Origin of the sequence: uncultured Shewanella sp. (genome assembly GCF_947497935.1) — a bacterium.
In the GTDB taxonomy this organism is placed as follows: Bacteria; Pseudomonadota; Gammaproteobacteria; order Enterobacterales; family Shewanellaceae; genus Shewanella.
This window is the reverse complement of sequence record NZ_CANMIO010000004.1, coordinates 288357-346027: the sequence shown is the minus strand read 5'-3', so window position 1 is coordinate 346027 and position 57671 is coordinate 288357. Positions and strand designations below refer to the sequence as shown.

General features: G+C 45.8%; 37 protein-coding genes (2 of these 37 cut by a window edge). 15 read left to right on the top strand and 22 right to left on the bottom strand.

The window, feature by feature from the left end:
* Both Q1A86_RS06935 and Q1A86_RS06930 read left to right on the top strand, forming a co-directional pair.
* Positions 1-198, top strand: the end of a protein-coding gene (locus Q1A86_RS06935; protein ID WP_299804597.1) for a sensor histidine kinase KdpD. Its footprint begins 1107 nt before the window's first position; the window shows 198 of its 1305 coding nt (coding positions 1108-1305); the start codon falls outside the window, past its left edge; its stop codon occupies positions 196-198.
* Complete coding sequence (locus tag Q1A86_RS06930; protein ID WP_299804594.1) at positions 191-730, top strand: response regulator transcription factor; 540 nt, start codon at positions 191-193, stop codon at positions 728-730. Before Q1A86_RS06935 ends, Q1A86_RS06930 begins: the two co-directional genes overlap by 8 nt.
* Before the next feature lie 107 nt (positions 731-837).
* Here the strand turns inward: Q1A86_RS06930 and Q1A86_RS06925 are convergent, their stop codons facing one another.
* The 9 genes from Q1A86_RS06925 to Q1A86_RS06885 form a co-directional block, all read right to left on the bottom strand.
* Positions 838-1986, bottom strand: coding sequence for a putative sulfate/molybdate transporter (locus Q1A86_RS06925; RefSeq protein WP_299804592.1), 1149 nt, complete (start codon positions 1984-1986; stop codon positions 838-840).
* A gap of 265 nt (positions 1987-2251) precedes the next feature.
* Positions 2252-11521, bottom strand: coding sequence for a VCBS domain-containing protein (locus Q1A86_RS06920; protein ID WP_299804589.1), 9270 nt, complete (start codon positions 11519-11521; stop codon positions 2252-2254).
* A 14-nt stretch (positions 11522-11535) separates the two neighbouring features.
* Entirely contained in the window at positions 11536-12861 is a 1326-nt protein-coding gene (locus Q1A86_RS06915; RefSeq protein WP_299804587.1) for an HlyD family type I secretion periplasmic adaptor subunit, read from the bottom strand.
* Complete coding sequence (locus tag Q1A86_RS06910; protein ID WP_299804584.1) at positions 12854-14977, bottom strand: peptidase domain-containing ABC transporter; 2124 nt, start codon at positions 14975-14977, stop codon at positions 12854-12856. Before Q1A86_RS06910 ends, Q1A86_RS06915 begins: the two co-directional genes overlap by 8 nt.
* A complete protein-coding gene (locus Q1A86_RS06905) occupies positions 14974-16632 on the bottom strand; it encodes an ABC transporter transmembrane domain-containing protein (RefSeq protein ID WP_299804581.1) in 1659 nt (552 codons plus the stop codon). The genes Q1A86_RS06910 and Q1A86_RS06905 overlap by 4 nt, the downstream gene beginning before the upstream one ends.
* Positions 16633-16942: 310 nt before the next feature.
* On the bottom strand, positions 16943-18340 hold the full coding sequence (locus tag Q1A86_RS06900; protein WP_299804578.1) for a tetrathionate reductase family octaheme c-type cytochrome: 1398 nt from the start codon (positions 18338-18340) through the stop codon (positions 16943-16945).
* Between the two features lie 49 nt (positions 18341-18389).
* The gene (locus tag Q1A86_RS06895) at positions 18390-20102 is read right to left on the bottom strand and encodes a DUF3373 domain-containing protein (RefSeq protein WP_299804576.1); all 1713 of its coding nucleotides are present in this window, start codon (positions 20100-20102) and stop codon (positions 18390-18392) included.
* 168 nt (positions 20103-20270) lie between these two features.
* Positions 20271-20600 (bottom strand): cytochrome c, encoded by a 330-nt coding sequence (locus Q1A86_RS06890; protein ID WP_299804574.1) that lies wholly within the window; start codon positions 20598-20600, stop codon positions 20271-20273.
* 408 nt (positions 20601-21008) lie between these two features.
* Positions 21009-21728, bottom strand: a complete 720-nt coding sequence (locus Q1A86_RS06885; RefSeq protein ID WP_299804572.1) for an SDR family oxidoreductase — start codon at positions 21726-21728, stop codon at positions 21009-21011.
* Between the two features lie 148 nt (positions 21729-21876).
* Between Q1A86_RS06885 and Q1A86_RS06880 the strand changes: the two genes are divergently transcribed.
* Positions 21877-22791 carry a LysR family transcriptional regulator gene (locus Q1A86_RS06880; protein WP_299804570.1) on the top strand — a complete coding sequence of 305 codons (915 nt, stop codon included), beginning with the start codon at positions 21877-21879 and terminating at the stop codon, positions 22789-22791.
* A 208-nt stretch (positions 22792-22999) separates the two neighbouring features.
* On the top strand, positions 23000-24193 hold the full coding sequence (locus Q1A86_RS06875; RefSeq protein ID WP_299804567.1) for a conjugal transfer protein TraF: 1194 nt from the start codon (positions 23000-23002) through the stop codon (positions 24191-24193).
* An 18-nt stretch (positions 24194-24211) separates the two neighbouring features.
* Here the strand turns inward: Q1A86_RS06875 and Q1A86_RS06870 are convergent, their stop codons facing one another.
* The gene (locus Q1A86_RS06870; protein WP_299804565.1) at positions 24212-24943 is read right to left on the bottom strand and encodes a sulfite exporter TauE/SafE family protein; all 732 of its coding nucleotides are present in this window, start codon (positions 24941-24943) and stop codon (positions 24212-24214) included.
* Positions 24944-25166: 223 nt separating this feature from the next.
* Positions 25167-25481, bottom strand: coding sequence for a met regulon transcriptional regulator MetJ (gene metJ, locus Q1A86_RS06865; protein WP_012153825.1), 315 nt, complete (start codon positions 25479-25481; stop codon positions 25167-25169).
* 212 nt (positions 25482-25693) lie between these two features.
* Here metJ and metB point away from each other — a divergent pair, with 212 nt between their 5' ends.
* From metB to Q1A86_RS06835, 6 genes are all read left to right on the top strand, one after another.
* The gene (metB, locus tag Q1A86_RS06860; protein WP_299804561.1) at positions 25694-26854 is read left to right on the top strand and encodes a cystathionine gamma-synthase; all 1161 of its coding nucleotides are present in this window, start codon (positions 25694-25696) and stop codon (positions 26852-26854) included.
* Between the two features lie 15 nt (positions 26855-26869).
* Positions 26870-29263 (top strand): bifunctional aspartate kinase/homoserine dehydrogenase II, encoded by a 2394-nt coding sequence (locus Q1A86_RS06855; protein ID WP_299804559.1) that lies wholly within the window; start codon positions 26870-26872, stop codon positions 29261-29263.
* Between the two features lie 205 nt (positions 29264-29468).
* The gene (gene metF, locus Q1A86_RS06850) at positions 29469-30359 is read left to right on the top strand and encodes a methylenetetrahydrofolate reductase (RefSeq protein WP_299804557.1); all 891 of its coding nucleotides are present in this window, start codon (positions 29469-29471) and stop codon (positions 30357-30359) included.
* Positions 30360-30493: 134 nt separating this feature from the next.
* On the top strand, positions 30494-30862 hold the full coding sequence (locus Q1A86_RS06845; protein ID WP_299804554.1) for a GFA family protein: 369 nt from the start codon (positions 30494-30496) through the stop codon (positions 30860-30862).
* On the top strand, positions 30834-31127 hold the full coding sequence (locus Q1A86_RS06840; protein WP_367277888.1) for a cysteine-rich CWC family protein: 294 nt from the start codon (positions 30834-30836) through the stop codon (positions 31125-31127). Before Q1A86_RS06845 ends, Q1A86_RS06840 begins: the two co-directional genes overlap by 29 nt.
* 70 nt (positions 31128-31197) lie before the next feature.
* Complete coding sequence (locus Q1A86_RS06835; RefSeq protein WP_299804551.1) at positions 31198-32163, top strand: DMT family transporter; 966 nt, start codon at positions 31198-31200, stop codon at positions 32161-32163.
* Positions 32164-32625: 462 nt separating this feature from the next.
* Here the strand turns inward: Q1A86_RS06835 and Q1A86_RS06830 are convergent, their stop codons facing one another.
* From Q1A86_RS06830 to uvrA, 4 genes are all read right to left on the bottom strand, one after another.
* Entirely contained in the window at positions 32626-34473 is a 1848-nt protein-coding gene (locus Q1A86_RS06830; RefSeq protein ID WP_299804548.1) for a DEAD/DEAH box helicase, read from the bottom strand.
* A gap of 228 nt (positions 34474-34701) precedes the next feature.
* Complete coding sequence (locus Q1A86_RS06825) at positions 34702-35661, bottom strand: M28 family peptidase (protein ID WP_299804545.1); 960 nt, start codon at positions 35659-35661, stop codon at positions 34702-34704.
* Between the two features lie 22 nt (positions 35662-35683).
* A complete protein-coding gene (locus Q1A86_RS06820) occupies positions 35684-36067 on the bottom strand; it encodes a hypothetical protein (RefSeq protein WP_299804542.1) in 384 nt (127 codons plus the stop codon).
* A gap of 17 nt (positions 36068-36084) precedes the next feature.
* Positions 36085-38928, bottom strand: a complete 2844-nt coding sequence (gene uvrA, locus Q1A86_RS06815; protein ID WP_299804539.1) for an excinuclease ABC subunit UvrA — start codon at positions 38926-38928, stop codon at positions 36085-36087.
* 266 nt (positions 38929-39194) lie between these two features.
* On the opposite strand from uvrA, the gene Q1A86_RS06810 reads away from it, so the two are divergent.
* From Q1A86_RS06810 to Q1A86_RS06795, 4 genes are all read left to right on the top strand, one after another.
* Positions 39195-40562, top strand: a complete 1368-nt coding sequence (locus tag Q1A86_RS06810; RefSeq protein WP_299804536.1) for an MFS transporter — start codon at positions 39195-39197, stop codon at positions 40560-40562.
* Between the two features lie 33 nt (positions 40563-40595).
* Positions 40596-41264: a single-stranded DNA-binding protein gene (gene ssb, locus Q1A86_RS06805; protein WP_299804533.1), complete on the top strand. Its 669-nt coding sequence runs from the start codon at positions 40596-40598 to the stop codon at positions 41262-41264.
* Between the two features lie 1127 nt (positions 41265-42391).
* Positions 42392-43057, top strand: coding sequence for a response regulator transcription factor (locus Q1A86_RS06800; RefSeq protein ID WP_299804531.1), 666 nt, complete (start codon positions 42392-42394; stop codon positions 43055-43057).
* A 1000-nt stretch (positions 43058-44057) separates the two neighbouring features.
* Positions 44058-46073 (top strand): S8 family serine peptidase, encoded by a 2016-nt coding sequence (locus Q1A86_RS06795; RefSeq protein ID WP_299804529.1) that lies wholly within the window; start codon positions 44058-44060, stop codon positions 46071-46073.
* A 338-nt stretch (positions 46074-46411) separates the two neighbouring features.
* Here the strand turns inward: Q1A86_RS06795 and Q1A86_RS06790 are convergent, their stop codons facing one another.
* Complete coding sequence (locus tag Q1A86_RS06790) at positions 46412-47143, bottom strand: ABC transporter substrate-binding protein (RefSeq protein WP_299804527.1); 732 nt, start codon at positions 47141-47143, stop codon at positions 46412-46414.
* 538 nt (positions 47144-47681) lie between these two features.
* Between Q1A86_RS06790 and Q1A86_RS06785 the strand changes: the two genes are divergently transcribed.
* Positions 47682-48095, top strand: a complete 414-nt coding sequence (locus Q1A86_RS06785) for a hypothetical protein (RefSeq protein ID WP_299804524.1) — start codon at positions 47682-47684, stop codon at positions 48093-48095.
* 52 nt (positions 48096-48147) lie between these two features.
* Here Q1A86_RS06785 and Q1A86_RS06780 read toward each other — a convergent pair whose 3' ends face one another.
* The 6 genes from Q1A86_RS06780 to Q1A86_RS06755 form a co-directional block, all read right to left on the bottom strand.
* Positions 48148-49179, bottom strand: a complete 1032-nt coding sequence (locus tag Q1A86_RS06780) for an aldose epimerase family protein (RefSeq protein WP_299804522.1) — start codon at positions 49177-49179, stop codon at positions 48148-48150.
* Positions 49180-49215: 36 nt separating this feature from the next.
* Entirely contained in the window at positions 49216-50370 is a 1155-nt protein-coding gene (gene galK / locus Q1A86_RS06775; protein ID WP_299804520.1) for a galactokinase, read from the bottom strand.
* 320 nt (positions 50371-50690) lie between these two features.
* Positions 50691-52112, bottom strand: coding sequence for a solute:sodium symporter family transporter (locus tag Q1A86_RS06770; protein WP_299804517.1), 1422 nt, complete (start codon positions 52110-52112; stop codon positions 50691-50693).
* Between the two features lie 140 nt (positions 52113-52252).
* Positions 52253-55468: a glycoside hydrolase family 2 TIM barrel-domain containing protein gene (locus Q1A86_RS06765; protein WP_299804514.1), complete on the bottom strand. Its 3216-nt coding sequence runs from the start codon at positions 55466-55468 to the stop codon at positions 52253-52255.
* A 42-nt stretch (positions 55469-55510) separates the two neighbouring features.
* Positions 55511-56437 carry a hypothetical protein gene (locus Q1A86_RS06760; RefSeq protein ID WP_299804510.1) on the bottom strand — a complete coding sequence of 309 codons (927 nt, stop codon included), beginning with the start codon at positions 56435-56437 and terminating at the stop codon, positions 55511-55513.
* Positions 56438-56505: 68 nt separating this feature from the next.
* Positions 56506-57671 carry the 3' portion of a cation:proton antiporter family protein gene (locus Q1A86_RS06755; protein ID WP_299804508.1) on the bottom strand. 493 nt of this gene lie beyond the right edge of the window, so 1166 of the gene's 1659 nt are visible here — the last part of the coding sequence; its start codon lies off the right edge, out of view; the stop codon is at positions 56506-56508.

The window sequence follows — 57671 nt, the reverse complement described above, 5'->3', positions numbered from 1 at the left end:
AAAGAGATGCAGCTACAGCTGGGACACAAGCTGATTGAGAGCGAACGTGGCATGGGGATGGCACTGCTGCTTAGTAATGCCAGTTTTGAGCGTTTAGGCGGACAATTGCTATTAGGTAGTGCCAAAGAGGGCGGCACGGTTGCAGAGGTTTGCTTCCCAATTAGCCACGATAGCGGCAATGGAGAGTATCATGGCTAAAAAGTTACTGATTATTGAAGATGATACGGCCTTAGCCAGCGTGTTGGCTCGACGTATGGCTAAGCAAGGGTTCGAATGTCAGCAGTGCCACGACGCCACTCAAGGCTTGCTGTTAGCCAGACAATTTCGCCCGACTCATGTGCTACTAGACATGAAGCTGGAGCAGGAGAACGGCCTTAAGTTGATCTCGCCGCTGAGGCAATTACTCCCCGATGTAACCATGGTGCTGCTAACGGGATATGCCAGCATAGCCACGGCGGTGGAGGCCATTAGGTTGGGAGCCGATAACTATTTGGCTAAACCGGTGGATACTCAAACCCTATTAAACGCGCTATCAGTGACATCATTTGATAATGATATGCAGCCGTTAGTCGAGGAACCGCTATCGACTAAACGTTTAGAATGGGAGCATATTCAGCAGGTGCTAAATGCCAATAGCGGCAACGTTTCAGCTACTGCTAGGCAGCTAGGCATGCATAGACGCACACTGCAGCGAAAGTTATTAAAGAAACCAACAGCGGATCATAGATAGACTATCGATAATTCGGGCTATTAGCTAATTAAAAGAGGACGCGGATGTGTCCTCTTTTCTATTCTCACCGTGCCCGCTCTTGTATGAGCTCGAGTGTGTTGTTCATTTTAGTGCTTAAGATCGTAATACAGATGCCATTGACGTCGGCCCATCTCTAGCACAATACCGGTTGCTAATCCGGCTGCGGTATTAACGAGTAAGCAGATAGCAGCCGTGGATAAAATCACAAAAATACAGAAAGGCTTACCATCGATAAATCGCTGTGACCACGCCAATTGCGTACCTGCGATAGCCAGTAGGCTACCTAAAATCGCAAGCGGAATAAGCGATAGCACACCTGCTATGCCTTGGCCCCAAAACGCTGCAATCAGTAAGCAAGTACTTCCGAAAATTGTCGGTGCTAACCAAGTGCGTGCGCCAAAGTGATGCTGTACGGCGAGCCCACCTGCACCATGGCACATGGCTGTGGCGCCAAAAGGTGCTAGCAATAGGTTGGCCCAACCTGAGCTGGTGGCGAAGCGTTTAGGTGCAAAAGCTGCATCGCCATCTTCTGGAAACTTCTGTTTTGCCATCGCTGAAGTGGCTATGACGGCGTTGGTTAAAGTAAGAGCAAGCTGGGGTAACACTAATAAACCAGCAGCCGAGGTCCATTCATCAAGACTTGGCCAGATAAACTGCCAAGGGGTTGAGACTGATAGATCGAAGCTCGGCGCTGTGCCGCTATTAAGTTGCCAAATAATGCCAAGCACGATGACAAGTGGCATTGCCAAGTAGCGCATCGGCAAGAACTTGCTCGAAAATAAAGCGATAAAGGCCACTAGACCAATAAGCCAAGTTTGACTCATCATCTGGCCGCCCATCCAAATAAGCTGCAGGCCTATGGCTAATTGAATGCCGATACTAATGGCGGGGGATAACTGCTTGGCCATCCAAGTAATAGCGCCGCTGTATGCCAGCACTAATAAAATGAGCCCCATCAACATGCCGCTAGCTTGCAGCATGCCGGGTGTTAATCCTTGCGCAATGACTAAGGCGGTGATCACTTTCATCGGCTGCACGGGAATAGGGCGACGATAATAGAACGCGGTGAATAACGCGAATAGACCAAAACCCATAAATATCCCTTGGGGGGAGAAATGGTTAAGGGCAATTAAACCTAGCGCGAGGGGAAGAAAGGTACCTAAATCGGCGAAGGCGCCGCTAAACTCTCCTGAATATTGGTTAACACTATCAAATTTATTGGTCTTACATCTCATATAGCTTGCCGTAGGAAAAGAACACTATAGCTATCGCAAGAATGATGCCACAAATTACAAGGTAAATTGGGAGCAAAATGCTGTTAAGACGGTAATTGTCCAACTGAGTTGAGACAAGTTGGCTAGAGGTTTTAATTAAAGTGGTCAATTGGTCCAGTATTCGAAAACGCTTATATTTAACTCTGTTTTGGAACTTGCGACTGAAAAGTATAAATGAGCAAACTTTATACTTTTCAGTACGATGGGGTGAATGATATGGACTAATTTAAACTTGATTGTGCATATCATTTAACGCTTGATGCAATAGATCGTCATCATCGGATTGAAGATCGCCTTGATGCTCAATCTGCTCATCAAAGGATGCTAAATCTAGCTGTTTATCATGTTTATCTTCATCAAGTAGTGGGTTATCAAATGTGTCCACTTGGACGATATCGAGCATATCGGTATGTGGATCACTACTCACTAATGTTTCAATTTGCGGCAAGTTATCAGTTGTAGCAGTTGATTCGCTAGAGTGAAGATCTTGCTGACTTATTCCGACCATTTTTAAGTAATGATCAACGGGGGCTGAAGTCGTTAACGCTGCTGGTGAGTCGTCGGCATCGCTAGCTTGCTCAATGCGGCTTACAGTCTGCTCCTCTGATGATGCAGGAATGGCATCGTCGACAAGATCTATATTCACTATGAAATCGTTACTCTCCTGCGGTGCATCATGTGCGAAAGGAGCTGGCGGAGGTGGAGTTTGCTGGCCAATAACAGGAGTCACTGTCATATCTAGCACTTCAGATCCTAAAGTCAGCTTGCCGCTATTGCCGGGACCATGGCTCAAGATACTTACCTGAACATGCATTACCACATCGTCGTGATGTGAGCCTTGAAGGGCGACTTCAAATCTATCTTCATGCACGCCAACATTTTGAGCGCTCCCATGGGGACCAGTATGGGTATTTCCATGCTCTTGATAATTCAGCTGACCGGTTTTAGGGTCAATCGTTAAGGTGCCCCATTGACTGGTATAGGATGTTTGGTAATGACCGTTGATTAAAATTTTCCAACCTTGTTCAGCGACAGGTACCGGAGTTTGCCCCGGAATGAGTGTTGGTACGCCTAGTGAGGCGCCAATGTGATGGCTGCCTGGTGGTGCAGTGACAACGATGGGATCAGGTTTAGCGCCTGCTGCCATGTTTAAGGCGGAGTTCACGTTGCCGTGCTCATCAGTCATGATGGCTTTGATTATGCTACTTGGTGCGACTTCGAGTGAGATCCCATTAGCCAGACTATTGGCATCAAGCTGATGGTCTACACCATTAATGTTGAGATGCTCGCCCACTTTGGCATCTGCAGCAGCATGCACTGTGGCAGTAATAGTACCTGCATTACCATGGGCGATTTCTGCTTTACTGTATAAGTTATCACTGCCGGGATTTTCAAAGGTGATGCTAGGTCGGCCAACTTGAAGATCGGTTTCATACTGCAGAGTCTGGCTCGCTTGAGCTGAGTTGCCGGCGTTGTCTGAGGTCGTCACACTGGCTGATATCGATGACTGCGACGCTAATTCGCTGCCTGTAACAACAATGCTAAACTGACCATGGCTATCAACCGTACCAGTGTATTGCTGTTGATTAAGGGTTAACGTGACTACGTCTCCTTGCTGGGCATCACCGCCAACGCTACCGGTTACATTCACCGAGGTATGGCTTTCTTGCGCGTTAATAATATTGTCAGCAGTGATGGGATCAAGCTGGATAGTTGCGCTGGCATGAGTATCAATCTCAACATCGAGCCCCGATGAAACGGTTGGTACTATGGATGATGGTGCAAGGGCTTTAGCTGACAGGCTATGCAGTCCTTCAGTTAAGCTTGATAAGGTTGCACTATAGTTACCATTGGCATCAGATAAGGCGTGACCAACGGGATTATTACCATCGTAAATGGTCACTCTAGAGAAAGGAATATCAGTGTGCCCTGTAATGTCAGGTGTGGCGTCTGAGGTTAAATCATCGCTATGACTTTGGCCTGTGTCACTTGTTGTACAGAGATCGATACTGACGTGATTTATTGCAGGCGTTGCAACAATATGGCCGCTTGGCAAAGTGTCGGTTACCACTGGTTGAGTGGGTACACTGCTTGTTATTACTACTGCGCCAGCCGTGTTGCTAAGCGTTGCTTGGGCATTAAAACTGATAAATTGACTTGCCACGCCACCGTGATTATCACTGACCTTAACTTCAAATACATCGACACCGCTATAGGTTGCTGTGGCGGGGTTATAGCTCATATGTGCCACAGAGTTATTCTGGGTATAGACATAAGCGCCGCTGTCAGGGTCAACAGATAAACTGCCAAAGCTGCCAGTCAGAATTGGCGCTGAAAATGTATGTGTATCGCCTGTATCAACATCGGTTGCGATTAAGCTTCCTTGTGTGTGACTGGTTTGGTTAATGGTTAACACTGGCAAATCATTAACGGCGCTAACGGTGAGTACTGCGGTATGCGCGGCTGAATCTTGATGGCCGTCATTGGCGACATAGCTGAAGTGAGCGTCACCATTAAAATTGGCAGCAGGCCTAAACAGCAGATGAGCAATATCATTGGCATTAATGGTTTGCCCTTGGCTTATAGCATGGCCATTAACAAGTAAATGACCGTTAGCAGGATCGGGAAGTTGAGTGATTGTTAGCCCAGCTAAAGCATCATTGTCGCAGTCTTGATAGCCAAAACTTGCAGCGCTAAAGTTATAATCAGTGTCTTCCGCTGTACTGGCGCTAATGGTTTGCACTGTGGGTTGATGATTGGGGTTTATATGGATATTTAGCGTATTTTGGCTTTCATCTCTATAGTCTCCATGGGTATCAACCACACGATAAATAAACCCAGGTACATCACCACTAAAGCTTGCTTCTGGAGTGAAGCGATAGTCACCGTTTGTCGCTATGTGTATTTGGCCAACACCGGTAATCGACACGTCCTGCCCAGAATGTACACTGACGTAATGCTGGGTGTTGGGATCTTTAAATTGCAGATCTTGTAAAATGAGTTGTGCACCATCGTCAAGATCGGTTGCACCTTGCAGTAAGTTCCCGGTTACTGGGCCACTATATTGATCTGAATTTGCTTTGAAACTATGAATAATAGGCTGATCACTTGTTCCGCTGATAATTACTTGTGCTTGTTGGCTTGATTGGTGAGTATTACTGCCGCTGCCCTCTTGTAGTTGGTAGTTGATCCAGATCTTGTGTTGAACGCCATTAGCTAAGTGATCATAACTGCTGTTGGACGGATCCACTTCTAACGTATGACCATCGCCGCCTAAACTAAACCCTGCCGGGACTTGGCTACTAAAGTTGATCCCGTCAGTAGAGTATTGTAGCTGGCTAACTTGATTACCTTGAATGCCAGCAAAAAGATCTAATCCTTGGGTTGTGCCGGATTCTTGTAGCTGTAAAGTTGGCGTATCTGTATGACCGTGGATGGTAATCACAATGGTCTTGCTAGCTGTGCCATCGGGTGAGGTTACGACTACTGTGTCGGTGAGTTGCTCCCCTGCATTTAAGGCATTGACCGCTGTGGCTGTATTGTTGAGCGCGTAATGCCAGCTGCCGTCTTCATCTACAGCGAGTTGACCATATTGGCCTAGTATTTGAGTATTGGCAGCGAACTTGTCTTCGCCAGTATCGGGATCGATTAAGGTTAATTGGCCCGATATTGTGCTGGTGGCTGAATCTTCAGTAATAGAAGCACTGCCAGTGGACTGTGTTTGCCCATCAATGGTGGCTGTATCTCCAGAAGCTTCGATATGCAAAGTGTTACTGGCGATAGCCGAGTCAGTATGGCCATCATTGACTGTGTATTGAAAATTGACGTCGCCGTTATAGTCTTTGACTGGCACAAATTGCAGCTTGCTGATGTCGTTTGCTGTAATGGTTTGTCCTGAACTGATGTCATTGCCATCAAGTAGAAATTTACCGAAAGTCGCAGGATCTGGCAGGGTGGTGAAGGTAACACTGTGTAATGAGTCGCTGCTATCAACATCAGTAAATCCAAACTGACTGGCTTGCATTTGATAGTTTACATCTTCAGTGCCGTGACTTAGGTTTACCTTAGTCACTGTGGGGGCGTCATTGGTTCCTTCGACCTTAATATGAAGTTCATAAGGAGTACCATCTCGGCTATGTACCCGATAAATCACCTCTTCAGTTTGTCCTGCCGCAAGGTGTTGTAACGAGTTATTATTAACGCTATACCCCCAGTTACCTGCGCTATCTATTCTTAAGTGTCCACCGAATGGGTCATAGATTTTGGTTTCACCAAATTGGCTGTATTGAAAGTGGTTTTCGCCTGAGTCTGGGTCGCTAACGTGCAGTTGTCCGTTAGCTAGCTCTTTGGTAATACCATTATTAGTAAATTTGTGGGAGCCGTCTTCAATCACAGTTCCTGTAGAGACTTCAGTGATGATTGCAGAATCTTTCGCGCCTTGTACATTTACTTGAATATGTTGTGTTGCCTTTGAACCATCACTTGAAATTGCAACGACATCAAAGCTTTCGGCAATATTATCGCTTGTTCTTAGGCTGTTTGATTTAGCGTGGTCTAAATCATAATGCCAAGTGCCATCTTTACTCACTGACAGCGTTCCGTAGTTGCCAGCAGTGGATTGTGCTTGAAAATGAACGCTATCATCGGTGTCTAAATCATGGGCAAGAAGCACACCTGATACCGAACTTTTACTGTCCTCTATCGCAGTGCTCAACGAGGCAACCGTTGACGAAGGTGTATCGATAATCACATGGTCATCTGTACCACGTATGGTGGCACTAATCGGTATCCTTGTACCATCAGCGGTTATTAAGGTCATTGAGTCCGTTAAACTTTGACCATCTTTTAATCCTTGGATCTCAGGGTTGGTATTGCTTGCCTCATAACGCCACTTATTGTGCCCGTCAGTGCTGTGGGTGGTAACAAAAGTACCATAGTCACCTCGCAGGTTTAGACCGAAATCTGATGGAACTGGATGCACCACGCCGTTAATTTCTATTTGAACAATCTGGGCTTCTTTTGAGCTATCAACATCTGTGGTATCAAGGTTGCTCCAAAACGAAATCAGATGATTTGATGATGAACTTGAAGTTTTGTCTTCAGTTACCTCGACAGTTGTTAGCTGGTTGGAGAGTATTGAGGCATCATTAACCGAAACCAGGTTTGTGGTTGCCCCTGTATGCGTGACCCCGCCATGGGCATCTTTTACATCATAGGTGAAATGAACCTGACCGTCGTAGTCTTTCTCTGGCGTAAAGGTGAAGCTACCATCAAGGTTATCAAGGATAGAACCATGGTCGGCATGTAGATTGGCGATACTGAGCAGGTTGATATCGTTGTGGTCTATGTCGGTCGCATTAGCTAATAGTTCGGTTGAAGTTATTCGAATATTAGTGTCTTCAGTACCTGATGGTAGTAACACTGCACCACTAACATTTGGTTTGTCATTACTGCCGTGAATGCTCACCTCTATGGTGTGTTGTGTACCATCACTAGAATGAATCGTAACCCAATCTTTAAGTGTTTCACCGGCACCTAACGCTTGAATATTAGGTTTTGTGGTATCAATGATATATTCCCACCCGCCAGTTTTGTCTAGGCTGAGTTTGCCGCCTAACTGGCTAGTATAAGGTGCTAACTCGGGGTGAGCTGCCCACTGAATAAAGCTCTTTAAATCAAAGTGAGACTGGCCTGTATCAGGATCACTAATGGTTAGCTGGCCTCTTGTGTGAATCATGTTGGGAAGCCAACTTACTGCTGAATAAGCGTTGACATCTTCGGTGACGTCACCCTTATCCATACCGGCTATGATGGCCGTGTCTGATGTGCCCTGAATGGTGATAACGACCAGTTGCTCACTGCCCTCGGCACTATGTACCAATAGCGTATCAGTCATCGACTCGCCAATTTTTAGCCCTTGAACAGCGGCTTGCTGATTATCAGCTGTATAGGTCCAATGACCTTGGTTATTGATACTTAACAGCCCATATTGCCCATGAACGTTTTCGGCCTGAAACTGATTTTCACCAGTATCCGCGTCGGTTACAGATAGTTGTCCGTCCGCTCTAAGTTGACTCTGATAAAGGTCTTTATCTTCGGTCAAGCTTGCCGTAGATAACCCTGAGATAACCGCCTTGTCATCAGTACCATTAATGGTGACGGTGACTTGCTGCTCGGTGCCATCGACAGAGTGCACCTGGAAGGTCTCGGTGAGCGACTCACCGGTTTTGAGCCCTTGAATCAAGGATTGAGAATTATCTGCGGTATAGGTCCAATGGCCAGTATTATCGATACTGATCTGACCGTATTGACCTTGCAGTGAGTCGGCAGTGAACTGATTTTCACCGCTATCTAAATCGCTAACGTTGAGCTGTCCATCGGCGCGCAGCATGCTGCCGCTGGCGAGGTTGCTATCTTCAGTGAGGCTCGCTGTAGCGGTTCCGGCAATCACGGCTTTGTCATCGGTGCCATTAATGGTCACCGTGATTTTTTGCTCGGCACCATCCGCTGAATGTACCAATACAGTGTCGGTGAGCGACTCACCGGTTTTGAGCCCCTGAATCAAGGATTGAGAATTATCTGCGGTATAGGTCCAATGGCCAGTATTATCGATACTGATCTGACCGTATTGACCTTGCAGTGAGTCGGCAGTGAACTGATTTTCACCGCTATCTAAATCGCTAACCCTGAGCTGTCCATCGGCGCGCAGCATGCCGCCGCTGGCGAGGTTGCTATCCTCAGTGAGGCTCGCTGTAGCGGTTCCGACAATCACGGCTTTGTCATCGGTGCCATTAATGGTCACCGTGATTTTTTGCTCGGTGCCATCCGCTGAATGTACCAACAAAGTGTCGGTGAGCGACTCACCGGTTTTGAGCCCCTGAATCAAGGATTGAGAATTATCGGCGGTATAGGTCCAGTGGCCGGTATTGTCGATGCTAAGCTGACCGTACTGACCTTGCAGTGAATCGGCTGTGAACTGGTTTTCACCGCTATCTAAATCGCTAACGTTGAGCTGTCCATCGGCGCGCAGCATGCCGCCGCTGGCGAGGTTGCTATCTTCAGTGAGGCTCGCTGTAGCGGTTCCGGCAATCACGGCTTTGTCATCGGTGCCATTAATGGTCACTGTGATTTTTTGCTCGGTAGCATCCGCTGAATGTACCAATACAGTGTCGGTGAGCGACTCACCGGTTTTTAGACCTTGAATAATGTTTTGTGAATTATCAGCGCTATAGGTCCAATGGCCGGTATTGTCGATGCTAAGCTGACCGTACTGACCTTGCAGTGAATCGGCAGTGAACTGATTTTCACCGCTATCTAAATCGCTAACCCTGAGCTGTCCATCGGCGCGCAGCGTACCACCACTGACGAGGTTGCTATCCTCAGTGAGGCTCGCTGTAGCGGTTCCGACAATCACGGCTTTGTCATCGGTGCCATTAATGGTGACCGTGATTTTTTGCTCGGTGCCATCTGCTGAATGTACCAATACAGTGTCGGTGAGCGACTCGCCGGTTTTTAGACCCTGAATAATGTTTTGTGAATTATCAGCGGTATAGGTCCAATGGCCGGTATTGTCGATGCTAAGCTGACCGTACTGACCTTGCAGTGAATCGGCAGTGAACTGATTTTCACCGCTATCTAAATCGCTAACCCTGAGCTGTCCATCGGCGCGCAGCGTACCACCACTGGCCAGATTTTTATCTTCAGTGAGGGTCGTGCTAGCCGTACCCGCAATCACCGCTTTATCGTCAGTACCATTAATAGTGACGGTGACTTGCTGCTCGGTGCCATCGATAGAGTGTACCTGTAAGGTCTCGGTGAGCGACTCGCCAGTTTTGAGCCCTTGAATCACGGTTTGAGAATTATCGACGGTATAGATCCAGTGACCCATATTGTCGATACTGAGCTGACCGTACTGACCTTGCAATAAATCGACGGTGAACTGATTTTGACCTGCATCAGGATCAGTAATCGTTAGCAGACCTTCGGTAGTCAACTCTTCACTACTAGGGGTTACTGATACTTTGAGATCTTCAGTCATTGTCCCTGTAGATGTGCCACCAATTTGCGCTGACTCATTGCTGCCAGTAACTTCAATTGTTACCTGCTGAGTAACAGGTTGGCCTGAGCTGTCTGTGGCAATAACGGTGAAGGTTTCGGTCGCGACTTGTCCTTGATTTAGTGCTTGTGTTGCTGGTTTTTGGTTATTGAGTTGATAATGCCAAGTGCCAGTATCTGGCTCTATAGTTAGTTCGCCCAGTTGACCCTGTCCATTAGCTATTGACCAGCTGATCTTGTCACCATTATCGGGATCGGTAGCGATCAAACTGCCTGATGTACTATCTATGGTGCCTTTTTCATTCAGTGCTGCGTGATGTACTCCGGAAATACTGGGTAGATCGTTGCTGCCTTCAACTTCAACAGCGATGGTTGTTTGTACATGATTACCTTCGTTGTCAGTCGCCGTCACTATAAACTGTTCAGTGTGGTGCTCGTTCTCGACTAATGCATTTGTTGCTTGTGCCGCGTTATTGAGTTGGTAATGCCATTGTCCGGTTGCTGGTTCTACATTTAGTATCCCAAATTGCCCTTGTGATTGGCTGATGCTCCAGTTTATTTGAGCTGAATTATGGCCTTGAGCATGCAATGTTCCAGTAACAGTATCAGTACTTGAATCTTCTTTTAATTGTTGAATTTGTTGTTGAATCTCTACAGAGAGAGGCTTTTCATTAGTGCCAGTGCCAGTGCCAGTGCCAGTGCCAGTGCCAGTGCCAGTGCCAGTGCCAGTGCCAGTACCAGTACCAGTACCTGTGCCAGTACCTGTGCCAGTACCTGTGCCAGTACCTGTGCCAGTACCTGTGCCAGTACCTGTGCCAGTGCCAGCTGGGTGTAATACTGTGGTATGGAGATTTTTTTCGTCTGTTATTGTTGTTTTTTCGAGTGCAGCGGCTTTCAAAGTAACGGTAAAGTGGGGATGATTCTGTTGATTTGCGGTAAACGTTAATGGTTTGGCAATGCTACTTAAGCCTATCGCACCACCTGCACTAGCGTGAAAGTGGGCGCCTGAATGCAGACCAGTGGTTTCACTGGAGCCTTGAGGGCGAGCATTTGGATTATGTGGAGCTGCAGGGCTAGCGGTTGTATCTGTTGTCGCTTGATTCGGTTGAGAAGGTTGTGCAGTTTTTACAGCTTGAGTCTCTGTATCAATTTGCTCGGTGTGTGGTTGTGCTAAATGCGCCGTTTCTGTTTGAGAGTCGCTTGAGTCCTCATTGACTATCGGACCAGTAGCACTCCAAGATTTATCTGCAACTAAGTCTTTATTACCGATGATGCTTGTTTTACCACCAGTATCACGCAGTTCTTTAGCCTTTAGACGAGCAACATCTTTGTCGACTTGTTTAGCTTTTTGTTTAGCGTGTTGAGCTTGCTGTTTTTTCTCAGCTTCAATCGCTTCTGGTGTATTAGCATTTGGTGTTGATTTTTTATCGTCTTGACTCATGTTCTACTTCCTTTTTAGCGCTCACCAAAAGCTTCTGTTACGTTGGTAAAAACAGGCTTCCATAGATACTGAAAAACAGTTTTATCTCCAGTGACTATGTCTGCTTCCCCCGTCATCCCAGGGATTAAGTCAAACTGACCGGGTTTATCAGCAAAGTATGGCTTATCTATGCTGATCTGGACTTTATAAAACACACCGCCTTTTTCATCTGAATCAGTACTTGGAGAAATGCGCTTTACAATGCCATCGAGTGCGCCATAACGGCTGTAGTCAAAAGCATCAATTTTAATTCGTACAGGCTGGCCGACTTTGACAAAACCAATATCGCGGGGGGATAGCTTGGCTTCCATTAGGCCGGTTTTCGTCATCGGTACGATAACCGCAACGGTGCCGCCAGGTTGAATAACACTGCCAGTGGAAGAGGAAGGGAGCGATTGAATAATACCGTCAACGGGAGCTGTAACTGTATTTTGTGATACCAAAGATCCCGATGATTTTAAGCGAGCGATAATGCCTAGCAGTTCGGCTTGAGCATCAGTTCGTTTCTCGCCGACCTCTTTTAGCAAGGTGGCTTGTTTCTGTTTTAGTTGCTGCTCTAAATTGAGCAAGTTCTTAGACAAGACCTGCTGCTTACTTTCCATTCCTTTAAGCTCGCGCATATAGGAATCAAGTTTTTGTTGCGACTCTAAAATTCTAAGCTTAGATACCGCTTGCTCAGCGGTTACCGATAGCATCATATTAAGCGTCTGCTCGGCAGACTTAATCTGGTCACTGAGCGGTGGGATCTCTGCTTTAAGGCCGTCGATCTCCGCTTGCGACTTAGCGATATCAGACTTTGACAGCTGTTGCATTGCTAACCGTTCTTGGTTCATGCGGTTAAGCGAGGCGGTATGCAGTTTAACTAACTGCGGATATTCTGACTCAAACTCAATGAAATTTGCTTTCCTTTGATCGATAAAAGCTTCGTAGCGCTCAATTCTTAGGATCAAATTAGCGCGTTTACTGGCGAGTTCCTCTTCGGCTGATTGGCTATCTATAGAAACAAAGCTAGCGAGTACATCACCCTTTTTAACCACATCTCCTTCCTCTACCACCACAGATGCAATCGTTCCGCCTGCACGGCTCTGTATTATCTGACGGTGGCCAAGTGGGACGACTTGTCCTTTAGATTTAGAGATCTCTTCGACCTGAGCAAAGAGTGACCAAAGCAACATAATAAGAACTGATCCTGTGATCAAAAATATGATGCGTTTAATAAATTTTCTTTCCGCAGGCGCTTCAATGGCATCGGTAAACTCGTGCTCAGGCCATACTCGATTCGCTAGTTGACGATTATCCATTAGGGAGGTTCTCCTGAGGTGCTGCAGATTGTGGTTGTTGAGCTGATTGTTCGGGGATAGGGCCTGCATAAACGACCGCGCCTTTATCCAAAATGACGACTTTGTCAGCTTGCTGGATCAACTCTTGATCATGACTGGTAAATAGCACGGTACTTTTACCTTTAAGCGAATTGAATGTTTCCAATAGCTGAGCTTTAGCTGCCGGATTACGGTTGGCGATGGGTTCGTCAAGAATGATTAAGCTTGATTGCTTAAGCAATGCTCGAGCTAGACTGATATAGCTGCCTTCAACGGCAGAGAGTAGTGTGTGACCGCGGTTAAACAGATCGATATTGAGGTCATTGTCTAGCGCATTAAACAATGACTCGCCCCCCGCCGCTTTGATGGCCGCAATCAGTTCTTCATCGGTGGCATCTTGTTTTGCTATTCGTAGGTTATAGGCTAAAGAGCCTGGGAATAGATCCGGTTCAGCTGGACAAAATGCCGCCCATTTTCGATAAGCTTCAGGATCATATTGCTTTAGGTTTTTACCATTAACACTTACGTACCCAGCTTGTGCCTCCGCAACTCCCATAGCGGCAAGTAACAGAGAGGTTTTGCCGCAGGCATTAGGACCGATGATAGCAACATTTTCTCCCGGCTCTATATCGACACTTACACCAGCAAGGGCTGGATCCACATCTGCACCATAACGCAAAGTAACGTGCTGAAAACTAATCGCTGGCGGAGTATGCGTTGCAGGAGTATCAAGCCTTAATTCACTGTTCTCAGTTCCAGCTTGCATAAAACGATCAAACTGTTTAATCGCTATATCCATCATGCTGATCTTCTGGCTAGATGAAAATGCCAGTTGTGCCGGCCCAGTAATACGCCAAATAAGCATCACACAGGCAATAAGTGAGCCGGGACTAATACTTTGGTTAAGCACTAAAAATATGCCCGTAAATACGGTGACTAATGCAGTGAGTAAGCTCATCGCATGGGCGACAGCAGCATTTAATCCATTGCGTTTGGCATAAAGAAAGTTCTGCCGACAGTTCTCCTTACATTGCCTAGCAAACTTAGTATTCCAGCCATCTGTTTCACCACTGGTTTTAAGTTGCAGTAGGTTCTTGGCTAGTTCATTAATGGAGTTTTGATAATCACCACTAATGGTGGGAGAGGCCGATTGAGCGTATTTATTTACCGCTTTCATCACCCAATAAAATAGTAGAAGCATCACCAAAGGAACGATAACCAGCCAGCCACTCAATAGTGCAATAGTGATAAGTGCAATAGCAGTAAAGGGCAGATCGACTAACCCCGCGCCACTAGGACCAGAAAGTAGTGTCCTTACTTTTTCGGCATTACGCATACGTGCCATATGGTTAGAGCTGCCAACACGAGATAACACCATCAGCGGCATACTTAACAACCGTTTAAAGGTGAGGTCAGAAAGATCTCGAGCAAAACGGTTACTAGTCGTTGCAAGAACATTAGCTCGTGTTAAGCGAGTGGTGACTAATATCGCTAAGGCTAATGCGGCACCAAGGGCGATAGTCGGCAGCACGTCTGGGGCTTGTCCACCGATGACGCGATCATAAACCGCCATAGTGAACAGTGGGACTGCAAGTCCGGTAATGCTCGATAGTAGGCTGAGCCAAAATACAGGTCGATACCACTTGGTGCGTTTACTCATATGTGCAGCAAATGCGCGAATATTTTGCTTACTGCTAGGTAGACTCTCGATAACAAAAACGTGGCCTATAAGCGGTAAATCTTGTGTCGTTACGGCTTGCCATTGCTCTGTTTGTTGCTCAAATATTTCATATTGTTCACCTCTACGTCTGGCCATAACCGCAGGTTTATCATCAGGGATGATAATAAAGGGGTGAATAGCTTGAGATATGGCTTGTTTATGAGTTTTAAATACCGAGTAACCGATATGATGCTTTTGCAGTAAATAAGCGAGCTTAACGGTATCAATCGTTTTTATTGCATCGTCATTGAGAATATTCGTCGCTTGCGAAAATAGTCCGATCTGTTGCAACAAAGCGATGAGTATATTTTTCAATTCTATCGAATCTGTGGGCGATCTTTTCCCCTCGATTGGCTGGGTTTGATTGATTGAGTTCATAAATTAACCTCCGTAGCAGAAGCCAAAATCTGACATTTTCCAGTGTTATCAATATTCACCCTGAGCTCGCTATTATTAGCGAGTTCACTAAAGTGGGAGGCACAGATAATGGTCATCTTGCCTTTATATTTTTTAATGACATTGATTAGCCGCGTCTGTGAATCTGCATCGAGTGAAATCATTGGTTCATCAAGCAGTAAGATAGAGGGGGATTGCACAAAAGCTCTGACTAAGGCAATAAGTTTAATTGCACCTTTATTGAGCATTTGACTGTCGCTGACACCCACTTCGGTTTGATAACCTGCAGGTAGTTGGGCGATGCTAGTCGTGAGCCCCAACGCTTCAGCTACCTCCATCGCCAGTGATTCTCGCTCAGGTCTATACATGGTCATGTTTTCAAGTAAGCTGCCGGCAAATAGTGTTGGCCAAGGCGAGACATAGGTGACTGATTGACGGTATTCATTGGCCTTATGTTCACTTTGCTCAACCCCTGCAATGGTTATTCTTCCTTGCTCTAAATGGTGAAAAGCACCGATGACACTAAGTAGTAAACTTGCATGGGTAAGAGGATCTGAGGTTACTGTGACTAAACTGCCACTTGGAATGGATAGATTAAAGTTGTTGAGTTTTGCACCAACTTGAACGCTGGCCACATTGTCAAATTGGATGGGACCTAATGGCAGTTTTTGTTGGTATTGAGTGCTGCCTTTAAACATCTCTGCAGGTAACTTGGTGAGATCATTGACATGATTCATCGCGGTATTGGCGCTTGCGAGTCGCGAACGCAGACTAATTATGGCACTGAGCGGCGCGATGGCTCTGCCTGCCAGAATCGAACAAGCTGCTAACCCACCAGTCGTGAGATCACCATTGAGCACTTCAAAACAACCGATCAGCACTATCAGCAAGGTAGTTCCTTGGGACGCACCTTGGATCAGCTCTTGTAGCTTGGACGATAACCAATCGACTTGTTGCTGCTGCGCCAAGCGACGGTAATTAATCTCGCTATAAATCGCCGATAGTCGGGTTTCTAATGCCAACGCCTTTGCTGTGGTTAAGCCTGATAGTACCAAGATCAGCATACGAGAGCGTTCACTATCGGTGAGTGCTAAATCTTGAGTTGCACGGTTAAGCTTTTGACCGATAAAAAAGACTAAACCACCAATAACCGCCCATACCGCAATGGGAATAAATACTAACGGGCCGCCGATATAGGCGACCAACGCGAGAAAAATAACTACAAAAGGAAAATCCATCAGTGCCACAAGTGCTTGTCCTGAGTAGATCTCTCGCATTGTGGCGATGCTGGCAAGACCATTTGATACCCTACCTGTACCTAGATTTTCCACATGATGGTAGTCTGATTGCATTAAGGCTGACACCACCTTAGTCGTGGTTTGTAGCTCAAAATTGGCGGCTGAGGATGCCAGCAACCAGCTACGGGAATAACGTAAGAGCAGTTCAAGTAAAATCGCTACGCCAACGGCAGAAGCCAACACGCTAGCGGTGCCATAGCCTTGGTTAGGCAAAATACGGTCGTAAATTTGTAGCATAGTGAAAGGTAAGGCGAGAGATAGCAGATTGATAAACGTTGATGACAGCAATAGCTCTGCCCAAGCCCGATTAGTTTTTATTAGACTGAAGTTCTCTCTCATCGTTTATATCATCCCTAATTACTTTTGAAAGCATGTTTAGAGAATAGGGTATGTTTAAAAGATAGACAATACATAACAGTGTGTTAACAGGTTGGCTAAGTGAGGCGCGTAGGTGTTTACTCCGGTGTGTGGCACAATGTTGGTTATTAAGAGGTCCTTGAGAAAGCGTCAGCCTGCTTAGAGCATGGCTGACGAATAGCCTTGCTAAGGAGAGGTAGCAAGGCTAGTTGATGGGAGTACTATTTTAGTAACTGTTTAAACTAACTATTTAACGTAATGGCTTTAGCATTTATTTAAGTGACGACTTAATTTATTGTGCGTGTCTTTGACCATCTTTCACCTTCATGGGATCGCCTTCATAGCCTAGGGCTTGCCAGTCGAGTCGCCCTTGCTGATTATGGCAGTCCTTACACTTAAGGGCGTCCTCTTTAGGTGAGACCATATGATTGATTGGCCACCACATTTCGGTTGCCGCAAAGCTATATTCACCGCTGTATTTGATCCCTTTTTCGAGCATATTTGGGTTTTTCTCCATGCCGAGTCGGGCAGCTTTGTCCCAGTCAAAGGTTTTCCAATAGCCATCCTTGCCGAAGACTTTCGGGGTGATAAAAATATTCAACTTCTTGTCATAGATTTGCTTGCCCGTGTGTACCTTGAAAGGGGTGATCTTGGCGTTGGGGTCATTGATATCACCTAAGGGATGGGTCAGCTTCGTGACCGCCTTGGGCTGCATCTTATCTCCCGCCATATAGGCATCAGCATTGCCGTTATACCAAGCGTATTGAGGTGTTACATTCTTAGCCCAGACGAAGTCGCCTTTCTTTTTCATATAGCTGTGCTTGCCATATTTATCGGTGGTCTGTTCGCGGTTTGAACCTGCTGTAGACCAGTCCCAACTCATCTTGGTTGGCTCATTTTTGGCAAACTCTGGAATGTGACATGTTTGGCAGGCAACAGCCTGACCGTGGTCATTGAGTTTCTGCTTCTGATGGGGGGCACTATCATGGCAGTTGATGCAGCCAATCGGATTGTCACCACCGGGAGAAACTCCCATGGCGTTACCGGTAATCTGGTGCTCTTTGGTGGTGTGACACTCCTGACATTGGAAGTCATTACCGTCGACATCCATATGTACATCGGTGCGTTTGTCTGGATAGGACATTGAAGAGTCGAGGTCGCCATGCTTGACGCCGTCACCGCCGCCACCGTAAAAGTGACAGGTACCGCAGTTATCTCGTACAGGAGTACCGACATTTTGCGCAACACGTTCAAGGTTTACTTTTGCTAAGACTTCGCCAGCGCCTGCGGGATCTTTAACATAGGTTCCCGTTGTGTCGTGGCAGATAAGGCAGTCGACTTTGGTCATATCGTTAAAATCGAAGTTATTATCTTTCCAGCCGTAACCAGCATGACAACTGGTGCAGCGAGGTTCATTGCTAGAGATGGCGACGCAGAAGTTATTGATGGTGTTCTTCTTGCCACGCTTTACCGTGCGGCCGGGGAGAGTCTGTTCAAGCTCCCAGGTCCAGTGTGATGATTTCATAAAATCAGCGGCGTGATCTTCATGACACTCTATACACAGGGTTGTGACGTCAGAGCCAGTAGCAAAGGGCCCTTCGATAAATTCACTGTGATCTTGAGCCGCCAAACTACTATTACAATATAGTATGGTGATTAGCAGGCTCAGTGTGATAGCTAAGGTTTTCATGGTTAATCTCCTGCCTCCTCGGCGCTAACCGAGAAGGCGCTTAATTAGATTAGAAGTTAACGGTCAAAGAGGCGTTGATATCGAAGGCTGTATCGACGATGGGTAACATGGAGTATGCGTTGCCAGCAATGACCTCATCGATATCCTGTGGAGCACCAACTGGAGTCCCGCTACCGGTATATTCGTAGTCGTAGTAAAGTCCCGCTAGCTTGATAAACATGCGCGGATTGATATCAAACATGTAATAGGCTTCGCCGACATGGCCGCGGGTCGCGAGCTTGCTGCCGATAGGATCATCTTGCGCTTGAGTGAATGGGGTCCAGTATTTAGAACCATAGTTATATTCGAGACCAAATTTACCGTAAGGGGCTGGGATCTGAATACCGACGTAGGCGCCGTAACCATCTTTAGGGCCACTGGTGTCGGCAACACTTGGCATCATAATGATCTCACTGCCATCGGCATTAAGTTGTGCTTCAAAGACCGCATCGCTGAGCATGCCACCGAACATGCCTGCGTTGCCGTTACCATCGGCGCGTGTCCAACCACCAGAAATAAACCATTTAACATCGTTATCTTCTTCACGGGCGAAGCCTATTCCGCCTAAGAACATGTCGCCGATGACGCCACTAGGTTGTACCCGAGTTTCAAAGTTAAAGTTGCTGAATTTTTGCATATCTTGGTACATGGTTGGGGCAAAAATGCCTGCAAGCTGAGTTGGGAAAGCCATGGTTCCCTTAAAGCCGTCGTTGACATCTTTGGCACCAAAGAGGGTGAATTGAAGAAAGTTTTTTCCATCATTTATCGCATCAATATTGAAGCCGCCAAGGTGGGTATCTTTAGTCACTATGTCGCCAAACATCTCACCGTTGCCCCATTGAGATTCGAAGCCCTGACCGTAGCAAAGTCGTACAACCTGGCCTTCAACACCAGTGAGCTCGCCTAAGTGGTAGCCTAAGGTGGCACCATCGAAGTTAAAGTTGACTAGGTGACCCGACGGAGTGCCACCACGTTTTTCGTTTTCACGATACTGAGTGGGCGGTCCATAGGTTGAAGGGCGGCGTCCAATAGAAAGGTAGAGTGGCGATCCATTGATATTTTTCCAGTCGAAGTAGGCGCGCTCTACTCTTAACCAGTCGCCACTGGTATTGCCGCTGTTGGTACCATCCATGGTGAACGAGCGCCAAGAGTCGAACACCTGCACACCAGTAGAGTCGCCCCAGTTTTTATACATAGATAATCGGCCTGCAAAGCTGACGTTATCCCACACCTTGGCTTTTAAATTGAGGCGTAACCTAGTGGTGTAGAGGAGATCGTTATCGATATCTTGAGTGGTTTTTTGGGCTAAGGCATAGGGCATGACTCCCTGAAGTTGCCCGCTTTGAAATGCCGCTGCTAGATTTGGATCTGCCGCCATCATCTTGCCTAATGGGGAGTTTGGGTCATTAGGCATACCAAAGGCGCCGGACATAGCCTTAGCACCGAAATCATTAAAGTTAACTTTAATGGCGGGATTCCAAGTAACGTTGCGGTAGTGAAGCGAGTGAACCTTAGTGCGAAAGTCGCCAGTGATGAGAATTCTATCGAGGGCCGAGTGGCGCTCATTGCTATCGACGCGATCATTGAGATCGTCAAGTTCGTTGGTGATCTCTTCTAGTTGTTGCTTGAGAACTGCGATTTTTTGAGCGTCATTTTCGTTTGCATAAACGCTGCCAGAGAAAGCGAGAGCATTGGCAACGAGCAATGATATAAGGGTACGCATAACATCTCTCCTATACGGGTTTTTGGTTGTTTTCAATTAGTTAAGCTTGGTCGTATCTAGGGGCTAGGGAAGCTGATTTTTGGCAGCATGAAGCCCTGAGGTTATTCCCCATTTTTTATTTATCTGTTGGTTAAAGTGTTTCTAAGCAGTTCGGTCGCTTAGCAGATGTTAGCCACAAGTTTGAGGCTGATCGGAATCTGCGGCATGGTCATAGAGGAACTGCTGAATATCTTTTAGATCTTTTTCGGATAAAGCGTTAAAGGCTTCTTGATCGCCTTTATGCTTCATACGCTTAAAGAAGCGATCCCACTGGCTCATAGTCTTGCTCATTGGTGTGATCTCGCCTCCCACGGAACCTTGGCTATGGCAAGCCTTACATTCCTTCTTATAGAGGTGTTTGCCTTTTTTAGGGTTACCGCCATCAGCAGCTTGAGCTTGAAGCCCTAAAGACAATGCTAGCGCAAGGCCTATACCGATTTTAGTGATAGTTTTCATCATCAATTCCTTACTCTCTTTTTGTTTGGTATTACGCCGTCCTTTGCAAGTTGGCAGAGTGTTCCAAAAATGCTTCCGCCTTGTTATAAAAGTTAGCAGTTAGCGTGTGGCTAATTGTTGAGCTAGATCAGTTTTATGATAAAAATCTAATTGATAAAATTATCATTGAGAAAAATCTAATGGAGCAGGTATTGCTGTGATGTTTGTTATTGTTTTTGTTGTATTTTAACTGTACTTCTGTGACGGTGAAATTTATTTTGGAAGTGTTTTGAATGATTTTTGCAATGGATCTAGATCACGATTTTGACTTTTGGTTACCACTAAAGAGATATGTGTTGGTTAAATTTTGGTAAAAATAAAGCCCGTTTGACAGTGCCAAACGGGCTTTATTACGCAAGGGGGTTAATCTAATTATGGCTGTTGACGCGTAGGTGCTAATACGATTTCACGTACGCATACATTTTGTGGTTGCTCGAAGGCAAATACTGCAGCATCGGCAACGGCAGTTGGCTCTATTACGCCGCCCATGAACTCTTTCCATTCATTGTAGCCAGCTTTGATCTCTTCATTTGTGGTGTGGCTTAACAGCGCTGTTTCAACCGCGCCTGGAGCAATAGTCACCATGCGTACATCGTCCATGGCCACTTCTTCACGAATGTTTTCAGTTAGTGCATGTACTGCAAACTTAGTTGCACAGTAAGCGGCGTGGTTCGGGAAAGTCTTGCGACCGGCAACTGAGCTTACGTTGATGATAGTACCTGTTTTACGAGCTTTCATATCTGCTAGTACTGCGTGAATACCGTTTAATACGCCCATCACGTTGATGTTAAGCATACGGCTCCATTCTGCAGGATCTTGCACATCAGCAGCGCCAAGTAGCATTACACCAGCATTATTGATTAGGCAGCCAACAGGGCCAAACTTTGCTTCAGCTTCTGCAATAGCCGCTTTCATCGCGTCAGCATCAGTAACATCAACACTAATAGATAGGCTGTTTTCTAAACCTAGCGCTTGCATTGGCTCAACACGGCGAGCCAATAAAAGAAGCGGGTGACCTTTAGCACTGAATGCTTGAGCCATGGCTGCGCCAATACCAGAAGATGCGCCTGTAATAACGATTAATTGTTTCATATCAGCCTCAATAAAAAAGGGGGTCTTGGTGAATTGCGAGTATTTTATCTAACTGTTTATTGTTGATATATAATCTACAGAGAATATGATTGTTTACATATGGCTCCTAATTACTTGCTATCCTCTGAGATAACACGAGTTCCTATTTATGTACCAAGACCTAAATTTAGCAGATGTGCGTGCTTTTACCGTGATTGCGGAAAAAGGTAGCTTTACCTTGGCAGCCGACAAACTCGGATGTTCACGCTCGCACCTTTCTAAGCAGTTAACCCAACTTGAGCGCTATCTAGGGGTAACCTTGATTACCCGTACCACTCGGGCGCAGCGATTGACTGAACAGGGGCAGTTTTTTTATGAGCGCTGTCAGCATGCGCTAGATGTGATGGAGCAAGCGGTGGCCAAGACTGTCGATGATGCTCATAACCTTCAGGGCAAGATCAATATCAATTGTGTGGGTGGCTATATCGGTGAGGATATCGTTAACCAGCTAGTTAACGACTTTATGAGCCTGCACCCCAATATTCAAATCCACCTCGACTTTAGTAGTCAGCGGGTGGACTTAGTGCTGGATGAGTTTGATTTAGTATTTCGTATGGGTGGGCTTGAAGATTCAAGCTTAGTGGCTAGAAAGCTGATGGATATCGCTAATTGCACCTTAGTATCGCCTAGCTATATTGCTAAATATGGCCGCCCCGAAACCCCGAAGGATTTAAAGAACCATGCCTGTGTCACCGGCTCAGTGTATCACTGGAATTATCATCGTCGATCCGACAAAAGCCAGAAGACAGAGGTGACCATTGCGGGCGCCTTGTTGTGTAAAAATGGTCGAGTGATGAAAAGTAGCGCGTTAGCGGGTAACGGAATCGTGAGACTCCCTGAGATCTATTGCAGTGCTGAGCTGAACAGCGGGGAATTAGTGCATGTGTTCGATGACTGGACTATCTCTGATACACCCTTGTATCTACTTTATAGCAAAGATCAATTTCAGCCCGCTAGGCTTAGGCAGTTTATTGAATTTACTACGGAGAATTTTATGAAGTACGTCGAGTTACCCAATACCTAAATAAGTTTCGCTAGCTGACTTATTTAGGATTGAGTGGCTCTGTTCGCCCATCTTTCGACTTAATTGTTGTGAAAGTGTAGCTTTGAGGTTGGTTTTTTCTCCGCTTTATTAAATTTTGTCTTAAAATATCTTAAGAACAAAATCACCTTTTATCGATTTGAGCCGTATAGCAGCTTAAAGCGTTTAAGGACATTAAAAGGGCGAATGGATGAACCTGAACAAAATAGCACTGGCTTGTGCCTTATTACCCTGCTTTGTCGCCCATGGAGGGCAAGAGTATTACGAGGCACGCAGTGATGCGATGGGCGGTGCGGGAGTTGCTGCTTCAAATAAAGAGGGCGCGGCATTTGTTAATCCCGCCTTACTTGCGATTAACGCGCATAGAGACAACTCGTCGGTGTTGTTGATCCCTGTGATAGGTGTCGATGTGGCCGACAGTGATGACATGATCGATAAGTTCGATTCGCTGAACGATTCCTATGATGCCCTCGAAGCGGCAATCGATGTAGGCAATACGGGGGCTATAGATGAGTTTCGTGATGAGCTGGTGGCCGACTTAGAGTCATTAAATGGTACTTCAGCCTATGCTAGTGCGGGGCTTGGTTTTAGTGTCACGATTCCATACCAGAGGATGCCGATGGCTATCTTCTATAAGAGTTATGTTAACGCCGTCGGGGTTGCCGATATTGCGCAATCAGATATCGATACCCTCAATAATCTCGATCCTAATAACCCTCCCGAGATCAGCGATTTGGACTCTCAAGGTCAAGTGGTCGGCGGAGCCGTATCCGACTTAGGCGTTGCATTAAGCTTTCCATTGTCGATTGTTAATATGCCTATCTCAGTGGGGATTTCACCTAAGTTTCAACGCATCGACACCTACAACTATATCGCCAATGCTAACAACTTCGATGCTAGTGATTTTGATGATGCAAAGTATCGCAATGATGAGACCAATTTTAACTTAGATATTGGCGTCGCCATGCAACCGTTCGATGGCTTAACCTTAGGTTTGTCGGGGCGAAACCTGATCAGCCAAGAGGTGGATACCATAGAAATTGAAGGGCAGACGTTTACTTATCGAGTCGAGCCTTTAGTGACGGCGGGTGTCGCTTACGATTGGGATATTTTATCGGTAACGACGGATATCGACCTGAATGAGAATAAGAAGTTTAAAGAGCTCGACGGCACCCAATACTGGCGTCTAGGTGGTGAAGTAAGGGCTTTTGACTGGATGGCGCTACGACTGGGTTATCGTCACGATATGAAGGACTCTACCGCGAACCTTTACTCTTTGGGCACCGGCTTTGCGTTCGGTGAATCATTTTTCTTAGACTTAACTGGTATGTTTGGTGACGACAATGCAGTAGGAGGCGTATTGCAGACCTCCTATCATTTCTAGCGAACCGCTTCTAGTTGATTAGCTCATCAATTCGATAGTCGACTTAACCGTTAAAATGAGTGCACTAACTGCACATAAAGCCAGAGTTAACGCTCTGGTTTTTTGTTTGTCGACTCGACCCACTAAGCGTCCTGCAACGATATAACCCAGCACAACAGACGGCAACAACATCAATGAGATGTAAAAATGCTGCACAGTTAATAAGCCCGCAAAAGCTAATATGATAAGGGCGATCATAGAGCTAAAGATGAAGAAGGCTGAGAGGGCGGCGCGAAATTGTCCGGCATCTTTACCTGATAGCAAGATAGCCAACGGCGGGCCGCCAATTGCGGCTATGTTTCCAAAAACACCGGATAAAATACCTGCAATAAATAAGCTAAATCTATTCACTGGAATGCTGAACTTCATCAGGCTTAATCCGACGGCTAAAGCAACAATTCCGGCAATGGCGAGACCTAAGATAGGCTGCGGCGCGATTAAAATCAGGGTGGCACCTAATATGCCACCGGGAATACGCCCTAATAACGCGTACTGCAGACCATTGAATTCAAGCTGGCCGCGTTCTCTAAACAGTGTAAGCAGTGCAATCGAAAAGCCCATCATAATCACGGGTGCTGGAACCAAACTCGGGTCGACGATATAGAGTAAGGGGCTTGCCACCACGGCTAGGCCAAAGCCGATAAGACTTTGGGTCAGTGCGCCACAAAATATAATCAGCGAGGCGAGTAAAAGCGTAACGGGTTCGATCATCAGTTTATCCAGCCAGTTGGCTATAGTAGAGCGAAGAGGGGCTCGGCACTCTGTTTGAACGGTTCAGTAATTTAGGTTAGTAATTTGGGTTACAGATTACAGGTTATTAGTTAAAGATTATTGGTTACAGATTAATAGAGCGAGGCCATATAAGGCCAAAAATAGATAAGGACTGCTAGGCAGTCCTTATCTGGAGATCACGTTTGAAGATAATCGATGAAGATTATTCAAGTTCTTCCCACTCAATGCCCATTTCATCCATTAGACGTTTAACCTCAGCAGGCATGCTGTCAGGTTTATCTTTAGTAAGATCGGCGTCGTTTGGTAGTGGCTGACCTGTGTACGCATGCAAGAATGCTTCGCATAACAGTTCACTATTGGTGGCGTGACGCAAGTTGTTCACTTGGCGGCGTGTGCGTTCATCGGTAAGTACTTTGAGTACTTTCAAAGGAATGGACACAGTAATTTTTTTCACTTGCTCATTCTTTTTGCCGTGTTCAGCATATGGGCTGATATAATCGCCATTCCACTCAGTCATTGACTCACCTGTTATTTCAAAATTCGGGGCAGATTTTAACCCTTTAAATTGTGCAGTCAAATTATTGCCTCTTATTTATGACAATTGCAAATAGATTTCTATATGCATGGACGTCTAAACGGCTAAAGTGGTTGACGCGGGCTGAGTGCTTAGGTACATTTAGCCGTCCAGACATCTCTTGAGTAAAAAGTTAACAGCAAAAGGAGTAGTACATGACTGAGCGTAAATTAGCCACTGCGGCTGTACGTCAAGGAATTGAGTCCGATAGCCAGCATGGTGCAGTCGTGCCGCCGCTCTACCTTTCTACTAATTACTCTTTTGATGGTCATAAGAACCCAAGAGATTTCGACTATAGCCGTTCAGGTAACCCAACACGTTCTATTTTAGGTGATGCCATTGCTGAACTTGAAAAAGGATCAACGGGCGTAGTGACTTGTACCGGCATGGCGGCAATAACGCTTGCCACTAGCTTACTTGGACCCGATGATCTTCTTGTTGTTCCCCATGATTGTTACGGTGGCAGTTACCGCCTATTTACCAATTTGGCCAAAAAAGGTCAGTTCAAGTTATTGGTGGTCGATCAAACCGACTCACAGGCACTTAATCAAGCGATAGCGCAAAAGCCTAAGATGGTATGGCTAGAGACGCCGTCGAACCCACTGCTGCGTGTGGTCGATATTGAGGCTATCTGCTCAGCGAGTCATGAGGTGGGCGCATTAGTGGTTGTCGACAACACTTTCCTGTCGCCAGTCTTGCAGCAGCCGTTATTACTCGGCGCCGATATAGTCATTCATTCCACCACTAAATATATCAATGGTCATAGCGATGTGGTTGGCGGCGCAGTCGTGGCTAAGGATCCAGAGTTAGGTGAATTGCTGCATTGGTGGTCAAACACGCTAGGGCTAACGGGCTCAGCATTTGACAGCTACCTCACTTTGCGCGGAATTCGTACACTTGCAGTACGAATTCGCGAACATCAGGCGAATGCGCAGCGAATTCTTGATACCCTTGTTAACCACCAAGCCGTGTCCAAGATATACTATCCTGGGCTTAAAGATCATCCGGGTCATGAAATCGCGGCTAAACAGCAAAAAGGTTTTGGCGCTATGCTGAGTTTTGAGCTCAAGGGTGGGGAAGAACAGTTAGTCACATTCTTAAAAAATCTTAGCTATTTTTCAGTTGCAGAGAGCCTAGGTGGTGTAGAGAGTTTAGTCGCCGTTCCTGCAACCATGACGCATAGAGCGATGGATCCAGAGGCTCGCGCCGAAGCTGGAGTCAAAGACACGCTTATCCGTCTTTCTGTGGGTATCGAAGATGCCGATGATCTTGTTGCCGATATTGAAGCTGCGCTTAATGCCGCAGCCGCTTGTTAATTAAAGGGGTATACGATGGCACGCTGTCACTTACATAAATTTGGTGGCTCAAGTCTTGCGGATGCAGACTGTTACCGTCGCGTTGCTCATATTCTGCTGACTCACGGTCATAGCGATGATTTAGTTGTGGTGTCTGCGGCAGGTAAAAGCACTAATTTCTTATATAAGTTACTCGAGTTGAGTACAACTAAACAGCTGTGGCAAGAAGAACTACAAACACTGATTAGTTTCCAGCAAAATTTGATTGAGCAGTTGCTCTCAAATGAGCAGGCACGTTCTCTTAGAGAACGACTCTCTAACGATAAGGCACAGCTAATCAGCTTGTTATCGATAGAGTCGATTAATGACTACCAAAGCAATCAGGTCGTTAGCTTTGGTGAGCGTTGGTCTGCACGCCTATTGGCGGCGCTATTGCGTGAATCGGGTGTCGCGGCATCCGATGTGGACGCTCGCACACTCTTGATTGCCGACGAAGGCGCTGTGCCACAGATTCGTTTACAGGAATCTCGTCAGCGCGTGCATTCGATGGCAGAAACTCATCCTAATGAACGCCTGATCATTACCGGATTTATCTGCGCCAATGAACGGGGTGACACCTTACTCCTTGGGCGTAATGGCTCCGACTTTAGTGCCACCTTGATTGCCAGCTTAGCAAATATCGAGCGCGTGACGATCTGGACCGATGTTGAGGGTGTATTTAACGCCGATCCTAATAAGATCAATGATGCAAAGCTACTGAGTAGCTTGTCATTAGCCGAAGCTAACCGCTTGGCACACCTAGGCTCACCTGTTCTGCATAACAGAACGCTGCAGCCATTGTTTGATACTCAAGTGAGTTTGGCTGTTCGCTCAAGTTACGCGTCCCATACCGACTTTACCTTGATTGCACCAAAGAGTTCGTCGGCGAGTGCGCCAGTGGTGACTAATCTAAACAGCGTAGCGCTGTTTAATCTTGAGCTTAAAACTGAGCTTAAGCAGCTTATCGAACTGCTTGAGGAGACTGGTCTGAGTCCACTGGCTTACTGGGAGCTGGGGCTGGGGCGTGCTGAGCTAACGGTGACCTTGGAAAATCAGAAGCAAGTTTTGGCGTTACTGGATGTTAACCGTGATGCCTTAGGCGTGAGCGATATTAAGATCACCGAAGATCTGGGTTTAGTCGCGCTAGTGAGCGCCGATGCCAGCCTGTATCGTCGTGGATTTGCAAGATTGCTAAGTCGTAACGCTAGACCTCTGTTTAATGACGGCATGAGCCTAGTGACTTTGGTACCTCAAGGGCAGGTGAACTTGTTAACTCAAAAAGTGCACCGTCGCTGCGCAGGCCCTCGTAAGCGTATTGGCGTGCTGCTACTCGGTGTCGGTAACATAGGCGAAGCTTGGGTCGAGTTATTTAGTGGTGCTAAGGCGGCACTCAATAAAGAGCTCGAGGCTAGTGTAGAGTTGGTGGGGTTAGTCAGTTCACGTAAGGCTTTGATCAGTGATGAGGGCATTGAGCTCGATTCATGGAAGCAGGCCTTCGAAGAGCATGCAACGCCTTGGCAGTACAGCCATCTTTTTGAAGAGTTACATGATTTAGAGTGTGATGAAGTCATAGCACTGGATATCAGTGCCAGCGCCGACTTGACCTTACAGTATCCAGAGTTTTTCGCTCGTGGTATTCATGTTGTCAGCGCTAACAAACTGGCCGGGTCCGGGCCGCTGACCTTCTATCGAGAGCTGAAGCAGCAACTAGACAACCGTCGTCTATTTTGGCGTTATAATGCCAGTTGTGGCGCAGGTTTACCTGTGCAACATGCATTGAACGATCTGCATAACAGCGGCGATAGTATCGAGGCGGTTGGCGGGATCTTTTCTGGCACCCTTTGCTGGTTATTCGAAAATTTCGATGCCAAGAAACCTTTCTCTGAGTTAGTCATAGAAGCGAGAGGCTTGGGGATCACCGAACCGGATCCACGTGATGATCTCTCTGGTCGAGACATGCAGCGTAAGCTACTTATTCTTGCCCGTGAGATTGGCTTCGAGATTGAGCTTGAAGATATTGAGCTTAAATCTCTGGTGCCTGCAAACTTAGCCGAATTACCTCTAGAGCAGTTTTTGGCGCGTATCACTGAACTCGATGAAGAGATGCTACAGCAGTTCGTTGCGGCGGCAGAGCAAGATAAGGTGCTAAGATACGTAGCCTCATTAGATAAGGTCAATGGTGAGTTGAAAGCAGAGGTAGGGATACAGTGGGTTGATATCAGCCACCCTTATGCGAATCTAACGCCAGGTGACAACGTGTTTGTGATCCGTAGCGAATTCTATCAGGATAACCCGTTGATTATTCGTGGTCCTGGAGCGGGGCGTTTAGTGACAGCAGCGGCGGTGCAGTCAGATCTCGCACATATTTGTCGCGACCTGCTACAAGAATAAATTTCATGTTAATCAATAAAAAAGGACTCATTTGAGTCCTTTTTTATTGGTTTATCTATTGAGGAGGATTGTTTTAGGAAAAAAACTCACTTGCCTGCTTTTTAGGCTTGACTTCAATCTCAGTTTCTCTAGTATATGGACATATAGACGTCCAAACGTCTATTTGTTGGGGTGCTAAATTAATGCTGAAGTTGAGGAAGTAGAAATGGGTTTTCATCACGCACAACATGCAACATCATTAAACCAGAGCCTATCTGAGCTAAATGGTGACATTAACGTTTCTTTCGAATTTTTCCCGCCTTCAACTCCAGAGATGGAAAAGTTACTGTGGAATTCTATCCGTCGTTTAGAGCCATTAAATCCAAAGTTTGTCTCGGTGACTTATGGTGCCAACTCAGGTGTTCGCGATAGAACCCATAGTGTGATTGAGCGTATCCAGACAGAGACAGACTTGGTTGCTGCACCGCACCTCACACTAGTCGATGCCAGTGATGAAGAACTAAAAGAGCTGGCTAAACATTACTGGAATAGCGGTATTCGTGACATTGTTGCCCTGCGTGGAGACTTGCCTGACGGTAGCCCTAAGCCAACTCGGTTCGCTAATGATCTTGTGCGTTTGCTTCGGTCGGTAGCCGACTTTGATATCTCGGTGGCAGCCTATCCAGAAGTGCATCCCGATGCGAGTAATGCCCAGTCTGACCTGATTAATCTTAAAAAGAAGATAGATGCCGGCGCTAATCGTGCCATCACTCAGTTCTTCTTCGATGTGGAATCATACCTGCGTTTTCGTGACCGCTGTGCTGCGGCAGGGATTGACGCTGAAATCATCCCAGGGATCCTACCTGTGACTAACTTTAACCAGACTAAGCGCTTTGCCGCTATGACCAACGTGTCGATACCAAGCTGGTTACACCGTCAGTTTGAGGGTCTTGAAGACGATGCCATTACCCGTCAGATGGTTGGGGCTAACGTGGCTATCGACATGGTTAAAGTCTTGTCCCGCGAAGGGGTGAAGGATTTTCACTTCTATACATTGAATCGTGCCGAGCTGACCTATGCAATTTGCCATACATTAGGGGTTAGACCTGGTAAATAGTCGACACCATATTCTGATTAAAAACCAATAGTGGACTCATGCTGTTGGTTTTTTTGTTTCTATATTCTAGTCTGGCATAGCTGACTTGGTAAGCTTAGCCGTTGAGATTACAGGAAGAGAGGTGGAGACTAGAAATGCAATTTACTCACAAAGCGAGTTGTCATTGTGGTGCAGTCGAATTTGGACTGTATTTACCCAATGGACTTGTAGATCTACGCCGTTGCGATTGCTCTATGTGTCGTAAAAGGGGAGCTGTGGTAACTTCGGTGTCACTCGATGGCATAACAGTCATTAAAGGAGCGGATAAGCTATCTCTCTACCAGTTTAATACCTTCACTGCGAAACATTACTTTTGCCGAGTATGTGGGATTTACACCCATCATCAACGCCGTTCGAATCCGAAGCAATACGGCTTTAATGTAGCTTGTATTGAAGGTATTAACCCCTATAATCTTGGAGATATCCCAGTAATGGATGGCATCAATCATCCGGCAGACCGTTAACCCAAGTAGAGTGAAAATGACTGAAAAAGCTAAGCAGTGCCCATTATGCCAACGAGCTAACGGCTGCAGTGTGCAAACGGGTCACACGATAGAGCAATGCTGGTGCAGTAAACAAACCTTTCCGGATAAAAGCTTGTTAGATCAAGTTTTAGAGAAGGATAAACAGGCCCTGTTAAATGGAACTGCTTGTATTTGTGAATCTTGTTTAGAGTCTCTAAAGGCTGATATTACTAGTCAACAGACTTTGTACAAGAGAATCAACTAGTCCTCTAGACCAAGTCAGCTGATTCAGGCACTATCTGCGGTCTTGTTATACCTTCAATGAGTTACCTATCATGGATACGCTTTCTCAGCGTGCAGAGTTTAAACTCGGATTTATTTTTATTTCAGTTGCAGTGCTGTTTTGGGGATTACTCCCCATAGCACTTAAGCTATCAGGGCTTTTTATCGATCCTGTCACGTTAACCTGGTTTCGTTTCTTGGTCGCACTGGTAGTGAGCTTTGCTATTCAATGTCTTAGCGGCAGTATTAAGCAGTTTAAAGGCTTAGATAAACGTTCATGGGGGAAGCTGGCATTAGCGGGCATCTTTCTAATCTTTAACTACGTTTCGTTTGTTTATTCGCTTAAGTACCTTGCGCCGGGCTCGGCGCAATTAAACTTTCAGACAGCACCATTCTTTCTCGCTTTTGGCGGCATGTTACTTTTTAAAGAAAGACTAAATGCCCTGCAAATGAGCTGTTTTGCTACTTTGGGATTAGGTATGTTGATGTTCTTTCATCCTTACCTCGATTTTTCTGCTGGGCCGTCAGAGGTATGGAAAGGCGTATTGATTGTTCAATTCTCAGTATTGTCTTGGGCAAGTTACGCGTTAATTCAGAAGTCGATGATCAAGCGTTTATCGCCGAATAATATTTTATTATTTATTTACCTCTTCGGCATTTTTGCGATGGCGCCTTTTAGTGATTTAGGTCAGTTTGCTTTAATGGACAGTAATGAATGGGCTATTGCTATCTTTTGTGCCATCAATACCTTGATAGCCTACGGTTGCTTTGGCCAATCAATGAAGTACTGGCCAACAGGGCAGGTAAGTGCGATGTTGGCGTTAACGCCGGTGATCAGCTTTAGTTTAACCGCAATTGTGGTGAGTCTTGGTTGGTGGAGCGACTTAATCAAAGGGGCTATTATCGACCCGCTATCCTTTACTGGTATTGTATTGATTATCGTGTCTATCATCGTGGTTCAGCTGTCGCCTATTTGGCAAAAACGCAGAGCGTTACGAGGGCTTAAGGCCGCCGCTTAGACTTTGAGCTAGCGCGATAAACTTAAGCTTTAGAGCTTATGTTTCAAATAAGTCGCCACCGTTATCGGTGGCTTTTTTATGCCCCTTGTTAACAGAGCTCTATCGATTCATTAGGTTCTACATTTGGTATTCACTATCTAGCATTGGCATAAGTATAGCTTAAACAGCCGAGTAAACGGCTTGTGAGAAGATCTTCAAAGGTACAATGACAAACACTGCATTAGCAACAGTTTAAGGTGACATTGCTATCGTGAATAAGTTATCGAAGTAAAGGTTGAGCATAGCGGCAATCTTCTATCGCTCTCGGTCGTGACGAGTTGGCAGCAATGAGGAAGTTAATAAGCTGGACGAGTGATGACTATCTGATATAGCAGGGGCGATATGACAGACAACAAAAAAAGGAGCCATTAGGCTCCTTTTCTTTAGCTAGCTATTGGAACTCGACGTTCCAAACACTAAGACTTATTCTGCGTCTCTTGGACCTTTACGGTGCGGCTTTCTGTCACCTGAAGGACGACGGTCACTACGCTCGCCGCGATCACCCGCAGGCTTACGTGGGCGACGTGGTGGACGGCTATCGCCACCTGAAGTATTTGCAAACGTTTCACCAGCGGCTTCACGGATATTTAGTGGACGGCCACATACACGCACTTTCTTAAGGTGCTGTAATACTTCTTTTGGCATGCCGTCTGGTAAGTCGATTGCAGTCACTTGGTCGAATAACTGGATTTGACCAATGTAACGGCTGTCGATGTTAGCTTCGTTCGCAACTGCGCCAACGATGTTACCTACACCAACACCATTGTCACGACCTACATCGATGATGTAACGGCACATCTTAACGTCTGGATTGTCCTTTAATGAATCAGCTGCACCTAAGTTTGCAGGTGTTGGGCGAGATTCACGACGTGGACGGTCGCTACGATCACGTGGGCCACGGTCATTACGGTCACGAGAGTTACGGTCGTCACGGCTATCACGTTGACGTTCGTTCATTGCAGGTAACTGCAGTGGACGATCTTTCTGTACTTGATGCAGAAGTGCTGCTGCAAGTACGTCAGTATCAACCTCTAGCTCTTGACAAAGTTTAGCGACAGCGCCTTTCATGAAGTCTAGATCTTGCGAAATGATTTCAGCTACTTGCTCACCTAGACGAGAAAGACGACGTTCAGTCACTGTCTCTGGGCTTGGCACGTCCATTGGTGAAATGCGGCTCTTAGTTGCACGTTCGATAGTGCGTAGCATACGCATTTCACGGTGTGTAACGAAAAGAATCGCCATACCTGAACGACCAGCACGGCCTGTACGGCCAATACGGTGAACATAAGCTTCAGTATCGTAAGGAATATCGTAGTTAACTACGTGTCCAATACGCTCAACGTCAAGACCACGAGCCGCAACGTCAGTTGCGATGATGATGTCTAGTTGACCACGTTTAAGTTGATCAACAGCACGCTCACGCGCTTGCTGGTTCATGTCACCGTGTAGTGGTGATGATGCATAGCCACGAGCTTCTAGCTTTTCAGCTAATTCAACACAGCTGTTACGAGTACGAACGAAGATAATGATACCTTCAGTCTTCTCAACTTCTAGAACACGAACAAGTGCTTCTAGTTTGTTGTGCTGTGATACTTGAACGAAACGCTGTTCAATAGTTTCAACCGTTGTGTGAGTCGCCGCGATACTTACATGCTGTGGCTCATTTAGGTATTTGTTCGCAACACGCTTAATCTGCTCTGGCATTGTTGCAGAGAATAGCGCTAACTGGCGTGACTTAGGCGTGTGCTCCAGGATCCACTCGATATCATCGATGAAGCCCATTTTTAGCATTTCATCGGCTTCGTCCAGAACCATAGCTTTCAATGTATCAAGCTTTAGTGTGCCACGACGCATATGGTCCATAACACGGCCAGGAGTACCAACGATGATTTGAGGACCACGACGCAATGCATTTAACTGTTGGTGCATGCTTTGTCCGCCGTAAATTGGCAGAACGTGTAGGCCCTTCATGAATTTTGCGTAGCTACCGAACGCTTCAGCAACCTGAACTGCAAGTTCACGTGTTGGCGCTAGTACTAGAATTTGTGGTGCATTAGTTGTTGGATCAATGCTGTTTAGTAGAGGCAGTGCGAAAGCACCTGTTTTACCTGTACCTGTTTGAGCTTGACCTAGAATATCTTTACCAGCCATTAGAGGCTCGATACTTGCTGCCTGAATAGGAGTTGGTTTTTCGTAACCTAACTCGTCAAGAGCACGCAACAAAGGCTCGGCAAGACCGAGTTCGCGGAAAGTTTTTTCACTGGATGACATGGGTTGTAGCCTTGTGGAATAGCAGAGCACAAAAGTATGTGCTTAAGTGTAATAGACAGAAAATCAACCCCGTGTCGACTTCCCGCACCGAAAACGTATCAGTAAGCCGACTAGTATAGCAGCTTATAATTGGTAATACCAATTAATACTGGCGTTTTATCATATTTCAAAGCAAATAGTAGGCCAAATAATAGGTTAGCTAGCTCAAAAAATGATTAATCAGTACATTTATTGAGGACTATTGAGGAGTAAACTGTCTATTTCAAGCAGTTGGTATGCCGATTCGCTAACAGCCGCGAGAAAATTAATATCTATTTTATCTGGGGTGTCAGTCGGTTGGTGGTAGTCCCTATGGATAGGCACGCCAAAGTAGAGCCAAGGTATACCCACTTGATGGAAGGGGTAGTGGTCGGAGGCGCGAAGAAAGTCGATAGCGATAACTGAGCCATCGAAGGCCTTTGGTTGCTGGGTTCGAATGCAGATCTGATTAGTTTTTTTTAGAGACTTTCGCATCTCAGAGAAGGAGTCAAAGCGTCTTGCTCCCTCAATGTAGATGGCGCCATTTCGACTGGGCCGGCCTATCATATCAAGGTTGATGGCTAGCTCTATCTGCTCAAGATCGGGGCTGGTGCTAGCCAACTTAAGCTCATTTACTAGGGCATAACTGCCATAAAGTCCAGGTTCTTCAGCATCTGTGGCGACAAACAGTAGGTTAATTTTGCTGCCTTGGATTTTGGCTTGTTGTGCTAGTTGTAATAAGCCTGCTATTCCCGAAGCGTTATCATCGGCACCAGGATAATAGCCACTGCCATTGCTACCTAAATGGTCATAGTGGGCCATGACGATTCGCCACTTTGAGGTTTCTAATTGTGCGGGAATGACACCGATCATATTGACCCCGACTCTATCATTGAGTGAGCGGCGGTAGTTAAAAGGGTGTTGGTATTGGCCTTGCCAGGGAAGGAGCCCTATCTGCTCAAAACGCTGGCTCAGATATGCTCTCGTAAGCGAGGCGCCTTGGGTGCCCGTTTTTCGTCCCGATAAACGGTCTGAGCTTAGGGTATGCAAATCGGCGGTAATAGTACTTATATCGGCCCAAGAAATCCTAGGTTGTGTATCGCAATAGGGACGAGCAGTACAGGAGGTGAGTATTACTAAACTTACAATCAAGCAGGTTAATAGCCGCATCCATTTTGCCTTTAGGAGTTATCTATCCTCTTGTATTGAGATTAGTCTCTCGCTCTATGAATAGCGATTGTTTTTTACTCATGCTTGTTTGTGTTTGTGTTTGTGTTTGTGTTTGCGCTTTATGCTGTGGCTGGGACAAGGTTTGCTTGAGTTTATAGACAGGTAGCCGAGAGAACAGTCGCTGCTTAGGGGCAACCTTAATCAGTGATTGTTCTTTCAGATTACCGGCAGCCACGCGAGCGATACTGCCATCGGGTAGGGCGATGGTACTCGAGTCCTCATCACTGTCAATGACACGAGCTTTGAGGGACTTCCCGTTACTAATCAGGGGATCTATCACGGCAATAAGCAGTAGGCCTAGGGTCATCACTAGGCCAGTGCTTAAGAAGAGGTTTCTAAAGTGCATTAAGTCTCTAACTGGCTCTATGCTTTACTTAAAAGTGGCTTTAAGAAGCGCGCGGTATGGGACTCGGTATGTTCGGCAACCTCTTCAGGTGTGCCTGCGACTAAAATAGTACCACCACCAGAGCCCCCTTCAGGACCTAGATCGATGATCCAATCAGCCGTTTTTATCACATCCAGGTTGTGCTCGATCACCACGATAGTGTTGCCATGGGACTTGAGACGATGCAAAACATCTAAAAGCAATTGGATATCGGCAAAGTGCAGACCCGTTGTTGGTTCATCGAGAATGTATAGCGTCTTACCTGTGTCGCGTTTAGATAGCTCTTTGGCAAGTTTAACGCGCTGGGCTTCACCACCCGACAGGGTCGTGGCGCTTTGACCTAGGCGAATATATGACAAACCCACATCCATTAAGGTCTGAAGTTTACGAGCAATCGCTGGAATGGCATCGAAGAACGGACGCGCTTCTTCCACTGTCATCTGCAGCACTTCGTGAATATTCTTACCCTTAAAGCGAACATCTAAGGTTTCACGGTTATAGCGCTGACCCTTACAGCTATCACAGGGGACATACACATCGGGTAGGAAGTGCATCTCAACCTTGATTAAACCATCGCCCTGGCAAGCCTCGCAGCGACCACCTTTGACGTTGAATGAGAAGCGACCAGGCTGGTAGCCACGGGTACGTGACTCTTGGGTGGCAGCAAATAGCTCTCGGATAGGAGTAAAAATACCGGTATAAGTCGCAGGGTTCGAGCGCGGTGTGCGGCCGATAGGGCTCTGATCGATATCGACTACCTTATCGCAATGGTCCATGCCGACAACTTTCTTATAAGGAGAAGGCTCGTCAACCGTTGCACCATTTAACTGCATATGAGCAATCTTGTAGAAGGTGTCGTTGATCAGTGTCGACTTACCTGAGCCTGACACACCGGTAATACAGGTGAATAAGCCCACAGGAATTTGTAAGTCGACATTTTTAAGATTGTTGCCCGATGCGCCAAATAACTCAATCAGCTTGCTTGCATCGTACTGAGTGCGCTCAGTCTTAATGTGAATTTGTTTCTCGCCTGACAGGTATTGGCCTGTGATTGATTCTTTGCAGTTAAGTAAGTCCTGCAATGTACCCTCGCCAATCACTTGGCCGCCGTGTACACCTGCACCTGGACCGATATCGATGACGTGATCCGCCATGCGAATCGCATCTTCATCGTGCTCAACCACAATCACAGTGTTACCTAAGTCACGCAGGTGGATAAGGGTTTGTAGCAAGCGCTCGTTATCACGCTGATGCAGACCAATAGACGGCTCATCGAGAACATACATTACCCCCACGAGACCGGCACCAATTTGGCTGGCAAGACGAATACGCTGGGCTTCACCGCCTGAAAGGGTGTCGGCAGAGCGAGAAAGGCTTAAATAATTTAAGCCAACGTTTACTAGGAAGCCTAAACGATCGCGTACCTCTTTTAAGATCTTATCGGCTATCTGGGCACGTTGCCCCGTTAGCTCTAAGTGCTCAAAGTATTGCGCGGCTTCACCGATTGACCATTGGGTCAACACTGGTAGATTTAGGTCTTCAATAAATACATTACGGGCTTCTTCACGTAGACGAGAGCCACCACAGCTTTGACAAGACTGAGTGTTGATAAACTTTGTCAGCTCTTCACGAACCGCATTTGACTCTGTTTCACGGTAGCGTCTGTCCATGTTGTTTAAGATCCCTTCGAAGGGATGATTTCTTACGACCACATCGCCGCGGTCGTTGATGTACTTAAACGCGATGCTCTGATTGCCTGAACCGTAGAGTACGATTTTGCGTACGTCATCGGTTAGCTGTTCGAACGGCTTCTCGATATCAAACTTGTAGTGCTCGGCGAGGGAGGTCAACATCTGGAAGTAATAGAAGTTACGTCTATCCCAGCCTCGAATGGCTCCGCCAGCTAATGACAGCTCGGTATTGGTGATCACGCGCTCTGGATCGAAAAACTGTTGTACGCCTAGGCCGTCACAAGTCTGGCAGGCGCCAGCTGGATTGTTAAATGAGAAAATCCTTGGCTCAAGCTCAGCCATCGAGTAGCCACATACAGGGCAGGCGAAGTTAGCCGAAAAGACATGCTCTTCAGGCTTAGCTCTACCTTCGACGGGCTCCATGCAGGTTACTTTTGCGATACCGCCAGATAACTCTAGCGCCGTTTCAAATGACTCGGCTAAGCGCTGTTTCATGTCATCGCGTACCTTAAAACGGTCAACGACCACTTCAATGGTGTGCTTAACGTGAAGGTCTAGTTCTGGTGGATCGGTTAAGTCACACACTTCACCGTCGATGCGAGCGCGAATATAACCTTGAGCGGATAAACTTTCTAACAGTTTAACGTGCTCGCCTTTACGGTTGTTCACGACAGGAGCGAGTAGCATTTGGCGGCTGCCTTCAGGCAGTTCAAGAACCTTATCGACCATTTGGCTAATGGTTTGCGCCGCTAAAGGCTCACCATGAGTCGGGCAGCGAGGTTCGCCGACACGGGCAAACAGCAGACGTAAATAATCGTAGATTTCGGTAATGGTACCCACGGTTGAGCGAGGGTTATGAGATGTAGACTTTTGCTCGATAGAAATTGCAGGGCTTAATCCCTCAATATGATCAACATCAGGCTTTTCCATCAAACTCAAGAATTGACGCGCATAGGCAGATAATGACTCGACATAGCGTCGTTGTCCTTCTGCGTACAAGGTGTCAAATGCAAGAGATGATTTGCCAGAACCCGACAGTCCGGTGATCACGATAAGTTTGTCGCGAGGAATAGTCAGGTTGATGTTTTTAAGATTGTGGGTACGAGCACCACGTACTTCAATATTTTCCATCTAGCGTTCAGATCTCAAAGCCGAAAAAAGTGGTTAAGTATCTCACAAAATTGCCTGCGGAAATAGACAGAACTGGCTATCAATTGTAGGAGAAAATTGAGATTTTGCATCGAGCTAGTGCTTGAAGCCCTTGATATTGCAGGTTTGAGAGTAAGATAGTTAAAACGTGACTCAAATATACACCTTTAACTTTTACTTTTGGGTTATTGAAAAACTTCGTGATAAACTCCGCGACCTATTTCAAGTTCACAGATCAGGGCGGGGGCATGGCCAACCAGGGACTATCCAAGACTGAGAAAAAAGTCGCATTTTCTTTAGCCAGTGTATTTGGCTTGCGCATGATGGGCTTGTTTATGATCATGCCAGTGTTTGCACTTTACGGGCAACACCTCGAAGGTTTCTCACCTTTGTGGGTCGGTATCGCCATTGGTGCATACGGCTTAACCCAAGCGGTTCTTCAAATCCCAATGGGGATCTTATCTGATAAGTTTGGCCGCAAACCTATCATTCTCGCCGGACTACTTATTTTTGCCTTAGGTAGCTTAGTCGCCGCTAATGCCGAGACTATTTACGGCGTAGTCGCCGGTCGAGCATTGCAAGGCATGGGCGCAATTGCCGCCGCCGTGTTAGCGCTTGCTGCCGACCTTACCCGTGACGAACAACGCACTAAGGTAATGGCGATTATCGGTATGTGTATCGGTTTCTCGTTTGCGCTCTCTCTACTCGTTGGCCCAATTGTGGCGCAGCATCTTGGTTTGTCAGGGCTGTTCTTTATGACAGCGGGCTTGGCTTTGCTGGGCATGATTATTGTGCAAGCCTTAGTACCTAATCCCATCTCACAAGCGCCTAAAGGCGACACGGTTGCAGCGCCTGAAAAGCTCAAGCGCATGTTAATGGACCCACAATTATTTAGACTCGATGCGGGTATTTTTATTCTGCATCTAGTATTAACAGCGGTGTTCGTAGCCTTACCACTGGATCTAGTCGATGCCGGGTTAGCCAAAGAAAAGCACTGGATGCTGTACTTTCCGGCCTTTATGGGGGCATTCTTCTTGATGGTGCCGCTGATTATTATTGGAGTTAAACGTAATAATACTAAAGGCATGTTCCAAGTTGCGCTTATCATCATGATGGCTGCACTGGGGTCGATGGCGATGTTTGCCGATAACTTAGTGGTATTGAGCATTGCAGTCGTCTTGTTCTTTACCGGCTTTAATTACTTGGAAGCGTCATTACCGAGCTTGATTGCCAAGTTTTGCCCTGTAGGCGATAAGGGCTCGGCAATGGGCGTTTATTCGACCAGTCAATTTTTAGGTGCATTTTGTGGTGGTTTATTAGGTGGTGGCGCCTATCAACTCGTGGGTGCATCAGGTGTCTTTGCAGTGGCGTTAGGCCTAATGTGCATCTGGTTTTTATTGACCTTCGGTATGAAAAATCCAGTGCTGCTGAAGAGTTACACATTAGAAGCAAATGTGACAGACAAACAGAGCGCAGTCACCATGGCTACTGAACTGTCGGCATTAGCTGGTGTGTCAGAAGCGATAGTCGTACTCGAAGAGAAAGTGGCTTATTTAAAAGTAGATGACCATTTCGATTTGAGAGAAGCCAGAGCTGTGTTACGCTCTGTCGATTAGGTAAAAATTTAATATACGTTCCAGGAGATTTCAATGGCTAGTCGTGGTGTCAATAAAGTAATTTTGGTCGGTAATTTAGGACAAGATCCTGAAGTACGTTATATGCCTAACGGCAATGCCGTAGCCAATATTACCGTGGCGACAAGTGAGTCTTGGAAAGACCAACAAGGTCAACAGCAAGAGCGTACTGAATGGCACCGTGTTGTGATGTTCGGCAAGTTGGCTGAAATCACTGGTGAGTATTTACGTAAAGGCTCTCAAGTTTACCTAGAAGGCAAACTACAGACTCGTAAGTGGAAAGACCAAAGTGGTCAAGATCGTTACAGCACTGAAGTGGTTGTCGATCAAGGCGGCAGCATGCAGATGCTAGGTAGTCGTAACCAGAGCGGTGGCGCACCAGCACAAGGTGGCAACCAGAACTACGGCGGACAGCAACAGCAACAAGGTGGTGGCTACGGTTCACAGCAACAGCAGCCTCAACAGCAAAATAGCTACCAGCCGAAGCCACAAGCTCCTGCTCAGCAAGGTGGTTACCAGCAACAACAGCCACAGCAGCAAGCTCCTCAGCAAGGTGGTTATGCGCCTAAGCCACAATCTGCACCAGCTCCGCAGCAAGCGCCACAACAGCGTCCAGCTCCGCAGCCACAGCAGAACTTCACTCCAGATTTGGATGATGGCTGGGATGACGATATCCCGTTCTAGCTCCTGTCTTTTATAAAAGTGTAAAAATAGACGCTTTTAAATAAAGAAACCGCCCTAAACCCAGCATAAATGCTGGGTTTTTTTATGGATTTTTATCCGCTATTTAATCTATTCCTTTGTAAAGTTAGTCTAAAAATGCCTTTTGAAAAATATAGATGAAGATACTAGGTCTTTATTCTATTTTTAATGCTTCGGTGGCAATCACTCTAGTTTTGAGCATAAAACTGATTGAATAGCTGCTAGTGTAGAAAATAAATAACGAGTTAGAATAGGATTGCTAGCGGTTGTTATCCGAATTTTCAAATGACGACATATTCAGGCCAAAGGTGAACTGTATATCAGTTAAAAAATATATGAACATAGAGCGAGCTTCAAAATAGGGCGAGCAAGTTAGGCTATTGTTGCTAATAACGGAGCATTAGGCACATATAAGCACTGCTTGTTTGTGAGGGCCGTAAGTAGGCCATTTTGATAAATATTAGGTAACTATAACGAGAAAAAGTTGTGCCCATCAATAGATTATCTACGACCACCGCTACGCTTGCTATTGGGCTGAATATTGGTGGAGCCAATTCAATTCCATCTGCGATAGCATGTAGACGCTAATGGTTTAGTTTTAGGTCAGACTAAAGTCGTTTTTTTTATTTATTTCTTTTATTCATCATGTGATTAGTTATTCGTTGCTGCAAAATATGAACTTGTTTTGACGCTTGATACTCAGGGCATCACTTCAATACTAGTGCAGCATCGACTATTGCGGAGTGGGTACAAAAAATCCATGGAGGAACTTTAATCACTATTTTTGCGTACACTTTCTATGTCGCGAATTTAAAGAAAGAGGCGCGTCAGAGCAAGCGGTAAATATCAAAATACACCAGAAGATAGTCAAATAACAACCGTACAAACCTCTATAAATATTTCAATAAATGGGTGAAGGAAACTTCTTACCTGTTAATTCTGTTTATTTTCATTTTATGGTTTTATATGTTGTCATTTTGTGCTTTTATAGTCGTAAATTTTGTACGTTCTGCTTTGCATCACTATAGGTGTCCGCTACCCAACTAACGCTTAATTTGGTTAGGAATGAATTTAGTGCGAAGAGTCATTTATTTCAAGGAGTGATTTTCATGAGTAAAATCGATGAACTAGTGTTTATTCATCAGGCTGTATCACCGTGTCATTTGGCTATTTTGACCGAGTCTGTTGGTTTAAAGACTCGTGTAATAAAAAGTCCATCAGATCTTGTGATGGAAAATGGGTGTAATCGCTTCTTGCTCGTTGCTCAAAAGGGGGCAGCCCTTGATAGTAAAGGGATCCCTTTAGTTGTAGCTAGGCTTATACCTCAGTTTCCAATCGCTTTATATCAAGTTGAACGTGATACGTTAGATCCTAAAGCTGCAATATTGCAGGGAATTAAGGGGATATTATATACCGATCAGGGAATGGATTTGCTGTTAATTGGCTTACGTAAAATGATTGCTAACGAGCTTTGGTATGAGCGAAAGTTACTGAGTGACATACTTAATTATTTAATTAAGCATTTAAATCGTGGCTCTGAGCCTTTGCAAGAAGGTGTGATGATGATTCAAATGCTAACCGAGCGTGAAAGAACCATTATTCTGCTAGTTTCAAGTGGAGCGCGTAATAAAGAGATTGGCCACCAACTCTGTATAAGTGAGCATACGGTAAAAGCACATATCTCATCGATTTTTAGAAAGACCCAGTCTCGTAATAGAGTTGAATTGTTACGTTGGGTGCAAACTTACCAGAGCTTATTCGAGCTATGCTCTTAATTACTACCATTTGGATAGTGGAATTTTACTTTGAGCTTAAATGAATACCGAAATCATATAGAGAATAAAGGGAGTTTTAGCTCAGTTTTTGGTATTACGTTTTTGCTTTATTCTAACTTTACACTAGGTTAGTTGTACTTAAATTGCTTGCTTTAAAAACTGTGGCATTATTGGCTAAATCAGCTAATAGATTACAGTCTAGGCTAAGCTTGCTGTAATCGCTGGCGCAAACATAGTCTTCATTATTTGAAATATTATTAGACGTACCTGCTTAATGTTAAATAAGCGCGATCACCTTTGTAAATCATGGCTGTGATATTTCCTTAACTAGATTTCCTCCGTTATAAATTAGCTCGTATTAGGTCAATAATGTTTTTTCTAAGGTTATTTAAATCGCTATCGATATAAGGAATCCCTTTGTAAGTGATTCTGGTTTATAACCACGACTCGTATTGAGCAGAGGGGAATTGTTCAAATTGTTTTGAAACTGAAATGAATGCTCCTCTATTAAAGATTACAAGATGAAGTTCATTTCACTCTGTACTGGCAGGCGAGATGCCCTACAACGAGCCGAATATTTTATCATTTTCATCGCTTGTTAGCCTAGTAGGCGAAAGATCTTCTGCAAGGAGCGGTTCACTAGAGAAGTCTCTCAACTCACCTTGCTGCTTATTTGTCGTGATAAGCAAAAGGCGACTTAATTTATTGTGGTAAATACCTGATGTTTTCATCAGTATTTGCTTATGATTTTTTTAGATTATTAGCGCCGATATTTAAATATTTTAGACTTTATTCTAGTGCGATGGGATTAGTAGCTAAGTGCCAAATGCTTAGTGTGGTATTTCAATAGGTGAGGAACTATGGCAAAAAATTAAGCGTTTTAAACATATCGGATACTCATTCTGTTTACCAGCCATACAAACAACAATTGGCTATAGAGTGTTAAGCAGAGTGTTTGACGTGCCGGTTCGAAGAGTTTAATTAATTGCTAGGAGGGGTTATGTTTAAGAAACTTATATGGTTGATCTCAGTTATTGCTGGAATTATCGTATTTTTGTCTATACCTGTGCAGGCGAAATTTGCGATTCAACCCGAATATATTAAAGATTCATTGGTAGTTGTCTATAAAGAGAATGTTACTTACAGGGAACGTTTATCGGCTCTGCAGCTGATTAACGCTTCCATGAAATATGCTGATACTTTGGGGGTTGATAAGCGTTATGTTCATTTGCTTGATGGTAGGTTGACCGAGCTATCGCTTCATCCTAGTTTAGATGTTGAGCAGGCGATCGAAATAATCAGGCGTCATCCTGCCGTCAAGTATGCAGAACCTAACTATGTAGTTAAAGTCATTGGTACGCCTGATGAACCGAGTTTTGAATCATTGTGGGCGATGAACAACACTGGGCAAGTTGGTGGTAGTGCTGGTGCCGATATTGATGCTGTAGAGGCCTGGGATGTAACAACGGGTGATAGTGATGTTGTGGTGGGGGTCATTGATAGTGGTGTTGATTATAATCACCCCGATCTAGCAGCAAATATGTGGACTAACCCTAACGAAATTCCTGGCAACAGTGTTGATGATGATGGCAATGGGGTTGTGGATGATATTCATGGCTTTAGTGCAATTAACAATAGCGGTGACCCTATGGATGCGAACGGCCATGGTACTCACGTTGCCGGCACGATTGGCGCATTGGGTAACAATGGTGTTGGCGTAGTAGGGGTTAACTGGGATGTTAGTATTATCGCTTGTCGATTTCTCGATGCCAATGGCTCAGGTTCTATTGCTGGTGCGATTGCGTGTATTGACTACATGACCGACTTAAACGTCAATCACGGGGTTGATATCAAAGCGACCAACAATTCTTGGGGGGGCGGCGGATTTAGTCAAGCATTGAAGGACTCAATTGATGCGGCTGGAGAGGCTGGAATTCTATTCTTTGCTGCTGCGGGTAATGATGCGGTCGATAACGATGTGAACCCTTACTATCCATCAAGTTATGAGTCAGATGTTGTTATGTCGATTGCCAGCACAGATCGAAACGACGCTATGTCTAATTTCTCTCAGTGGGGCCTAACTAGTGTTGATATGGGGGCACCGGGCACTGCCATTCTTTCAACTACACCAAATAATGGCTACACGACTTATTCTGGGACGTCGATGGCGACCCCCCATATGACAGGTGCTGCTGCGTTAGTTTGGTCTATTAATCCAGATCTAACACCGTTAGAGATGAAGCAGTTGCTTATGGACTCTGGCGATGCCAATACCGCCTTTGCGGGTAAGACCGTTGCAGGTACTCGATTGAATGTAGCCAGAGCTCTTGAATTTGCCAGTTTAGGAGCAAGCTATCATTTCAGTGTGACACCTGTGAAGCAAATTGTTGAAGTTGGTAGTGCCACCCGTTATGAATTCAGTGTAGACAGTGACGAAGGTTGGAATAGCACTGTGAAATTAACTGTTGATGTAACGCCTGCTCTAGCCGGAGTTACACTTTCCAGTAACAGCGTGATGGATGGTGATAACTTTACGATTGAAGTGTCAACTGATGAGCATACAGCTTGGGGGGATTACACCATAACGGTTTCGGGGGATGATGGCGGAATAGTTAAAAGCAAATCTGTGTTACTTACAGTTATACCTCAAGAATTGCAGAAATTTGGTTACGAAAATTTGAATTCAGTAGATATTCCTGATAATGATCTAACAGGCATTACCAGCACTATTTTCGTTAGTGATGATTTGCAGATATCTGATTTAAATCTTTATTTGGATATTTCTCATATCTGGCGTGGTGACTTGGTAGTAAGCTTAACTTCACCTGATGGTACTGAGGTTATAGTCCACAACCGCGAAGGTGGCAGTGCTGACGATATTTTTAAAGGATGGCCTTTGGGCGACTTTAACGGGGAGATGGCTGCGGGAACGTGGACACTTTCAGTTCGTGACATTGACAGGTATAACTATGGCGTTCTTAACCGCTGGGGGCTGGCTATTCAAGGTGTGGATTGATTGCTGGCGTTAACTAGTCGTCGATGGAGCCAAGATTGGATTGATGAACTCAAGTCGTGATATGAACGGTTATATTACTGTGATTTGGGAAGCGAAATGTAGCGGTAGATGTCAGCTCTACTCCTAGTTATGGACAACCGGGTTTACACGAGGGATACGATTGATGCTGAAGGTCATAGCAATACCGCAACAGGCAATGCCCTACACTAAGGGGGTTTAGTGTATGGTGAAACAAGTGCACTAGTTAAGCTTAAACAATGATAAACGAGCTCCAATGGCTCGTTTTTTTGCGTTATTTTATAAATTTACTTCATCTAAATATTTATTTTAGAGGGTGGCTAAAATGCTATCTGGTACTTATCTAGAATGGCTTGGTATTCACCGCTTTGCTTGAGGTTTTCTATGCCTTGGGCGAACTTAGCTGCATAGCTTCGGCCCTTGTCATTGTTACCAAATCCCACATAAAGCGGGGTGATATTGTTTTCACTACCTGCGTAGCGAATATCCCTAGTATATCCAAATTGCCGTGCAGTATGAGCTATGACGTAGCGATTACCAATTAGTAGGTCAACACGATGTTTTGCCGTTAAGTAAAGATTACTCTTGAGTGGTGTTTCTCCGGATGTGCGGATCTGCGGCTGACGCTTTTCTAAATACTGATTTAATGATTGGCCGTAATCATAACCTAGGATGGTGGCGATCAGCATATCATCTAAGCTAGCTAGGTCGGTGAAGTGCCAATTTGAGTCTGCAGCAGTATAAAAATCATTGGTGTATTGACCAATGGAAACCAGATCACCACTAAGAGAAAAGCTGGCAATATGCTCTGCTGTGACCGCGAGTACCGCATCTATCTTATGCTGGCTTGTGAGTCTAAGTGCCCTTTGAAAAGGAAGGGTTTCGAATTTCACTTCAATATCCACAGAGGCAAATGCTTGCTGTGTCAGTTCGACGACATAACCCGAATTGTCGGTGCAGATGTAAGGACACCATATATCGGAAGCGACTACGATTTGCTCGGCGCTTGAGGGAAAGCTCATGGCTAACAGTATGAGTAATCTAGACTTCAAAATAATCCGATTGCTAATCACGATATTAAGGTTTTCATTAGTCTATCAAAACGGGGGCAAGAATGGTTAGAAATGAGAACTATTCTAGACTCTTCCAACCAGTTGACGGATCACTGGCTGAATGTCTTTTTTTTGCCTTAGGTTTGCAATTGTCATTCCTGTGTCATATAGAACTATTCCTATAGTAATAGTTCGGCGTGCTGAAAAAGCCTTGTTGTCTTTTGTTGGTTCTTGTTAGTTAAATTGTTGATGTTGTGAGGGTTGTCCATATGTTTGAGGTTTTTTTGTATTTATTGATAACGAAAAACTTGAATAACGACTGCTTTGAACTAAATTCGATAAGAGCTGAATAATTTATGTGATTAATTTCGTCTTTGAGAGGGATTTTTTGTATTTTCTACTCTTGATATTCGGCAAAAATCTGTAAAAATACCGTTTCTGTCCCTGATGGCAAAATACAGGGAACACGGAAGTAAATGTTAGCGCAATTTGCTTCTTATTTTATTTTGTATGTGTTGATTTAAGGGCATTAACATATATGTACAAGACGACAAAAAAACCAGTTTGGTACGGTGAGTTGAGAACTGCTCGCGGCAATACCATTCTTATTCATGATAAACAGTTTCCTGATGCTTCTGCTGGCCGCGTTTACTTCTATAACGCGACTCGTGAAGCAATTATCGAATATGCTGAAGATATCGTTAAGCCTAACTTGCATGAACTCGATGAGCAGGCGATAACTGAAGTTGAAAAAACTTGTGGCGCAGCTTGGTTTGCCGCAAGAGAAGAGTTTATGGCTAAACATCAAGGGTGGGTTGAGGCGAATAATCCTAAGAGCGCAACCGCAGCTCCTAAGAAGCCAAAAGCCGTTTCTGAAGATGATGAACCAGAGTTAGAGTCAGCAGATGGCGATGACTATGATGATGATTGGTCAGACGATTACGATGATTAATCAATAAGAGTTTAATAACAGCGCCTAGGCGCTGTTTTTTTATATAGATTGCTTAGGCATCCGCTTCAAATTGGTAGCGGCTGATATGATGGTAAACCTCCCCCGGATGAATTAGCGAATCTCCAGCGATATGAGGCTGGTTTGGCGCATCAGGGAGCTGCTGAGGTTCTATACAAATCCCTTGATATTGAGCTAATTTCTGTTGGCTCTTGCCTATGACCCCCGCTAAGCCATTACCACCATATACTTGAACGCCAGGTTGATTGGTATATAAAGTCATGCTACGCCCGCTAATTGGTGTGCTCAAACGACCGAATCTCTGTAGTTTTGACTCCGTGTTAGGCATCAAGAAGCAATGGTCGATACCCGACGTCGCGGTTAACTCTTCACGGCCAATCATTGACTGTAGCTCGGTCGGTATAGAAAGATCTAAGCCGCTGCCCTTGGTTTGGCAAACAGCCTTGGGAATGCCACTTTCATCTATACTGAGGTATTGCTTAGCATCAATTTGCAGTTGGTGGTTGAGACTTGTTTTACTGGAGTCTAGATTGAAATAACTGTGTTGAGTCAGGCTAATGGGGCAGGGTTTATCAGAGCTTGCTAAGATCTCAATATAGAGGTTATTGCCAACGAGGCGATAATCTAACTGCACGTTACAGTTACCTGGAAAGCCCATGTCTCCATCTAGGCTTTTGAGGCTGAGACGTACACCGTCGGGCAGTGGGCCAAGTTGCCAATTCTTACGATGAAATCCTTCGCTGCCACCATGTAAACAGTTTGTCGCTTGGTTAACGTCGAGCTGGTACTGAGTTTGGCCATCAGTAAAGCGTCCATTGGCAATACGGTTGGCGTACCGTCCCGCAATGGCACCTAGATAAGCATCTTGGGAAAGATAATCTTCAGCGCTATCACAGCCTAATACTAAGTTTGCACGCTCACCATCTCGATCCGGAGCCCATAAAGAGCGGATTATCCCGCCAAGGCTTAATACTTCTATCGCTATTGTACCGTTATCGATGAGCAGTCGCTCTATTTGTCCACCACGTGGATCGGTCCAAGGCTCGAGAGGGCGAATGCGTAGCATAATTAAGTCCTGTTAACTGTTAAATTAATCACTAAGCTAATTGTCGATACGCTTGGCACCATCGCTTGCTGTGCAGAGATAAATATCGGCTTCTAGGCCTGTTTTTTCGGTGTAAAGCTGTTCCACTACTTCAACCACTGTATCGGTTAATGCATGATCGACCAGTGCGACAACACAGCCTCCGAAACCGCCGCCAGTCATGCGTACGCCACCGTGCTCGCCAATGACATTCGAGATTATCTCAACTAGGTAGTCGATTTCTGGGGTCGTGATCTCAAAGTCATCTCGCATCGATATATGGGACTGTGCCATTAAAAGGCTAACTTTAGCTATGTCACACGACTCCAGTGCCCATGCTGCACTTTGGGTGCGTCTGTTTTCAGTGACAACATGTTTAGCGCGTTTGTAACAAGCATCGCTCAGTTCCGACTTACCCGCCTCTAAGGTGGCAAGATCGAGATCCCGTAGTGACTCTAAACCAAAGTGAGCTGCCGCTTGCTCGCACTGTTCGCGGCGCAGGTTATATTCCGACTCAACAAGACCACGCTGTACATTCGAGTTGATAATGATCAGGCTTAAGCTGTCGGGAATGCTGACCGCTTCACTGTCAAGGTCAAGGCAATCAATAAGCAGTGCGTGATCTTGTTCACCCAGTGCGCTGATCATCTGATCCATGATGCCGCAGGCGCAGCCAACAAATTGATTTTCGCCGCGCTGAGCCAGTTGAGCGATTGCCAATGGTGATAGCTTAATTTGGCTACAATCATTGACGGCGGTACCGAAGGCTATCTCTAATGCGGCCGAAGAAGAGAGTCCTGCGCCCATTGGGACGTTACTAACAACGGCGACATCCAGCCCTTTTGGCGCTAGACCTGACGTGGCCATTGCAGCGGTAAAGCCTTTAAGGTAGTTAGACCAATGATTTGCTGTAGGTTGGCCTTCTTCACCGAAAACCCATTCTTCGATTTCACCGGGAAAGGCTTCCGATACGGCGCGAAAGCGTAAATCATCACGGCGCTTTACAACCACGGCCGTATAGAAATTGATGGCGGCTGGAAGCACAAAACCGTCGTTGTAATCGGTATGCTCACCAATAAGGTTAACGCGTCCAGGGGCACAATAAAGCTCGTCGGCTTGGGTGCCAAAAGTTTGCACAAACAGTTTGTTTGCTCGCTGAGCGGGATTGGACATAATCAAAATTTCCGAATGTTAATATTTTCGTTCAGTACAAAAGCATTGCAATAAACTGGTGGTTTAGCTGCGGTTTGATTCTGGCGACCAATTTCTTAACAGCGGTTTACACTAAAAAGTAATCTTAATGCATGATATTTTTTGAGCGGCATTAGCCTAAATTGAGTGGAAATAGGCTGTGTCATCGTCTTCTACTAAATATCCATCTAATGTTTTATATCATGACTTTGTAACTTGTGTAACTGAGTTTTTCTATTGCAGCTTGATACAAGCTCCAATGCCCAATTCTGATAGTAAGGCATTGGAGCGATAGCTTGAGGTTAGTCACTTACAAGTTGGCTATTGATGCTCTGTGGCCCAAATACAAATTTACTCAGGGCTAGGGTAGTCAAAATCGTTGCGGCCAAGGTAATAGCCATCATGTGGATAAAGTGCAGCGGACTCCACACAAAGGTAAACACCGCATACATTAATACGCCAAACACTAGGCCAATCTTAATCGCTTTAGCGTTAACATCCTTAAAGACTAGGGCACAGATAAAGGCGGCAAGTACAGGCATAGAGTAGAGGCCATTAAGCTGTTGTAGTAGCGAAATAATACTGGCTGATTGGGCAAATACTGGCACTAAACACAATGAAATAAGGGTAAAGACTAGGGCGACACGGGTGCCAATTTTTCGAATATCGGCATTGGGGTTGATATAGTTTTGGTGAATATCGCAGGTATAAAGCGCGGCTGCTGAGTTCAAGCAAGAGTTAAACGAGCTTAACACCGCGCCCGCCATTACCGCAGCGAAAGCACCAGATAGCCAACTAGGTAGAATATCTCCTACTAGCTTGCCGTAGGCAACATCACCGACATCACCGTAAAGTTTGTAGGCCACAAGTCCTGGTAACACCACGATAATTGGAATAATTAGCTTCATGACAACGGCTGCATAGAGGCCTTTCTGCGCCTCTTTAACCGATTTTGCCGCTAGGGCTCTTTGGGTGATCACCATGTTAGTGCCCCAGTAGAAGATCTGAATGAAGATCATACCGGTTAACAATGTATGCCAAGGAATATCTGATTGAGCATCACCAATCAAGGTGACACGTTCAATTGGGATCCCTGATAGATCCCAGTTTACGGCGTTAAGTGCCAGATAAGAGACTACAACCCCCATAAGCAGTAAACCGATACCATTGAGGCTATCGGAGATGGCAATGGCTCTTAGGCCGCCAAAAATAGCATAGATGGCACCGACGACCGCAAAGATGATTGCTAGCAGAGTTACTGATATCGATAAGCCAAACATAGACTTCATAAATAGCGAGCCGGTATAAAGCACTACAGGCAGCAGAATAAAGGCATAGCCAAGCATAAACAACACCGACACCATGGCTCGGATCCCCTTGTCTTGATACTTGCGCTCAAGCAGTTCGGTTGTCGTAGTGCAGTTATACTTGTAATAGATAGGGATCAGCCATTTAGCGAGTATGATGAGTCCCACCGCCGCGGCGATCTCCCACCAAGCGACTAGCAAGGTTTGTGCGCCGTTCATGCCAACAATTTGCTCGGCGCTGATGTTAGTCATCATCAAAGAGCCTGCAACTACCACCCAACTTAAGCCTCCGCCGGCAAGAAAATAGTCTTTGCTGTCGCTGCTATCGCGGGTGACTTTGCGGCATTTTAGGTAGGTGATTAAACCTACCAAGGCGGTTAAGCCAAAAAATATAACCAGTTGAATAGTGTGTTCCATGTTGATCCTTAACCGTTATTTTTAGTTTTTATATCCTTGGTTGGGCCATATCTGCCTTACTAGTATAAGGCTGATATGGCCTTCTATACGCAGTATTAAGTTGCGATCACTGAATACAGCCTAACATGTTAGGGCTGTGGCTAATACAGCCCTCTAGCCTGCATCTTGATATCAGTATTAGCTGAAATAGGCTCTAGACTAAAGCTGAAATTCATCGCTTTCGGTGCGATACGATAGGGTGCGTGCACAGGTCGCCCCCATGAGGTATCGCCGCCAACGCCCATCTGCTTGTAATCGATATTCCAGGTGACAAAATCTCGGATTGGGATCTCGGCGCCATGGTTAGCAGTCACTGGCACTAGCCCTGAGGCTGACCCCTCGGCATCACCATCTCTAAAGTCGATATCTGCCTGCGCAAATGGCCAAAGACTCGTCTGCAGCATTTCACTGTCCATGGTGGTTTGCGCGAGCAGGCCTGCCCCCTTGTTATTAGTTACGGCTACATAGCGCACATCACTGCGCTGCCCCGTTTCCTGCGGGCGAGAGTAGCGGTGGAAGGTTTGCTCTATCGGCAGGGCATACCAGGCGACAGGATTACCGGTTTTTCTGTCGGCATAGGTTTCTTCGGGGCCGCGGCCAAAGTAGTGCATAAAGCGCATCTCGAAAGGGAGCCTTGCTGAAAAACCGAAGCGGGGAAGATCGGCAAGTTCACCAACACCTGGGCTAAAGTCACTGCTGACTAATAACTTAGCCTGATCGCTTACTTGATAAGTCGTGGTTAGAGTAAAGCCAAGCTGTGGATGCTGGTGGATAACCTTAAGTGCCGCTTGTTTGCCTTCGCTTTGAGTGATCGAGACCAGTTCAAGTTCTTGGCCGGCGTCTTGCCACATGCCAGCCCACTTAGGCATTTGGTTACCTAAGTCATTATCGGTCGGGGCGCGCCAAAAGTTGGCCATTAACGGACTCTTGAGCTGAGACTCTCCCTCGACTTGAATATCGGTTAGCCAACCAGTGTCTTTGTTGATCAGGTATTGAGTGCTCTTTTGCCCTAGAATCCAGTTGTCACGGGTTTCCTTGATGGCATCAATGGTTTTTGCTGTAACTGGCTTAGGCGATTGCAGGCCAAACTGCTCGAAGGCGACTAGGTGATCGCTTGGCAACATTGGCTGGGGAGTATCGACCTTGATCTCTAGTAGTAATTGATATTCATATTGCGGGCTTTGCTGCATCGTATCAATCGCAGACTCAGGCAAGGCAAAATTGATCACTTGGCTGCTATCCGCCTTAACTTTTGGCATGGCGACTAAGCCTTCGGTAAGCGGATGCCCGTCTTGTTGCAGTGTCCAAACGAGGTTTAGGCCTAGGGTGTCGATAAAGTCATAGCGATTGCTTAAGGTAAACGCCACCTCCTGCTTATTTTGCGTTAGCTTGGTGAGCTTGAGTGGTTGATAAACCTTTTTAACTTCCGACAGATGCGGGTGTGGGTTTCTATCGGGATCCACTAAGCCATTATTGAGAAAGTTACCATCGGTAGGCATATCCGGATGATAGTCTTTACCGTAGGCCCAATAGCGCTGACCATTTTCATTGGTAAAGGCAAGTGATTGGTCGACCCAGTCCCAAATAAAGCCGCCTTGCAGCCGAGGGTACTGCTCAATGACATCCCAGTAATCTTGCAGATTACCGACCGAGTTGCCCATGGCATGGGCGTACTCAATCATAATAAGCGGTCGGTCATTATGCTCTTTAGCGTACTTTTCAATGCGCTCAATAGACGGATACATAGGAGCGACGATATCGGTATAGGCGTGTTGGCCTGCAGGCTCATATTGCACTGGGCGGCTAGGGTCGCGCAGCTTAATCCAATCGTAGAGTGCAGAAAATAGTTTACCTTCTCCAGCTTCATTACCCAGAGACCAGATGATGATAGAAGGGTGATTCTTATCGCGTTCGACCATACGTTCGACCCGCGCCTGATGAGCGGGTAACCAGCTCATTTCGTTGCCAAGCTGGGTATTTTTATCGATAGCTAGCGGGTGTGATTCGATATTGGCTTCATCGATAACATATAGGCCGTACTTATCTGTGAGGCTCAACCAGTATGGATCATTCGGATAATGGCTAGAGCGCACCGCATTGATATTGTTCTGCTTCATTAGGCGAATATCGGTTTCCATGCTGGCTCGACTGACCACATGGCCCGTATCGGGATCGGTTTCATGTCTGTCGACACCGCGAATGGTGATCGCCTTATTATTGACGAGCAGTTGACCATCTTTTATCTCGACTCGGCGAAAACCTAAATGTTGACTACTGGCTTGCAGCAATCCACCTTGGTTATCGCTAAGACTGACAATGAGTTGATAAAGATTAGGGGTTTCTGCGCTCCAAAGTTTCGGATAATTGAGAGAAAAATTCAGCTGCTGCGTCTGCTGTTTTGCCAGTTTAGAGATACTTTGAACGCCTCTACTTACCTCTACACCTTGGGGCGATAACAGTCGATAACTGAGGCTCACATCTTTGGCTTTGGCATGGTTCGCTAACGCTAGCTTAAGCGAGACGTCAGCCTTATCTAAGTTTGCCGACATCTGATAAGTGGCGTCTATATCGCTAATGCGCTGTTTTTCAGTGGCATAAAGATAGACGTCACGTTCGATACCACTGACTCTAAGCATATCTTGGCTTTCTAAATAACTGGCATCACTCCAGCGAATAATCTGTAAAGCGAGCAGATTCTGTTGTTGGTTTAGATAAGGGGTAATATCAAACTCTGCGGGGGTCTTAGCACCTTGGCTATAACCGACCTCTTGGCCATTGACGAAAGCGGTAAGTGCCGAGCGTGCGGCGCCAATATGCAGAAATACCTGCTTGTCTTGCCAACTCTGTGGCAGGGTTATCTCACGACGGTAACTGCCTGTCGGGTTGTGATCTTCTGGGGCATCGGGCCAAGTGGTGGTGAAGGGGTAGCGCTCATCTAAGTAGATGGCGTGGCCAAAGCCTTGTGTCTCCCAATTGCCAGGAACTTGAATACTCTGCCAGCCTTCAAGCTTGGCATCCCTTTGTGCAAAATCTTTTGGTGCACTCGATGGATTGCTAGCGTAATGAAATTGCCAGCGACCGTTAAGGTCAAAGAAATTTTTACTGTCTCGATACTCATCTTTAAGCGCTTTCTCTCGGCTGGAATAACCAAAGAAACTGGCATGGGGTGGCTGCTTATTTTGCTCGAAGATTTGATGATTTTGCCATCTTTGGGGGGCATCTTTAGCATAACTTAAGGGGCTGACTAAAAGGGTTAGTACACCCGCGATAAGGCGGCTGTTAGTTACAATTTTGCTCGTTGATTGTCGGGTATTCATCAGGTGTGACTCTTCATTAATTATTATTCTTGATTTTGAAGTTTATTTTCGTTGCCAAACTACAGCTAAGTGTTTGCTGTCAGGGCTAATAGCAATACGAGAGGCATTTAGGTAACGCTCACTCGGCGCCTTGATTGGACTCAGTATTTGCCAGTCTGGCTGCTGTATAGATGCTGAGTTCCAGCCGCGTAAATGGCCATCATCTATATTTAAAAGCCAATTATTCTGACTCCAGGCATAGTCTTCGCTTGCGCTACTAGGCAGTGTTATTAATCGGCTGTGGCTATTGTCTTGTGGCGAGAAACGCTTAATCACTCTGTCGCCATCAAGCTGCTTATGTAGGTAGCTAAAGGCGCGGTCATTGGGAATGGTGTGGATACTGCGGCCAACGTTGTCTACCACAAAGTGGCGCTCATCGGCAGTTTCGCCCTTAGGTTCAAAATAGAGACTATAGGCATACCTTGCCCAAATGAGGGTGCCTAATTGCGCATCGCTAGCAAAGTAACCCGTTGGAATATAACTATTGATGGCACGCTTGCGTGGGCTATTGCTCGTTTGTTGCCAAACACTTTGGTGCGGCACACCTTGCTCGACCACATACTTGAGCTGATAGCTATCAGTGCCATTTTCGAAAGCTTGCGGTGAATATTCGCTCTGCTCGGGAGTAAAGGTCAGTTGGCTAAGACTGCTGTCAGTGAGGCGATACTGATAGATATCGTTTTGTGCGTTTATTCTGTCTGAAGTAAATAGCAGGTTTTGGCTATCGGGGCTAAAGCTAGGTTGGTTGTCGTAGCCATTGCGCTCAGTGACGGCTTGAGCTTCACCTAGGCTCCATTGTTTGCTGGTGTCGTTGTAATCGAGGGGATAGATCCAGATATCGAACCCAGCAGCCTGAATGCTGCTGGGAATAAGAAGTAGGCTTGTTAGAAATGCATAACCCGCCAGAGTAGAGTTTTTATTATTTGGCATTGTATGTTATCGGTCATTATATACTCGTTAACAAATAACATACGCTATAACAGGGATAATGTATACAATTAGGCCTTTTGCTCATTGTCTAATGCGTTCGCCTCATTTTGACGGTTGATCGCATCGGGGTTATCCGGCGCAGCGCCACTTGGAGTCAGTAACTCCTTGACCAGGTGTTCAACAAAACCAGCACCTGCGGCCTCATAGAGGTTATAAACACTGTGCACTCCAGACTCGCTCAGTGACTGAGCATCCTCTTTATACTTGACGATAGCACTTAGTTTTCCTTGGTAATCCAGACGTTTCAGTTGCTCGACGGCAAACTGGTTACCCACGTGATGAGGCATCGTCAGTAGCACCAATTCAAGGTGAGGGGCTTTATCAAGCTTCTCCCAAAAGTCAGTATCGGATGCATCACCTTGTACTACATTTCTGCCTTCGGAAATATGAAAGTCCACCAGTTCTTGCTTATGCTCGACCCCCAGTATTTCACCATCGTAACGCGCCCTGAGCTCATCATAAGCACCAGAACCGATACGTCCCATACCTAAGATAAGAAAGCGAGGGTTACCGACGGGGATAGGTCTATCTTCAGGATGAAGAGGGTGTTTCTCTAAGCGCTTAAGCTTGCCTTGGAACTTTTGATAGATACGGCTAGAGGCGGTATTAAGTGGCGCTGCAAATAGAAAGCTAAAGCTGAGTGCTACCGCTAGGATCACCATCCACTGTGGGGGGAGCCAGCCTTTCGATGTGGCCACTGCAGCAACAATCAAGCCGAACTCGCTGTAGTTACCTAAGTTAAATGAGGTCATCAAGGCCGTACGTGAACGCAGTTTAAAATGCGTCAATAAGTACATAAATAGAATGACCTTTATCGGCACCACGACCACTAAGATTGCCGCTAAGCCTATATCGGAGAAGGTCGGTAAACCGTTGAGACCAACGGTCAAGAAGAAGGCAACTAAGAACAGCTCTTTGAAGTAAAACAGAGATTTTGCTAGCTCCGAAGATTTTGGATGACCCGCCAGTAAAATACCTATGATGAGCGCGCCGAGATCCGGTTTTAGGCCAACAAGCTCAAATAATCCTGCGCCCATGACAAGCGCCATGACTAAGCCAAATAGCACTAATAATTCACCGTGGCCAACACGGTCGAATGCCTTGTAAATGAGAGGCTTTGCCAGCGGCAATAGCAGTAATGCTAACGCCCAGTAAGAGGGAATATCTCCCTTAG

What these genes read in the sequence shown, in the direction of transcription:
- ssb (WP_299804533.1), top strand. Translation starts at nt 40,596, where the DNA reads ATGGCTAGTCGTGGTGTCAATAAAGTAATTTTGGTCGGTAATTTAGGA.
- Q1A86_RS06830 (WP_299804548.1), bottom strand. Translation starts at nt 34,473, where the DNA reads ATGTCATCCAGTGAAAAAACTTTCCGCGAACTCGGTCTTGCCGAGCCT.
- metJ (WP_012153825.1), bottom strand. Translation starts at nt 25,481, where the DNA reads ATGACTGAGTGGAATGGCGATTATATCAGCCCATATGCTGAACACGGC.
- Q1A86_RS06820 (WP_299804542.1), bottom strand. Translation starts at nt 36,067, where the DNA reads ATGCACTTTAGAAACCTCTTCTTAAGCACTGGCCTAGTGATGACCCTA.
- Q1A86_RS06895 (WP_299804576.1), bottom strand. Translation starts at nt 20,102, where the DNA reads ATGCGTACCCTTATATCATTGCTCGTTGCCAATGCTCTCGCTTTCTCT.
- Q1A86_RS06875 (WP_299804567.1), top strand. Translation starts at nt 23,000, where the DNA reads ATGAACCTGAACAAAATAGCACTGGCTTGTGCCTTATTACCCTGCTTT.
- Q1A86_RS06780 (WP_299804522.1), bottom strand. Translation starts at nt 49,179, where the DNA reads ATGCTACGCATTCGCCCTCTCGAGCCTTGGACCGATCCACGTGGTGGA.
- Q1A86_RS06835 (WP_299804551.1), top strand. Translation starts at nt 31,198, where the DNA reads ATGGATACGCTTTCTCAGCGTGCAGAGTTTAAACTCGGATTTATTTTT.
- Q1A86_RS06885 (WP_299804572.1), bottom strand. Translation starts at nt 21,728, where the DNA reads ATGAAACAATTAATCGTTATTACAGGCGCATCTTCTGGTATTGGCGCA.
- Q1A86_RS06915 (WP_299804587.1), bottom strand. Translation starts at nt 12,861, where the DNA reads ATGGATAATCGTCAACTAGCGAATCGAGTATGGCCTGAGCACGAGTTT.
- metB (WP_299804561.1), top strand. Translation starts at nt 25,694, where the DNA reads ATGACTGAGCGTAAATTAGCCACTGCGGCTGTACGTCAAGGAATTGAG.
- Q1A86_RS06795 (WP_299804529.1), top strand. Translation starts at nt 44,058, where the DNA reads ATGTTTAAGAAACTTATATGGTTGATCTCAGTTATTGCTGGAATTATC.
- Q1A86_RS06870 (WP_299804565.1), bottom strand. Translation starts at nt 24,943, where the DNA reads ATGATCGAACCCGTTACGCTTTTACTCGCCTCGCTGATTATATTTTGT.
- Q1A86_RS06925 (WP_299804592.1), bottom strand. Translation starts at nt 1,986, where the DNA reads ATGAGATGTAAGACCAATAAATTTGATAGTGTTAACCAATATTCAGGA.
- metF (WP_299804557.1), top strand. Translation starts at nt 29,469, where the DNA reads ATGGGTTTTCATCACGCACAACATGCAACATCATTAAACCAGAGCCTA.
- Q1A86_RS06880 (WP_299804570.1), top strand. Translation starts at nt 21,877, where the DNA reads ATGTACCAAGACCTAAATTTAGCAGATGTGCGTGCTTTTACCGTGATT.
- Q1A86_RS06760 (WP_299804510.1), bottom strand. Translation starts at nt 56,437, where the DNA reads ATGCCAAATAATAAAAACTCTACTCTGGCGGGTTATGCATTTCTAACA.
- Q1A86_RS06930 (WP_299804594.1), top strand. Translation starts at nt 191, where the DNA reads ATGGCTAAAAAGTTACTGATTATTGAAGATGATACGGCCTTAGCCAGC.
- Q1A86_RS06920 (WP_299804589.1), bottom strand. Translation starts at nt 11,521, where the DNA reads ATGAGTCAAGACGATAAAAAATCAACACCAAATGCTAATACACCAGAA.
- Q1A86_RS06785 (WP_299804524.1), top strand. Translation starts at nt 47,682, where the DNA reads ATGTACAAGACGACAAAAAAACCAGTTTGGTACGGTGAGTTGAGAACT.
- Q1A86_RS06825 (WP_299804545.1), bottom strand. Translation starts at nt 35,661, where the DNA reads ATGCGGCTATTAACCTGCTTGATTGTAAGTTTAGTAATACTCACCTCC.
- Q1A86_RS06770 (WP_299804517.1), bottom strand. Translation starts at nt 52,112, where the DNA reads ATGGAACACACTATTCAACTGGTTATATTTTTTGGCTTAACCGCCTTG.
- Q1A86_RS06890 (WP_299804574.1), bottom strand. Translation starts at nt 20,600, where the DNA reads ATGATGAAAACTATCACTAAAATCGGTATAGGCCTTGCGCTAGCATTG.
- uvrA (WP_299804539.1), bottom strand. Translation starts at nt 38,928, where the DNA reads ATGGAAAATATTGAAGTACGTGGTGCTCGTACCCACAATCTTAAAAAC.
- galK (WP_299804520.1), bottom strand. Translation starts at nt 50,370, where the DNA reads ATGTCCAATCCCGCTCAGCGAGCAAACAAACTGTTTGTGCAAACTTTT.
- Q1A86_RS06845 (WP_299804554.1), top strand. Translation starts at nt 30,494, where the DNA reads ATGCAATTTACTCACAAAGCGAGTTGTCATTGTGGTGCAGTCGAATTT.
- Q1A86_RS06855 (WP_299804559.1), top strand. Translation starts at nt 26,870, where the DNA reads ATGGCACGCTGTCACTTACATAAATTTGGTGGCTCAAGTCTTGCGGAT.
- Q1A86_RS06900 (WP_299804578.1), bottom strand. Translation starts at nt 18,340, where the DNA reads ATGAAAACCTTAGCTATCACACTGAGCCTGCTAATCACCATACTATAT.
- Q1A86_RS06765 (WP_299804514.1), bottom strand. Translation starts at nt 55,468, where the DNA reads ATGAATACCCGACAATCAACGAGCAAAATTGTAACTAACAGCCGCCTT.
- Q1A86_RS06910 (WP_299804584.1), bottom strand. Translation starts at nt 14,977, where the DNA reads ATGAACTCAATCAATCAAACCCAGCCAATCGAGGGGAAAAGATCGCCC.
- Q1A86_RS06800 (WP_299804531.1), top strand. Translation starts at nt 42,392, where the DNA reads ATGAGTAAAATCGATGAACTAGTGTTTATTCATCAGGCTGTATCACCG.
- Q1A86_RS06905 (WP_299804581.1), bottom strand. Translation starts at nt 16,632, where the DNA reads ATGAGAGAGAACTTCAGTCTAATAAAAACTAATCGGGCTTGGGCAGAG.
- Q1A86_RS06810 (WP_299804536.1), top strand. Translation starts at nt 39,195, where the DNA reads ATGGCCAACCAGGGACTATCCAAGACTGAGAAAAAAGTCGCATTTTCT.
- Q1A86_RS06840 (WP_367277888.1), top strand. Translation starts at nt 30,834, where the DNA reads ATGGCATCAATCATCCGGCAGACCGTTAACCCAAGTAGAGTGAAAATG.